Origin of the sequence: Cohaesibacter intestini (assembly GCF_003324485.1) — a bacterium.
Taxonomy (GTDB): domain Bacteria; phylum Pseudomonadota; class Alphaproteobacteria; order Rhizobiales; family Cohaesibacteraceae; genus Cohaesibacter; species Cohaesibacter intestini.
Map to the genome: position 1 here is coordinate 805307 of NZ_QODK01000003.1, position 56867 is coordinate 862173.

At 54.7% G+C, this 56867-nt stretch carries 57 protein-coding genes, 1 tRNA gene and 1 pseudogene (2 of these 59 running past the window's edge); 41 read left to right on the forward strand and 18 right to left on the reverse strand.

Annotated elements, in window-relative coordinates; all coding sequences use genetic code 11:
* Positions 1–240, forward strand: partial view of a type 1 glutamine amidotransferase gene (locus tag DSD30_RS14320; protein ID WP_114010323.1) — the end only. 489 nt of this gene lie to the left of the window's left edge; only the last 240 of its 729 coding nucleotides appear in the window; its start codon lies beyond the left edge, outside the window; the stop codon is at positions 238–240.
* A gap of 60 nt (positions 241–300) precedes the next feature.
* Positions 301–1347, forward strand: coding sequence for a dipeptidase (locus DSD30_RS14325; RefSeq protein ID WP_114010324.1), 1047 nt, complete (start codon positions 301–303; stop codon positions 1345–1347).
* A gap of 133 nt (positions 1348–1480) precedes the next feature.
* On the opposite strand, the gene DSD30_RS14330 is transcribed toward DSD30_RS14325, so the two are convergent.
* Entirely contained in the window at positions 1481–2068 is a 588-nt protein-coding gene (locus DSD30_RS14330; protein WP_114010325.1) for a LabA-like NYN domain-containing protein, read from the reverse strand.
* A gap of 374 nt (positions 2069–2442) precedes the next feature.
* Here DSD30_RS14330 and rpoZ point away from each other — a divergent pair, with 374 nt between their 5' ends.
* The 10 genes from rpoZ to parC all read left to right on the forward strand — a co-directional run bounded on the left by rpoZ (position 2443) and on the right by parC (position 13435).
* Positions 2443–2847 (forward strand): DNA-directed RNA polymerase subunit omega, encoded by a 405-nt coding sequence (gene rpoZ / locus DSD30_RS14335; protein WP_114010326.1) that lies wholly within the window; start codon positions 2443–2445, stop codon positions 2845–2847.
* A 220-nt stretch (positions 2848–3067) separates the two neighbouring features.
* Entirely contained in the window at positions 3068–5329 is a 2262-nt protein-coding gene (locus tag DSD30_RS14340) for a RelA/SpoT family protein (RefSeq protein ID WP_114010327.1), read from the forward strand.
* Between the two features lie 233 nt (positions 5330–5562).
* Positions 5563–6171, forward strand: coding sequence for a DUF2062 domain-containing protein (locus tag DSD30_RS14345; protein ID WP_245418477.1), 609 nt, complete (start codon positions 5563–5565; stop codon positions 6169–6171).
* 50 nt (positions 6172–6221) lie between these two features.
* Positions 6222–6623: a holo-ACP synthase gene (gene acpS / locus DSD30_RS14350; RefSeq protein WP_114010479.1), complete on the forward strand. Its 402-nt coding sequence runs from the start codon at positions 6222–6224 to the stop codon at positions 6621–6623.
* A gap of 281 nt (positions 6624–6904) precedes the next feature.
* Entirely contained in the window at positions 6905–7639 is a 735-nt protein-coding gene (lepB, locus tag DSD30_RS14355) for a signal peptidase I (RefSeq protein ID WP_114010329.1), read from the forward strand.
* Between the two features lie 243 nt (positions 7640–7882).
* Positions 7883–8590 (forward strand): ribonuclease III, encoded by a 708-nt coding sequence (rnc, locus tag DSD30_RS14360; protein ID WP_114010330.1) that lies wholly within the window; start codon positions 7883–7885, stop codon positions 8588–8590.
* Positions 8591–8657: 67 nt separating this feature from the next.
* On the forward strand, positions 8658–9572 hold the full coding sequence (era, locus tag DSD30_RS14365; RefSeq protein WP_245418486.1) for a GTPase Era: 915 nt from the start codon (positions 8658–8660) through the stop codon (positions 9570–9572).
* Between the two features lie 271 nt (positions 9573–9843).
* Positions 9844–10314, forward strand: a complete 471-nt coding sequence (locus tag DSD30_RS14370) for a peptidoglycan-binding domain-containing protein (RefSeq protein WP_198662962.1) — start codon at positions 9844–9846, stop codon at positions 10312–10314.
* An 82-nt stretch (positions 10315–10396) separates the two neighbouring features.
* A complete protein-coding gene (recO, locus tag DSD30_RS14375; protein ID WP_114010333.1) occupies positions 10397–11137 on the forward strand; it encodes a DNA repair protein RecO in 741 nt (246 codons plus the stop codon).
* Between the two features lie 57 nt (positions 11138–11194).
* Positions 11195–13435, forward strand: coding sequence for a DNA topoisomerase IV subunit A (gene parC, locus DSD30_RS14380; RefSeq protein WP_114010334.1), 2241 nt, complete (start codon positions 11195–11197; stop codon positions 13433–13435).
* A gap of 60 nt (positions 13436–13495) precedes the next feature.
* Here the strand turns inward: parC and DSD30_RS14385 are convergent, their stop codons facing one another.
* The 5 genes from DSD30_RS14385 to DSD30_RS14405 form a co-directional block, all read right to left on the reverse strand.
* A complete protein-coding gene (locus DSD30_RS14385) occupies positions 13496–14527 on the reverse strand; it encodes an endonuclease/exonuclease/phosphatase family protein (protein WP_114010335.1) in 1032 nt (343 codons plus the stop codon).
* Positions 14528–14649: 122 nt separating this feature from the next.
* Positions 14650–15396 carry an arginyltransferase gene (locus DSD30_RS14390; protein ID WP_114010336.1) on the reverse strand — a complete coding sequence of 249 codons (747 nt, stop codon included), beginning with the start codon at positions 15394–15396 and terminating at the stop codon, positions 14650–14652.
* Between the two features lie 84 nt (positions 15397–15480).
* Positions 15481–17313, reverse strand: a complete 1833-nt coding sequence (locus DSD30_RS14395) for an SLC13 family permease (RefSeq protein ID WP_342635052.1) — start codon at positions 17311–17313, stop codon at positions 15481–15483.
* A 248-nt stretch (positions 17314–17561) separates the two neighbouring features.
* On the reverse strand, positions 17562–18080 hold the full coding sequence (locus DSD30_RS14400) for an RDD family protein (protein WP_114010338.1): 519 nt from the start codon (positions 18078–18080) through the stop codon (positions 17562–17564).
* A 439-nt stretch (positions 18081–18519) separates the two neighbouring features.
* A complete protein-coding gene (locus DSD30_RS14405; RefSeq protein WP_114010339.1) occupies positions 18520–19758 on the reverse strand; it encodes a threonine ammonia-lyase in 1239 nt (412 codons plus the stop codon).
* A 246-nt stretch (positions 19759–20004) separates the two neighbouring features.
* Between DSD30_RS14405 and DSD30_RS14410 the strand changes: the two genes are divergently transcribed.
* A complete protein-coding gene (locus DSD30_RS14410; protein ID WP_114010340.1) occupies positions 20005–20535 on the forward strand; it encodes a GNAT family N-acetyltransferase in 531 nt (176 codons plus the stop codon).
* A 17-nt stretch (positions 20536–20552) separates the two neighbouring features.
* Here DSD30_RS14410 and hemB read toward each other — a convergent pair whose 3' ends face one another.
* Complete coding sequence (gene hemB, locus DSD30_RS14415) at positions 20553–21515, reverse strand: porphobilinogen synthase (RefSeq protein ID WP_245418487.1); 963 nt, start codon at positions 21513–21515, stop codon at positions 20553–20555.
* 382 nt (positions 21516–21897) lie between these two features.
* On the opposite strand from hemB, the gene DSD30_RS14420 reads away from it, so the two are divergent.
* From DSD30_RS14420 to thiL, 14 genes are all read left to right on the forward strand, one after another.
* On the forward strand, positions 21898–23037 hold the full coding sequence (locus DSD30_RS14420; RefSeq protein WP_114010342.1) for an isobutyryl-CoA dehydrogenase: 1140 nt from the start codon (positions 21898–21900) through the stop codon (positions 23035–23037).
* Positions 23038–23122: 85 nt separating this feature from the next.
* A complete protein-coding gene (locus DSD30_RS14425; RefSeq protein WP_114010343.1) occupies positions 23123–24151 on the forward strand; it encodes an enoyl-CoA hydratase/isomerase family protein in 1029 nt (342 codons plus the stop codon).
* Positions 24148–24573: a DUF6163 family protein gene (locus tag DSD30_RS14430; protein ID WP_114010344.1), complete on the forward strand. Its 426-nt coding sequence runs from the start codon at positions 24148–24150 to the stop codon at positions 24571–24573. Before DSD30_RS14425 ends, DSD30_RS14430 begins: the two co-directional genes overlap by 4 nt.
* A complete protein-coding gene (mmsB, locus tag DSD30_RS14435) occupies positions 24570–25526 on the forward strand; it encodes a 3-hydroxyisobutyrate dehydrogenase (protein ID WP_245418488.1) in 957 nt (318 codons plus the stop codon). Before DSD30_RS14430 ends, mmsB begins: the two co-directional genes overlap by 4 nt.
* A gap of 305 nt (positions 25527–25831) precedes the next feature.
* The gene (gene ldtR / locus DSD30_RS14440; RefSeq protein WP_114010345.1) at positions 25832–26344 is read left to right on the forward strand and encodes a transcriptional regulator LdtR; all 513 of its coding nucleotides are present in this window, start codon (positions 25832–25834) and stop codon (positions 26342–26344) included.
* Between the two features lie 574 nt (positions 26345–26918).
* Entirely contained in the window at positions 26919–28157 is a 1239-nt protein-coding gene (locus tag DSD30_RS14445; protein WP_171022141.1) for a L,D-transpeptidase family protein, read from the forward strand.
* A gap of 33 nt (positions 28158–28190) precedes the next feature.
* Entirely contained in the window at positions 28191–28385 is a 195-nt protein-coding gene (locus DSD30_RS14450; RefSeq protein ID WP_114010347.1) for a DUF6898 family protein, read from the forward strand.
* A 358-nt stretch (positions 28386–28743) separates the two neighbouring features.
* Complete coding sequence (glyA, locus tag DSD30_RS14455) at positions 28744–30054, forward strand: serine hydroxymethyltransferase (RefSeq protein WP_114010348.1); 1311 nt, start codon at positions 28744–28746, stop codon at positions 30052–30054.
* Positions 30055–30113: 59 nt separating this feature from the next.
* The gene (nrdR, locus tag DSD30_RS14460; RefSeq protein ID WP_114010349.1) at positions 30114–30596 is read left to right on the forward strand and encodes a transcriptional regulator NrdR; all 483 of its coding nucleotides are present in this window, start codon (positions 30114–30116) and stop codon (positions 30594–30596) included.
* Between the two features lie 100 nt (positions 30597–30696).
* Positions 30697–31818: a bifunctional diaminohydroxyphosphoribosylaminopyrimidine deaminase/5-amino-6-(5-phosphoribosylamino)uracil reductase RibD gene (gene ribD / locus DSD30_RS14465; RefSeq protein ID WP_157967715.1), complete on the forward strand. Its 1122-nt coding sequence runs from the start codon at positions 30697–30699 to the stop codon at positions 31816–31818.
* Between the two features lie 11 nt (positions 31819–31829).
* Positions 31830–32441 (forward strand): riboflavin synthase, encoded by a 612-nt coding sequence (locus DSD30_RS14470; RefSeq protein WP_114010351.1) that lies wholly within the window; start codon positions 31830–31832, stop codon positions 32439–32441.
* A 161-nt stretch (positions 32442–32602) separates the two neighbouring features.
* Positions 32603–33058, forward strand: coding sequence for a 6,7-dimethyl-8-ribityllumazine synthase (gene ribH, locus DSD30_RS14475; protein ID WP_114010352.1), 456 nt, complete (start codon positions 32603–32605; stop codon positions 33056–33058).
* The gene (gene nusB / locus DSD30_RS14480; RefSeq protein WP_114010353.1) at positions 33058–33549 is read left to right on the forward strand and encodes a transcription antitermination factor NusB; all 492 of its coding nucleotides are present in this window, start codon (positions 33058–33060) and stop codon (positions 33547–33549) included. The genes ribH and nusB overlap by 1 nt, the downstream gene beginning before the upstream one ends.
* A gap of 11 nt (positions 33550–33560) precedes the next feature.
* Positions 33561–34556 carry a thiamine-phosphate kinase gene (thiL, locus tag DSD30_RS14485; RefSeq protein ID WP_114010354.1) on the forward strand — a complete coding sequence of 332 codons (996 nt, stop codon included), beginning with the start codon at positions 33561–33563 and terminating at the stop codon, positions 34554–34556.
* A 101-nt stretch (positions 34557–34657) separates the two neighbouring features.
* Here the strand turns inward: thiL and DSD30_RS14490 are convergent, their stop codons facing one another.
* Entirely contained in the window at positions 34658–35161 is a 504-nt protein-coding gene (locus DSD30_RS14490; RefSeq protein ID WP_114010355.1) for an outer membrane protein assembly factor BamE, read from the reverse strand.
* A gap of 264 nt (positions 35162–35425) precedes the next feature.
* Between DSD30_RS14490 and DSD30_RS14495 the strand changes: the two genes are divergently transcribed.
* The 6 genes and pseudogenes from DSD30_RS14495 to DSD30_RS14520 all read left to right on the forward strand — a co-directional run.
* Entirely contained in the window at positions 35426–35983 is a 558-nt protein-coding gene (locus DSD30_RS14495; protein ID WP_114010356.1) for a ubiquinol-cytochrome C chaperone family protein, read from the forward strand.
* Positions 35984–36134: 151 nt separating this feature from the next.
* Positions 36135–36737 (forward strand): YceD family protein, encoded by a 603-nt coding sequence (locus DSD30_RS14500; protein WP_157967716.1) that lies wholly within the window; start codon positions 36135–36137, stop codon positions 36735–36737.
* A 188-nt stretch (positions 36738–36925) separates the two neighbouring features.
* Entirely contained in the window at positions 36926–37987 is a 1062-nt protein-coding gene (gene plsX / locus DSD30_RS14505; protein ID WP_171022147.1) for a phosphate acyltransferase PlsX, read from the forward strand.
* Positions 37988–38965 (forward strand): beta-ketoacyl-ACP synthase III, encoded by a 978-nt coding sequence (locus DSD30_RS14510; protein ID WP_114010359.1) that lies wholly within the window; start codon positions 37988–37990, stop codon positions 38963–38965. It abuts the gene before it with no gap.
* 334 nt (positions 38966–39299) lie between these two features.
* Positions 39300–39611 (forward strand): integration host factor subunit alpha, encoded by a 312-nt coding sequence (locus DSD30_RS14515; protein ID WP_114010360.1) that lies wholly within the window; start codon positions 39300–39302, stop codon positions 39609–39611.
* Between the two features lie 165 nt (positions 39612–39776).
* A pseudogene (locus DSD30_RS14520) lies at positions 39777–40029 on the forward strand (MerR family transcriptional regulator); the annotation flags it as partial.
* Between the two features lie 1134 nt (positions 40030–41163).
* Here DSD30_RS14520 and DSD30_RS14525 read toward each other — a convergent pair.
* Positions 41164–41445 (reverse strand): hypothetical protein, encoded by a 282-nt coding sequence (locus DSD30_RS14525; protein ID WP_138150313.1) that lies wholly within the window; start codon positions 41443–41445, stop codon positions 41164–41166.
* A 482-nt stretch (positions 41446–41927) separates the two neighbouring features.
* Between DSD30_RS14525 and ppk2 the strand changes: the two genes are divergently transcribed.
* Complete coding sequence (ppk2, locus tag DSD30_RS14530) at positions 41928–42752, forward strand: polyphosphate kinase 2 (RefSeq protein ID WP_114010362.1); 825 nt, start codon at positions 41928–41930, stop codon at positions 42750–42752.
* Between the two features lie 165 nt (positions 42753–42917).
* Here ppk2 and DSD30_RS14535 read toward each other — a convergent pair.
* The 3 genes from DSD30_RS14535 to DSD30_RS14545 form a co-directional block, all read right to left on the reverse strand.
* Positions 42918–42994 (reverse strand) — tRNA-Pro (locus DSD30_RS14535).
* A gap of 186 nt (positions 42995–43180) precedes the next feature.
* A complete protein-coding gene (locus DSD30_RS14540; protein ID WP_114010363.1) occupies positions 43181–44716 on the reverse strand; it encodes an undecaprenyl-phosphate glucose phosphotransferase in 1536 nt (511 codons plus the stop codon).
* 168 nt (positions 44717–44884) lie between these two features.
* On the reverse strand, positions 44885–45442 hold the full coding sequence (locus DSD30_RS14545) for a polysaccharide biosynthesis/export family protein (protein WP_114010364.1): 558 nt from the start codon (positions 45440–45442) through the stop codon (positions 44885–44887).
* 202 nt (positions 45443–45644) lie between these two features.
* Between DSD30_RS14545 and DSD30_RS14550 the strand changes: the two genes are divergently transcribed.
* Positions 45645–47327, forward strand: a complete 1683-nt coding sequence (locus DSD30_RS14550; protein ID WP_114010365.1) for a GumC domain-containing protein — start codon at positions 45645–45647, stop codon at positions 47325–47327.
* A 9-nt stretch (positions 47328–47336) separates the two neighbouring features.
* On the opposite strand, the gene DSD30_RS14555 is transcribed toward DSD30_RS14550, so the two are convergent.
* A complete protein-coding gene (locus DSD30_RS14555; protein ID WP_114010366.1) occupies positions 47337–47537 on the reverse strand; it encodes a DUF2842 domain-containing protein in 201 nt (66 codons plus the stop codon).
* 38 nt (positions 47538–47575) lie between these two features.
* Between DSD30_RS14555 and DSD30_RS21595 the strand changes: the two genes are divergently transcribed.
* Positions 47576–47737, forward strand: a complete 162-nt coding sequence (locus tag DSD30_RS21595; RefSeq protein ID WP_157967717.1) for a hypothetical protein — start codon at positions 47576–47578, stop codon at positions 47735–47737.
* A 60-nt stretch (positions 47738–47797) separates the two neighbouring features.
* On the forward strand, positions 47798–48895 hold the full coding sequence (locus DSD30_RS14560) for a COX15/CtaA family protein (protein WP_114010367.1): 1098 nt from the start codon (positions 47798–47800) through the stop codon (positions 48893–48895).
* A gap of 57 nt (positions 48896–48952) precedes the next feature.
* Here the strand turns inward: DSD30_RS14560 and DSD30_RS14565 are convergent, their stop codons facing one another.
* From DSD30_RS14565 to DSD30_RS14580, 4 genes are all read right to left on the reverse strand, one after another.
* On the reverse strand, positions 48953–49312 hold the full coding sequence (locus DSD30_RS14565; protein WP_114010368.1) for a DUF6404 family protein: 360 nt from the start codon (positions 49310–49312) through the stop codon (positions 48953–48955).
* A gap of 129 nt (positions 49313–49441) precedes the next feature.
* Positions 49442–50722 carry an O-acetylhomoserine aminocarboxypropyltransferase gene (locus tag DSD30_RS14570; RefSeq protein ID WP_114010369.1) on the reverse strand — a complete coding sequence of 427 codons (1281 nt, stop codon included), beginning with the start codon at positions 50720–50722 and terminating at the stop codon, positions 49442–49444.
* Between the two features lie 292 nt (positions 50723–51014).
* On the reverse strand, positions 51015–51428 hold the full coding sequence (locus tag DSD30_RS14575; protein ID WP_114010370.1) for a CoA-binding protein: 414 nt from the start codon (positions 51426–51428) through the stop codon (positions 51015–51017).
* Position 51429: 1 nt separating this feature from the next.
* Positions 51430–52260, reverse strand: a complete 831-nt coding sequence (locus DSD30_RS14580) for an enoyl-CoA hydratase (RefSeq protein WP_114010371.1) — start codon at positions 52258–52260, stop codon at positions 51430–51432.
* Between the two features lie 215 nt (positions 52261–52475).
* Between DSD30_RS14580 and DSD30_RS14585 the strand changes: the two genes are divergently transcribed.
* The 4 genes from DSD30_RS14585 (at position 52476) to DSD30_RS14600 (ending at position 56540) form a co-directional block, all read left to right on the forward strand.
* Positions 52476–52925 carry a PaaI family thioesterase gene (locus DSD30_RS14585; protein ID WP_425359468.1) on the forward strand — a complete coding sequence of 150 codons (450 nt, stop codon included), beginning with the start codon at positions 52476–52478 and terminating at the stop codon, positions 52923–52925.
* Positions 52926–53127: 202 nt separating this feature from the next.
* Positions 53128–53589, forward strand: coding sequence for a 50S ribosomal protein L13 (rplM, locus tag DSD30_RS14590; RefSeq protein WP_114010372.1), 462 nt, complete (start codon positions 53128–53130; stop codon positions 53587–53589).
* A 2-nt stretch (positions 53590–53591) separates the two neighbouring features.
* On the forward strand, positions 53592–54074 hold the full coding sequence (gene rpsI, locus DSD30_RS14595; protein ID WP_114010373.1) for a 30S ribosomal protein S9: 483 nt from the start codon (positions 53592–53594) through the stop codon (positions 54072–54074).
* 492 nt (positions 54075–54566) lie between these two features.
* Complete coding sequence (locus DSD30_RS14600) at positions 54567–56540, forward strand: methyl-accepting chemotaxis protein (protein WP_114010374.1); 1974 nt, start codon at positions 54567–54569, stop codon at positions 56538–56540.
* A gap of 103 nt (positions 56541–56643) precedes the next feature.
* Here DSD30_RS14600 and glpK read toward each other — a convergent pair whose 3' ends face one another.
* Positions 56644–56867: the 3' portion of a glycerol kinase GlpK gene (gene glpK, locus DSD30_RS14605; protein ID WP_114010375.1), read on the reverse strand. Its footprint extends 1270 nt past the window's final position; only the last 224 of its 1494 coding nucleotides appear in the window; the start codon falls outside the window, past its right edge; the stop codon is at positions 56644–56646.

The following is a 56867-nucleotide window of genomic DNA, read 5'->3' on the forward strand; positions in this document are numbered from 1 at the left end:
CGGATCGCAGGCAATGATTTTTGTCCCAACGGCATGATGCTCTATGGCAAGGCAGGCCTATCGATGCAGTTGCATCCAGAATTGCCGGCTGACTTCATCTCGTTTCTGATAGAAAATCGCCGCGGCTCTGCTATGGATGATGCTGATGCCGACGCTGCCGTGATCCGGGTGGCCGATCCTGTCGATGATCAGTTGATCGCCCGTTGGATCGTCAATTTCATGAAGTCGGCTCATGCCTGATTGCCAGCGCTTTGATGCATGCATGAGCCATATGGTTTAACGAAAACAAAGGAGACAGCCATGTCCAAGCCTGCACTGCCTATTTTTGACGGTCATAATGACACGTTGTTGCGGCTTGAAATGGCCCGGAGGAATGGTGCTCCGATTTCCTTTGTCGATGGGCATCCGAGTTTGCAGATTGATCTTCCCAAGGCTACCAAGGGCCATTTTGCTGGTGGTCTCTTTGCGATGTTTGTGCCGCCTATTCTCAATAATGCAGAAAAGAATGATCCCGTCGCCCGTCAGAAAGCCATCGAGGCGTCTGATGCCGTCGATTGGACACTCGGTATGATCGCCGAGGCCTGTCGGCTTGAGCGTGCGTCCAATGGACGGGTGCGGATCTGCCGCTCCCGTGCCGACATCAAGCAGGCCATGGCCGATGAGGCTTTGGCTTTGATGCTCCATATCGAGGGGGCTGAGGCGATCGGTGCGGATTTTAACGCCCTTGAAGCGTTCTATGCTGCAGGCCTTCGCTCTCTTGGTCCGGTCTGGAGTCGGGACAATATTTTTGGCGCCGGTGTGCCGTTCGACTTTCCCGGATCTCCCGATCATGGCCCCGGCCTGAGTGATCTTGGCAAGGAACTGGTACGTCGCTGCAACCAACTTGGCGTGATGATCGATCTGTCCCACTTGAATGAAAAAGGATTCTGGGATGTTCAGAAACTCTCGGACAAGCCTTTGGTCGCTTCCCATTCCAACGTGCACAAATTGTCGCAAAGCCGCCGAAACCTGACCGACAAGCAACTTGATGCCATCGCCGAAAGCAAGGGGCTGGTCGGACTCAACTATGCGGTCGGGTTCTTGCGTTCCGATGGTGAAAAATTCAAACGCGATGTCTCGCTGGATCTGATGGTTGACCATCTTGCCTATCTGGTCGAAAAGCTTGGCGAGGATGGGGTGGGCCTAGGCTCGGATTATGATGGCGCAACGGTGCCCGATGTGGTGGCGGACGTGTCTCTCAACCAGAAACTGATCGATCATATGCGTCACCGCGGGTTCGGTGAAACGCTGGTCGAGAAAATCGCCTTCAAGAACTGGCTAGGCCTGCTGGAGCGCACCGGCATCTGATTGACATTGGCTGGCGGGCAGGGGGGCCATGCCAATCCTGCCACTCTGGCGTTTGCGAGCATTCTTCCATCACAAACAGAAAAGCCCGGTTTTTAACCGGGCTTTTGGTATGCATTCAGAAGCAGTATCGATCTTAATCGTCGAATTCCTGATCTTCGTAATCGTCCTGCACTGGTGCACGTTGCGGGCGCTCGCTGACTTCGCGACCAATACGGTCGGCAATGTGGGCAAGATCAATGAAATGGTCTGCCTGTCGGCGCAGTTCGTCGGCGATCATTGGTGGTTGGGTCGACATGGTGGATACCACGCTGACCTTGCGGCCACGGCGTTGCAACGCTTCAACCAATTTGCGGAAGTCGCCATCACCGGAAAAGATCACGAAGTGATCAACATGCTCGACCAGTTCCATCGCATCGATGGTCAGTTCGATATCCATGTTCCCTTTGATCTTGCGACGGCCAGCAGAATCGGTGAATTCCTTTGTTGGTTTGGTCACCACATGATAGCCGTTATAATCAAGCCAGTCGATCAACGGGCGGATGGAGGAATATTCCTGGTCTTCGGCCAGTGCTGTGTAATAGTAGGTGCGCAGCAGGTAGCCTTTTCCACGAAATTCCTTTAGGAGACGCTTATAGTCGATATCGAAGCCAAGTGTCTTGGTAGTAGCGTATAGATTGGCTCCATCTATGAAGAGCGCGACCTTTTCACGAGGATCAAACACGGATTTTCCTTCTTATGCTGGTTTTCTTTGGACCTAATTCCGTGCGGGAATGGCTGGTTTTGAAGAGAGAATGGCGGCAATTGCCATTATTGTCATTCAAACAATTCCGAACCATCTTTTTGAATGGGCATTCAGATGGTGCAATCACAAGAAACTAAATCGATTCATATCCTATAGGGATCTACCAATTATCACTATCGAGAATTTCAAAATACGGACGAAAACGCAATCTTTTTCAGATATATTACCAGAATTGCCACATTTCAGCGACAAAAAACCATAAACAAAGTGGCGATTTCGTCTGCTTCTCTCTTGTCAAGGACGGCTTTTGCCTTTAATGAGAAGAACGAATCCCCCCAATCAGGAGATAGTCTATGGCACGCGTGACCGTTGAGGACTGCGTCGATAAAGTTGAAAATCGTTTTGAACTTGTGCTGCTGTCCAGCCATCGCGCTCGCATGATTTCAAGCGGATCTTCCATCACGGTTGATCGCGACAACGACAAGAACCCGGTTGTGGCCCTGCGCGAAATCGCGGATGAGTGCGTATCCCCGGGTGACTTGAAGGAAGATCTCATTCATTCCCTGCAGAAATATGTTGAAGTGGATGAGCCTGAGACTGAAGAAGTCCACATGATCACCGCTGATGACGCTGCGACCACCGAATATGATGACGTTCTCTCCGAACCAAAGAGCGAAGTCGTGTTCGACCAGATGTCTGAGGAAGAGTTGCTGCGCGGCCTCGAGAGCCTCGTGCCGCCGGATCGCACCGACGACTGAGTCTTGTCATTGCTGAAGAATTCAAAAAAGCGGTCCAGTGGGATCGCTTTTTTGTTTCGCAATGGCCTGTTCCTATCGAGCCTAATGAGCGGGTTCAAGTCGCTTGCCTTTTTCGTGGGCTTTCACCTATTGTGAACGGATGCTCCCGCTTAATGTGGTGAGAGTGATTTCCCCGCATTCCGTTTTCGGATAATCAGCCCAGTCAGGATCAATTTCGACCATGATGCGTCAGTATGAGCTTGTGGAACGTGTTTCAAGCTACAATCCAAACGCTGATGAGGCTTTGCTCAACAAGGCCTATGTCTATTCCATGCAGAAACATGGCTCGCAAAAGCGCGCCTCAGGGGATCCCTATTTTCTGCATCCTCTTGAAGTGGCGGGCATTCTGACAGATCTGCGCCTTGATGATGGCACCATCGCGGTTGGTTTGTTACACGACACGCTCGAAGATACCGACGCCACCCGGGCAGAACTGGATCACTTGTTTGGTGAGGAAATCGGCAAGCTTGTGGAAGGTCTGACCAAGATCGCCCAGCTCGATCTGGTCTCCAAGCGCACCAAGCAGGCCGAAAACCTGCGCAAATTGCTGTTGGCCATCTCGGACGACGTCCGGGTCCTGATCGTGAAGCTGGCCGACCGGCTGCACAATATGCGCACCCTGCATTTTGTCCCTGAGCATAAACGCCATCGCATCGCTCAGGAGACCATCGACATCTATGCACCACTCGCTGAACGCATGGGCATGCAGGACATTCGCGAGGAACTCGAAGGTCTGTCCTTCAAATATGTCAATCCGGAAGCCTATGAGGCTATTTCGGAGAAACTTGACGACATGCGCGAGCGCAACCAGTCCCTGATCGAGGAAATTGGTGGCGACCTTCAGCACACCCTCGAAGAAAAGGGGATGGCAGCCCGGGTGACGGGGCGCGAGAAAAAGGCCTATTCCATTTTCCGCAAGATGCAGCGCCAGTCGATCGGCTTTGAGCAGCTCTCAGACATCTATGCTTTCCGTGTTCTGGTCCCTGATATCGAAGCCTGTTATCAGGCATTGGGCATTGTCCATACCATCTGGCCATGCGTGCCGGGGCGTTTCAAGGATTATATTTCAACACCCAAACCCAATGACTATCGCTCGATTCATACCACGGTGATCGGACCGGGTCGTCAAAGGGTCGAGTTGCAGATCCGCACCCACGAAATGCATCAATTCGCCGAATATGGTGTCGCGGCTCACGCCCTCTACAAGGATATCACCGGCAAGACCAAGGGCGGTCGCTCTTTGTCCAAGTTGGCCAGGGACAGCAACGCCTATGCCTGGCTGCGCCACACGGTGGAGCTGTTGTCATCGGGCGATTCTGCAGAAGAGTTTCTGGAACATACCAAGCTTGAACTGTTTCAGGATCAGGTCTTCTGCTTCACCCCCAAAGGCCGTCTGATCGCCTTGCCTCGGGGTGCGATCCCCATTGATTTCGCCTATGCAGTCCATACCGGCATCGGCAATACCTGCGTTGGCTGCAAAATCAATGGTGCGATCATGCCGCTGGTCACCGAATTGGCCAATGGCGATGAGGTTGAAATTATCACTTCAAAGGCCCAAACCCCACCCGCCGCTTGGGAAAGCATCGTGGTAACAGGCAAGGCAAGAGCCGCCATTCGTCGCGCCACCCGGTCTGCGGTTCGGGCGCAATATGCCGGATTGGGTGAACAGATCCTGCGCAATGCCTTCAAACGCGCGGATCAGGACTATACCGAAGATCAAATCAAACTGGCGCTGTCGCGACTGGGATATCTTTCAGTCGGCGACGTGCAGGCTGCGGTTGGGCGAGGCGAGTTGCAGTCCCGCAGCGTGATTGAGGCTGTTTTCCCGGACTATCAGGACCAGCGCGCCACTGCCTCAAGCAGCAGTGATCGCAAAGAACGTGATGATCGTGGTGACGGCTGGTTCGGTCTCAAGCAAGCCAATGCAATGAAGTTTCGTATTCCGGGTTCCAGTGCGCGAGGGGATCAGAATGGCAGCTTGGAAGAAGACGGAGCTTCAATTCCTATTCGCGGCCTGTCTGGCAATTTGCCCGTGCAGTTCGACCCTGACGGCGGCGCCGTACCAGGGGACCGTATCGTCGGAATTCTGACGCCGGGGCAGGGCGTGACCATCTATCCGATTCATTCTCCCGCTCTCAGCCAGTTTGATGACAGTCCGGAACGTTGGCTGGATGTCCGCTGGGACATTGATGAGGAAAATTCAGACCGCTTTCCTGCAAGAATTGAAGTCAGCATGATCAATGAACCGGGTACCCTCGGTGAAATTGCCACAATTATCGGTGAGAATGACGGCAACATCGAAAATATAAAGATGGAACAAAAGGTCAGCGACTTCTTCGAGATGATCATCGATCTATCGGTCTGGAACCTGAACCATCTCAATCGAATCATCGAGCAGATCCGCGCCAAGAAAAGCGTATCTCGCGCCGCACGGTCCAATTGATGCCCGGTAGCATGGTGGCGAAGTTGCAACCGACAAAGGAGATTGCTTCTTCTTTGCGACGAATGCTCACGCTCGAAACTGTCGCATGAATGTGAATATGCATTCTCTTGTCAGGAAAAAATTTGCGATTACCTAATATGCTACCAAAACCATACTGGAAAAAGTCGACGATGGGTCTATAAGTATCGACCTGTGGGCCCCCGAGGCCAAGCAATGGGTGAGGATAAGAGACAGTGTTATTTGGCCGCAGAGACAAGCCATCCATGGCCGAGCGTATCCGCATCTTTCTGTGGCCGCGCCGCAACTGGATGCGGTCTGGAAAGTATTTCGTCAAACGTATTCTGCGTCTGTCCGGGTCCCCCTATATGATCGCCGCTGGCGTTGCGGCGGGTGTCTTCACCTCCTTCACGCCTTTTCTCGGCTTCCACTTCCTTATCAGCTGGGCCATCGCTTTCCTGATTGGCGGCAACATGCTGGCTGCTGCCATCGGCACCGGAGTGGGCAATCCCATCACCTTCCCCTTTATTTGGGGGGCGACCTATACGACGGGATGTTTTCTGCTCGGCAAGGAGGCCATTCATGGTCAACTGCATAGTCTCAAGCATGATTTGCTGACCGAATCCTTCTCCACCATTTGGCCGACCATTCAGGTCATGGCGGTAGGCGCGATTCCCGTCGGTTTGGTTTTTGCCTTGATCTTCTACTATGTCACGCGCAAGGCAGCGCTCGTCTATCAAAAGCGCCGCAAGGCCATGCTGGCAGAGCGTGCATACGAAGCGGGGCGTTGGCGCAAGGCGATCGCCGAGCATGATGGCAAACGCGGCAAGGCGCAGTCCGCCTGAGAATGTCCGCACAATTGGCCCATGGCATTGAGCGGCAAAAAGAGGTCTCCATGATCATTGGAACTGGCAACGATCTGATTGACATCCGGCGTATAGAACGATCCCTTGAACGCTTTGGCGAACGCTTCATTCAGCGCATTTTCACAGACAAGGAAATCGCCCGTTCAGAACGCAAGGCCCAAAGAGCGGCCTCTTATGCCAAACGCTTCGCTGCCAAGGAAGCCTGTTCCAAGGCGCTGGGCACGGGCCTGTCCCACGGAGTTTTCTGGAAGGATATGGGGGTCAGCAATCTGGCCTCGGGCAAGCCGACCATGGTGCTGACCGGGGGCGCACAAGAGCGTCTCAAGGCAATGATTCCGGACGGGTACGAGCCGCAAATCGATCTCACCATCACGGATGAGTTCCCCCTTGCGCAGGCCTATGTCATCATTTCAGCCAATCCGATCCTGTAACGACCCCTCATTTCGACCGATATGAGACAATTATCTGAGGAAAAGCGCCTTGTTTGGCGCGCATGCCTCACAATATTCACAACAGGCCGTGACTTTGCCCTTCAGTAAAGTTGAATATTGTCAGCGGCTCTTTGGCTCGCTATGACAAATTGATATTGGCCGGCCGGGCGCTCATTGCCCAAACTGCTGGCCCGATCCTATAGCTCGACCGACTGGTCCGAACCCGCGACCTGTTGTCGGGAAGACAAGCAGAAAAGAGAATTGACGTGTCTGACGAAAGCATGAAAGAAACCGATAGCGGCCTTGGGGATACCATCAAGGTCATTGTGCAGGCATTGTTGCTGGCGCTTGTCGTCCGCACACTTCTGTTCCAGCCTTTCTCCATTCCGTCCGGCTCGATGAAGTCGACCTTGCTGGTCGGTGACTATCTGTTTGTCTCCAAATACAGCTATGGCTATAGCCGTTATTCCGTGCCGTTTGGTCTTCCGCTCTTTTCCGGCCGGATCATGGGCAGTGAACCTGAGCGTGGCGATGTGGTTGTTTTCAAACTGCCACGCGACAATTCCACGGACTATATCAAGCGTGTCATCGGTTTGCCGGGCGACAAGATCCAGATGATCGACGGTCAGCTCTATATCAATGGCTCTGTGGTTGAGCGTGAGCAGGTTGACGATTTCATCGAAACCGACAGCCAGGGACGCAAAAGCCGCGTCGTTCGTTATCGCGAAACCCTGCCGAACGGGGTCACCTACGACACCCTCGACATCCGGCCAAACAACTATCTCGACAACACCTCCGTCTATGAAGTGCCAAAGGGCCACTATTTCATGATGGGCGACAACCGGGACAATTCATCAGACAGCCGTGTGCTGAGCTCGGTCGGCTATGTGCCTTATGAGAATCTGATCGGCAAAGCGCAGGTCATTTTCTTCTCGATCGAAGAGGGCAGCGCGCCTTGGCAGGTCTGGAAATGGCCAAGTGCGGCACGTTGGGATCGCTGGTTCACTGGTCTTTGAGTATTTGCTACCGATTCCGATCGATGACCTTGACATTGGAATCCGGCCAAGGGGCAAAGCTCAGGCGTAAATTGTTAGTGAGAGCTAACGCTTTTCATTGACCCTGCGGCAAAAGCTGTTACAAAAGCGCAACCTCTGAACAGCATTTGTGCCGCGCGGACAATCTGCGCGGCATTGTTGTTTGCGACAGACTGCTGCACACTAACCGGCGACCAAAAACGCTGACAGAAACTGGAAACTCCCATGCGAAAGAAAGATGTCGGACCGCTCGAAGAGCTACTCGGCTACCAATTTCGTGACAAGAACCATCTGGAGAAGGCGCTGAGCCATACCAGCCTCGTTGCCTCGCCCAAGCTACAGGTGGAAGAAACCTACCAACGTCACGAGTTTCTCGGTGATCGAGTTCTGGCGGTAACGATCGCAGACATGCTGTTGCATGCCTTTCCCAAGGCAGATGAAGGAGAACTGGCGCGTCGTTTCAATGGCCTGGTGCGCAACGAAACCTGCGCAGACATTGCCAGAGAAATCGGCATTGGCCCATTCATCCGCCTCGGCGAGGGAGAAGCGCAGGCTGGAGGTCGCAAAAAGGACGCCATTCTTGGCGACGTCTGCGAAGCCATCATTGGAGCCATCTTTCTGGATGGCGGCTTCGATCCGGCGCGTGATTTCGTCACCCGATACTGGGAAAAGCGCATGCTGGAATGGAGCGGCCCGCTGCGCGATGCCAAAACCACCTTGCAGGAGTGGGTGCAGGGCAAAAAACTGCCGCCTCCCACCTACAAGATGGTTGAACGCACCGGTCCTGATCATGCCCCTGAATTCACCCTGCGGGTGGATGTGCCGGGTATGAAAAGCGCCACCGGCAAAGGCTCCTCCAAACGAATAGCCGAGCAGGATGCTGCTCGCACCATTCTAATTCGAGAAGGACAGTGGGATACGGATCAAGGTTGATCCATCCCGATTACCTCAACAAAGGACATCCATGTCAGATACATCCTCTCAACTGCCAAACGCCCCAATGTCTGGCGATCTGCCCGAAATGAATACCCAATGCGGCTATGTCGCGCTGATCGGCGCCCCGAACGCGGGCAAGTCGACCTTGGTCAACAAGATTGTTGGCTCCAAGGTTTCGATTGTCACCCACAAGGTGCAAACGACCCGGTCGCTGATCCGCGGCATCGCGCTAAAGGACGAAAAGCAGGTCATTTTTGTCGACACGCCGGGTATTTTTGCACCGAAACGCCGCCTTGAGACCGCGATGGTCAACACCGCATGGGGTGGCGCCAAGGATGCAGACTGCATCGGTTTGATCGTCGACGCCCGCAAGGGTGTCACCGAGCAGATTGAAAAGATCCTCGAACGCCTCGAAGATATCAAGCTGCCTCGCGTGCTGATCCTCAACAAGATCGATTTGGTCAAACGCGACAGCCTGCTCGCGCTGGCGCAAAAGATCAATGATGCCGTGCCCTTCGATGAAACCTTCATGGTTTCGGCGCTGAATGGCGATCACACCGATGATCTGCTCGACTATTTCGCCGAGCAAATGCCAAAAGGCCCGTGGCTCTATCCCGAAGACATGATTTCGGATTTGCCAATGCGTCAGCTGGCCTCTGAAATTACGCGCGAAAAGGTCTTCCTGCGCCTCCATCAGGAACTGCCATATTCTTCCACCGTCGAGACGGAAAAATGGGAGCAAAAGGACGATGGATCGGTCCGCATCGAACAGGTCATCTATGTCGAGCGCGGCAATCAGAAAATGATCGTGCTGGGCAAGGGTGGCAAGTCGATCAAGGCCATCTCCATGGCCGCCCGCGAAGAGCTTCAGGAACTGTTGGAAACCAAGGTTCACCTGTTCCTCTTCGTCAAGGTCCGCGAACGCTGGGTCGATGACCCGGAACGCTACCGCGAAATGGGCATCGATTTCCCAGTATAGCGTTTGGCAACGCCAAACGCGCACCGTGGTGCCACAAACACTAGACTATCAGCGGCAGGTGTTTCGCAGAAACACCGAGAGCCTTCGCCAAACGCGCACCGTGGTGCCCCAGACACTGTGCTATCAGCGACAGATGTTTTCGCAGAAACACCGAAAGCTAGGCACAAACACGCAGTGCTGAAATAGAGAATTGCCAAACCCTGCCCAGCGTCTAAGCTGAGGCAGGGTTTTTCATTTACCCATTTGGATGCAAAAGATGAAGGAGGGAGCAATGGCCCGTTTGGTATCAACTTACTTGCAACGCATGCTCGTTATCTGTTTTGCAACATTCTGGATGCTCGCAATTGCCACGGCGCAACAATCTGATCCGGCCCCTGACCCAAGCCACGGCACGCCCGCCCTTGAGGCGGAATTCATGACTGACGGTTTGGCAACTGAAATTCAGGGTCGGTTGCTGGCTCTCGGTTTTGATCCCAAGGGGATTGATGGCAAACTGGGGGCAGGGTCTCGCGCAGCCATCACGGCTTGGCAGAAACAGAGGGAGCTGGCCCAGACCGGTTATCTCACTTTCTTTCAGCTTGAGTTGCTGAAATATTTCAGTCACAAGCCTTTCAAGGCTCTGCTGAATAGCAACCCTGATCTCGCGGACAAAATGCCCCGCATGACCTTTTTCGATCTTGATGTCGAGCCGGAAATTCCGATGACCGTTCAGGATCGCAAAGCCTTCAGGGAAAATGATTGAAGCGGCCGATTGGTTTGGAAAGCCGCTTTGAAACGGTCTGATCTCTCTTCCCTTTTGCCTCAAATCAGCCCAAAGTCGCCTGATGGAATGGAGTGATGAGGCAATCATTTTGGGAACGCGCAGGCATGGTGAGACCTCGGTTTTGCTGGAAGTGATGACGTGCACTCACGGTCGGCATCTGGGGCTGGTACGTGGCGGCCGTTCCAAGCGCCTGCAGCCTGTGCTTCAGCCGGGCAACAGCCTCTCGGTTACATGGCGCGCCCGGTTGGAAAGTCATGTCGGCCAATTCTCGATTGAACTGACCACCTCACGCGCAGCCGCCCTGATGGCCAGACCGATGGGCACCTATGGCATCCAGTTTATTGCCGATCTCACCCGCCTGCTGCCAGAGCGTGACCCGCATCCCTATCTCTTTCAGGCACTTGAGGTGATCGTTGATGAGTTCAGGGAAGGCGACGTGGCGGGCGAATTGATGGTCCGCTTCGAGCTGGCCTTGCTAAGCGAGCTTGGCTATGGTCTGTCCCTCGATGCATGTGCTGCGACCGGGGGGCGGGAGGATCTCATCTATGTCTCGCCCAAGTCGGGCAGGGCGGTTAGCCGGGAGGCAGGAGCCCCCTATCACGACCGTATGCTGCCCTTGCCGGCATTTTTGCGCGGGGAGGCCGCATCCAACCGCCTTGCCTTTGAGGAAATTGCTCAAGGCTTCCAGTTGAGCGGCTTCTTTTTAGAAAAGCACATATACGGTCCGGCAGAGAAAAGCGCACCCGGTTTGCGCTCCAGTTTTATCGACGCGCTGCGCCGCGATCTCACCTTGGAAGACTAACAGCTTCCTGCGGCGCAGAGATTGCACGAATCGCGCTGATTCTATAGGTATCACCTCATGGGAAACGAAATCATACAGTCCGGCGAGCTGGAAACGATCAACCTGCGCGAAGCGCTTGAAGAGCGGTATCTGGCCTATGCCTTGTCAACGATCACGCAGCGTGCCTTGCCTGATGTGCGAGACGGGTTGAAACCTGTGCATCGGCGCATTCTCTATGCCATGCGCCAGCTGAAAATGGACCCCTCTGCGAGCTTCAAGAAATCAGCCCGCGTGGTCGGTGACGTGATCGGTAAATACCACCCCCACGGTGATCAGGCCGTCTATGACGCGCTCGTTCGTCTGGCACAGGACTTCGCCTCGCGCTACCCGATGGTGGATGGTCAGGGCAACTTCGGCAACATCGATGGCGACAGTGCTGCTGCGATGCGTTACACCGAAACCCGAATGACTGAGGTTGCGCGTCTGATGCTTGAAGGCATCGATGAGGACGCCGTCGATTTTCGCGAAACCTATGATGGCGAGGACAAGGAACCGATTGTCCTGCCTGCCAACTTCCCCAATCTGTTGGCCAATGGCTCCAACGGCATTGCCGTCGGCATGGCAACCGCTATCCCGCCCCACAATGCCTCGGAATTGTGTGAAGCTGCGCTTCACATGATCAAATATCCCAATTGCACCGACGACAAGCTGCTCGAACTGCTGCCCGGTCCCGATTTCCCAACGGGGGGCGTGCTGGTGGAACCCAAGGAGCAGATCCTTGAGGCCTACCGCACCGGTCGTGGCGGTTTCCGTGTCCGTGCCAAGTGGGAGAAGGAAGAGCTGCCCCGTGGCGCCTATCAGATTGTTGTCACGGAAATTCCCTATCAGGTGCAAAAGTCCCGCCTGATCGAGCGGATCGCCGATTTAATCCAGAATCGCAGGTTGCCGCTTCTGGTCGATGTGCGCGATGAATCTGCGGAAGACATCCGCGTCGTGCTCGAGCCGAAGAACCGCACCGTGGATCCGGATCTTTTGATGGAGGCTTTGTTCAAGCTCACCGATCTGGAAAGCCGAATCCAGCTCAACATGAATGTGCTCAATGATGCCGGTGTGCCGCGCGTCCTGAGCTTGCGGGATGTTCTGCGCCAATGGCTGGACCATCGCCGGGTGGTTTTGCAGCGGCGCTCCAGTTATCGCTTGAACAAGATTGAGCATCGGCTCGAAGTGCTCGACGGCTATTTGATCGCCTATCTCAATCTCGACGAAGTCATCCGCATCATCCGCTTTGAGGATGAGCCGAAGGCCGAGTTGATGAAGACCTTCAACCTCACCGAAGTGCAGGCTGATGCGATCCTCAACATGCGCCTGCGCTCCTTGCGCAAGCTTGAGGAAATAGAAATCCGCACCGAGCATGACACGCTCAGCAAGGAACGTGCAGCGCTGATCGAGATGCTCGGGTCCGAAGAATTGCAATGGAAGCGGATCGCCCAGCAAATCCGTGAGGTCTACAAGATCTTTGGTCCCGACACCGAGCTTGGTCGCCGTCGCACCAGCTTTGGTGAGGCCGCAGAGCGTGATATCGAGGATATCAATCTCGCCATGGTCGAGCGTGAGCCGGTCACCGTGGTTCTGTCGGAAAAAGGCTGGATCCGGGCCCTGCGTGGCCATATTGCCGATTATGCGAGCCTCAACTTCAAGGATGGCGACAAGCTGAAATTTGCCGTGCATGCGGAGACCACAGACAAGGTGCTGATCATGGCGACCGACGGGCGCTTCTACACCTTGCAGGCGGACAAGTTGCCCGGTGGTCGTGGCCATGGGGAACCGATCCGCGTGATGGTGGACATGGAGCCGGGCATTGATGTGGTGCATCTCTTTGTCCATAAGCCAACGCGCAAATTGCTGTTGGCGGCGACTGACGGTCGTGGCTTTGTCACCAGCGAGGACGCTCTGATCGCCAACACCAGAAAAGGCAAGCAGGTGCTCAATGTCACTGCACCGGGTGAAGCCAAGATCTGCGTTGAAGCGGTTGGTGACCATGTGGCGGTCATCGGTCAAAACCGCAAGCTTCTGGTCTTCCCGATCGAGCAATTGCCAGAGATGAACCGCGGTCGTGGCGTCATGCTCCAGCGCTACAAGGATGGCGGCATCTCTGATGTCAAAGTTTTTGTTGGCGAGGAAGGGCTGAGCTGGAACGACAGCTCCGGACGTACCTTCCAGCGCTCGCTAGATGATCTGGCAGAATGGCGCGGTGATCGGGCCCAAGCCGGACGGATGCCGCCAAATGGCTTCCCGCGCAGCAACAAGTTCAGCAACTAGAACCGATCTGCTGTTCGAAATCAAAAGCCGTCTTGAAACCGTAAGGGTTGCAAGGCGGCTTTATTGTATCGGGACATAGAGATCAGTCAAAATCGGCCAATGATCGCCAATTTCTGTCGCAACGCGCACAACCGGACCAGTCGAAAGCGGGGCGCTGACCATAATATGGTCCAGACTGAGAAAGGCAGGAAGCTGCAAAAATCCCTTGAGCCGCGAATTGGGTGAGGGGAAAGTTGGCACGAAGTGACTCTGTCGGCTCATCCCGGCATTGGCTGCCAGCCGATCAATGCCGAAGGCCCAGCCAGTGGAATTGAAGTCCCCGCTTAGCACTTGCTGCGGATAGCGCTTGCGCTCGCGCTTGATGATCGCGGCGATTTCCTCCATTTGCCGCCGCTGCTGGGCGACAGGCAACGGCCAGGCCAGATGGACATTATAGATGCGAATTGGTGCGGAGCCTTTAACGCGCACCGTCGCGGCCAACATCTTGCCATGCATCGGATTGCGGGTGACCTCCGGTCCAAGATCGAACCGCTTGATTTCATCCATCGGATGCTTGGACAGGATCGCCAGCGTACAGCGCCGCCAATAGCCGCAGCGTGCCTGATAGGGATAGTCGCGCTTGAGGTCCGGCTGGCGGCGAAACCGCTTGGGCGCATATTCCTGCAGCGTCGCAATGTCCGGGTCGTAGCGGCGCACGGTTTCAGCAAGGCCAATGCCATCCCATGTGCCAAGATAGATGTTGAAGCTGAGATATTTGAGCACCCGTTTGTTGCTCGCCGCCAGCGCTTCAGGGCTTTGCTCCGCTCCCATCAGCCGCTTGACGGCTTCCGTGCCAATCAAGCCACTTGATGCCAGCAATGCGGCAAGAATAATGACCTGCGCAGGGCGCTTGAGACGCGGCAGACGATACGGCCAGACGAAAGTCATCGCAAAGGCGAGGGAGCCGCTCAGGAACAATGGCAGCTGGAAGTGGTTGATCAGGTCGAGGGCAGGCACATAAGCCCCCAAAAGACCGGACAGGGTCAGCAGAGCTGCAAGAACAAGCCCTGCAAAAATCAGACAGTCAAGCAGGGCGCGGAAGCGGGAAATCATCAATGAAAAGGGCCTTGTGGTAAGTCACGCGCAGAGCGCATATCGCAACGGCCCATGCGAGCCTTCAGGAAAGCAAGAAAGGCTTATCATGGCCAAAGTGAGATGCCAAAGCGCTAATCGCCTCAATCCAGAATTTCCCAGCCATCATTGCCCAGAAATTCGAGCGGTTTGAAACGGGTCTTGTAGGCCATCTTCTGCGAATTCTTGACCCAGTATCCCAGATAGACATGACTGAGACCCTCTGCCATTGCTCGGCGTATATGGTCGAGAATGAAGAAGGTGCCAAGGCTGCGATGGTCGAGATCCGGCCGGAAGAAGCTATAGACCATCGAGGTGGCATCATTGAGCCGGTCGGTGAGGGCCACACCGATCAGATCGCCTTTGGAGGTCCCTGTGATGCCGCTGTCAGCATCGCGTAGCCGATACTCGATCAGGAACGTATCGATATGGGTTTCTTCCACCATCGCCGCATAATCCTGCATGGCCATTTCCACCATGCCGCCATCCCCGTGGCGTGACTGGAGATAGCGCTGGAACAGGGCATATTGCTCAGACGTTGCTTCAGCCGGCTTGATAATCCCGATCAGGTCTGCATTGCGCTTGAGGACGCGGGTCTGATTGCGGGAAAAGCGAAACTGCGGCACCACCACACGCACAGACAGGCACGCCTGACATCCCTCACAGGCCGGGCGATAGGCAATGGTTTGACTGCGCCGAAAACCGCCAACGCTCAAGAGGTCATTGAGATGCGGCGCATCCTGTCCCACCAGATAGGTAAATATCTTGCGTTCATGCTCGCCCTCAAGATAAGGGCAGGCTTGTGGGGCGGTCAGATAAAACTGTGGCTGGTCAATCAGATGCCGTGTCATGGATGTCTTTCGGAAACATGGTCGAACACTATCAAACCACGTTTGCCCGAACTTGAAAAGTCCTTACGGACTAAGGCTTTTTGGTCATTGAAATCCGTAATACCACGGTGCAATGACGCTAAAACTGAGCCAGATGATCAACATCAGGGGGACGCCACCTATCAAGAAGTCGGCGAAGCGATAGTGACCCGGACCCATGACAAGCAGGTTGGTCTGGTAGCCGATCGGTGTGGCAAAGGAGCAGTTGGCTGCAAAGATCACGCAAACAATGAACGGCTCGACCGGCAAGCCGGTCTGATTGGCAATGGCAATCGCAATCGGTGCAAACAGCACGGCGGTTGCATTGTTTGACAAGATATTCGTCAAAACCGCAATCAGCAGGAACAGACCGGACAAAAGCACCGGTGCAGGTTGACCCTTCATCGCGTCAACAACGGCATTGGCCACATATTGCGCTCCGCCTGTTTCCTGCAGCGCCATGGCGCTTGCCAATGAAGCCCCAACCAGCATGAAGATGCGACTGTCGAGGGCACGCACCGCCTGTCGCAGATTGAGGCATTTGCCGATGATCATCAGAAACGCGCCGCCAAGGGCTGCTGTCGCAATGGGCATCAGACCACTGGACGCGACAAGGGCTGTCAGCACGAAGATCATCAAGGCACGATGCGCATAGCGACGCTGCGGCACTTCAGTGGTCGACAACTCGATCAGCAGCAAGTCCTTGTTGAGCCGCAGGGCTTCCACATCATCGCGTGGACCGCCAACCAGCAGCACATCGCCTGCTTCGAGACGCATGTCACTCATTGCCATGCGCGGCATGCGCGAGCGTCGCTGAACACCCATGGCAATACAATTGGTTTTTGACCGCATCCCGGACTGCTCAATCGTCTGACCGGTCATGCGAGAGGCCGGGGGAACAATGACTTCAGCAAGAGTGAAGTCGGATTTGTAGGCCTGATTGCCGCTATCCTCTTCTGCCCCTTCGGTCGCCACATTATGTCCGCCCTTCAGCGCGCTGGTCAGAGCCTGTCGCGTGGCGGCCACCACCACCGTGTCTCCGACCTGTAGGGTCACATTGTCAAAGGGAGGCAAATATGGTGTCTCACCGCGCTGGACGAGGCGAACCGTCATGTCTTTGAGGGCCGGGAACATGCCTGCCACCGCCTTGTGACCGACCAGTCGGTCTCCGTGCGAAATGGGAATCTGGGCGATGAATTGTTTGCCGGTGGTCTGGCTCATCTGATCGGTCATTGTCTCGCGCCTTTTCAGAATGCGCGGCAGAATCATCATGGCATAAAAGGCACCGGGGCTGGTAACCAGCAGGCCGACAATGGTGAAGTCGAAAAATTGCAGATCAAGGGCGCCGCTCTTGCGGGCGGCTTCGGCGACCAGGAGGTTGGTCGAGGAGCCGATGATTGTGGTCATACCGCCAAGAATGGAGACGAATGACAAGGGCATCAGAACTTTTGAGGCGGACAGGCGCAGGTTGGACGCAACCACGGTCATGATCGGCAGAAACATTACCACAACGGGCGTGTTGTTGATGAAAGCGCTGATGAAGGACACCGCCACATAGACACCGATGAAGGCCATGAAGCGATATTTTTTCGCCATCTTGGTGATCATTTGTGCCGGGACATCCAGTGCATCGGTCTGAAACAGGGCCTGACCGATGATCAGCAAGGCGAGCACCGTCATCAGCGCCGGATTGGCAAAGCCAGACAGCAACTCTTCCAGCGTGACCAGACTCTCCGCGCCATCGGCCGTTGGCAGGCCAACAAAGATCAGCATCAGGGCCAACAGGGAGCCAAGCGCCGTGATCTCGATTGCGATTTCCTCCAGACTGTAGGAGACAATCGTGACGGCGATGACCGCGAAGGTCAGCCACATCTGTATTTCGACAGTGAGGTGAAACAAGCGGCATATCCTTGGGGTCATTGAAAAGGCAATTCAACATAGTCCAGCCAACCGGCCCCGCCAAGGCAAAAATATGGTCAGGGGATGGTCAGTCCGTAACCTTGATGGATAGAGTATGCCTTGCTCTGGTTCAAGAGACAAAGAAGCCAACATGTTGGAAAGGCAAGTCAATTCCCGCTTTCCGGCCTCAAAAAACAAATGCCCGCATCTGGGCGGGCACTTTGTTTCACTCAAGGGTTGGCTGAGGTCTATTGGTCGACCTTGTGCTCCAGATCCCAAAGCGCGTCTCTGTCCATGACCATGGTGCCGAGAATCATGTCATGCAACAGCTGGCTGCGGCGAGAGAAAAGCCCCACCAGAATGATGAAGGGGGTCAGGATCGTGTTGCCCACCCAAAACAGAATTGCATGCATCATCGCCAACAGGCCATAAGGCTTGGCCCCGTACCACAGGCGCATCTCCAGCCCCATTAAGCGCATGCCTGGCGTCGCGGCCTTATGGCCCCCAAGGGTCAGCGCGGTGTAGGGAAGGGCAACCAAGGGAAACAGGATCGCATAGAGCGCCCAGCCAAGGCTGAAGGTCAATATGCCTATCACAAAGATAACGACAGACATCACGGCCATTAACGCAATGATCATCACAGCATCAAAAAGAAAGGCCAGAAAGCGCCGCGACAAAACACCGTCAAACAGCGCAGGATGGGACTGCGGGTTAAAGGCATTGGTCCTGCCGGACATGTCGCCATGAGCCGTTTCGGCTTGGTTCATTTGGAAAACAATCCTTTCAAATGCGGTTGGTTCGTCAACACCGATGAAACGGATGGTTTCATGGTCGACATACTAGACATTTGTATGCGGGAGACGATTGTCAAGGAAAGAGCGGGAAAATCTGCGCGTTGGAAGGTTTTACGTCGGATCGCAGCATTTCCAAAAAAATTGGCGCTTCGAAAGTTTCGAAGCGCCAGTCTTGCAAAGCTGGTTTTCTTATTTTGGCCTTTCAGCCATCAGACCTGGTCGGGAGGAAAACCAAGCCTGAACTCTTCACCTTCGCGGAACGATGACACCGTGTTCAGGAGGACTGTGTGTCATGCTAGTAGATTCGCACGAAAATGGAAATAAGTAGTTAATTGCTTATAACAAGGACTGTGAGCATCAAAATCAGCGGGCCTCTGTGGAAAAGGCCCGGCATGGAAGCGCTTCGGCTCGCTCATTCCTGAGGGGCGTTCAAATGCTCCACTTCATGGCCTTTGGCCTCAATGCCACGGATGATCTCCCGCGCATGTTCGGCGTCCCGGGTTTCAATCGTAATATCGATTGATGCTCCCTTGACCGGGACGTTGAGGAATGTCCGGTGATGGTCAACTTCCAGAACATTGCCGCCCAGATCACCAATGACCGTGGAGATTTCACCCAAAATACCCGGACGGTCGGGAATGGTGATCCTGAGCCCAACAATCTGCTGCTTGCGCCCCAGCTGCCGCACGATGATCGAGGACAAAAGCCGCGGATCGATATTGCCACCGCACAGCACAAGGCCAACCCGCTTGCCTTTGAAGCGCTCAGGCTTGGCGATTACGGCTGCCAGACCAGCAGCACCAGCGCCTTCCGCCATGGTTTTCAGATGGGTCGCATAGGCATTGATCGCCTGTTCGATCTGGCCTTCGGTCACCAGAATGATGTCTGACACCAGATCCGACGCGATCAAGGCGGGCAGCCGTCCAGCTTTTTTTACCGCGATTCCTTCGGCCAGAGACTGGCCACCGCAGGGCAGTTCCAGATTGTTAAGCTCGTTAAACATGGTCGGATAAAGCTCGGTCTCCACACCGATGATCTCGATATCCGCATTGATTGCCTTGGCAGCGGTCGCCATGCCGGAAATCAGCCCGCCGCCACCAATCGGTACAACGAGACAGTCAAGGTTTGGCACATCGGCCAGCATCTCGAGCGCCACCGTGCCCTGACCGGCGATCACATAAGGGTCGTCATAGGGGTGAACAAAGGTCGCGCCACTCTCCTCGGCCATCCGCATCGCCGCAATCCCGGCCTCTGCAACGGTTTCGCCCTCCAGAATGACCGTGGCCCCATAAGCCTTGGTTGCCGCCACCTTCACGAAGGGGGTGAATTCAGGCATCACGATGGTCGAGGGAATGCCAAGACGCGTCGCATGAAGCGCCACGGCCTGCGCATGGTTGCCCGCAGACATGGCAATCACGCCAGCATCCTTTTGTTCCTGAGTCAGCGACAGCAGCTTGTTCAGCGCCCCGCGTTCCTTGAAGGCATTGGTGATCTGCATATTGTCATATTTGACGAAAATCTCGGCCCCGAAAATCTGTGATAGAATCTGCGCAGGCAGCGTTGGCGTGCGAAGCACGGAAGTTGCGATGCTCTCGGCAGCTTTTTCGATATCAGACAGGCTTGGACGCAAATCAGACAGGGACTGAGACATGGATTTCTTTTCTATCTGGGTTGGAATGATCCGCCGACAATGCCCTATTGCTCCCCCACTTTCAAATGCTCTGAGCACTTACGGGGCGAAGACTGGCCATTCGTCGGGGATGTCTGCATGTTGTGGGTGGGCAATGGGCGCAAAAAGATCCCCCAAACAACCGCTTCGTGCTTGAGGTGCGATCATCAAAGCTGTATCAGCAATAGCTAGCCAAAATGATACATGCCCTCTATGGGGAGAGATTTTATGACTGACATGCGCTTTGAAAGTTTGACCAGCAACGATCTGGATGCGGCCTTGCCGGATCTGACCGAGATTCTCCATGCCTGTGTCAACAAAGGCGCAAGTGTCAGCTTTATCGAACCTTTTGGCCCCGAGGATGCCCGCGCCTTCTGGCATGACAAGGTCTTCCCGTCAGTGCGTGATGGAGGAACCTTGTTGATGATCGCCCGGAGCGAAGACAAGATCGTCGGCACGGTTCAACTGCAAATCGCCATGCCCCCCAATCAGGCCCATCGTTGTGAGGTTGCCAAGTTGCTGGTCCATCCGGACTTTCGCAAACGCGGCATCGCCACCTTGCTGATGGAAATGCTCGAAAGCGAAGCCCGCACATTGCGAAAAAGCCTGATCACTCTGGATACAAGATCAGGCGATCAGGCCGAGCCGCTCTATATCATGCTCAATTACAAGATTGCTGGCCGGATCCCGAACTTTGCCCGAGCAACGGATTCAGACCGTCTGGATTCGACTACCTACATGTATAAAATTTTGGCCTAAGACACAGAATTCAAACGCTATTTGGCCAGGGCCTCGGCCACTTGTGGCGCGAAGTAGGTGAGAATGCCATCGGCGCCAGCGCGTTTGAAGGCCAGAAGGCTTTCCCACATGGCGCGGTCCTGATCGAGCCAGCCATTTTGGCCAGCAGCACAGATCATCGCATATTCGCCCGACACCTGATAGGCAAAGGTCGGCAGGGAAAAGGCTGACTTGAGCCGATGGACAATGTCCAGATAAGGCATGCCCGGCTTGACCATGATCATGTCAGCGCCTTCCTGGATGTCGAGCTCAGCTTCCATCATGGCTTCGCTGCCATTGGATGGATCCATCTGATAGGTTTTCTTATCGCCCTTCAGTGTTGCATTGGCACCAACCGCCTCGCGGAACGGGCCATAGAAAGCGGACGCATATTTGGCCGTGTAGGCCATGATCTGTACGTCTTGATAATGGTTAGCATCGAGGCTTTCGCGGATCGCACCGATCCGGCCATCCATCATGTCTGATGGGCCGATAATGTCAGAGCCTGCATCTGCCTGCACCAATGCCTGCTCGCACAATTGCTGTACGGTCGCATCATTGACGATCACACCGTCTTGCAAAAGGCCGTCATGGCCATGGCTGGTATAGGGATCGAGCGCAATGTCGGTCATCAGACCGATTTCGGGCACCTCTTTCTTGATTGCCCTGAGCGCACGGCAGGTGAGGTTGTTTTCATTGAGGGCTTCAGAGCCGGTGTCATCGCGCAAATCCGGGTCGGTATAGGGGAACAGCGCCAAGACTGGAATGCCAAGCTTGGCAGCCCGCTCTGCTGCCCTTACTGCATTGTCAACCGAAAGCCGTTCGACGCCCGGCATCGATGTGACGGACTGACGGACATTGTCTCCATCCACCACGAAGATCGGCCAGATCAGATCATTCACCGTCAAGGCATTTTCCTGGACCAACCGACGCGACCAGTCGCTCTTTCGGTTGCGTCGCATCCGGCGCCCGCCGGTGATTGCGCTGACATCGATATGCGGTGCGGATGCATTGTCCACATTGCTCTTGCTGGATCTGCTCATGATGGTCGGTCCCGTTGATCAGTCTTTTCTCAAATCAACCTTGGTCTAGGTCTCAGGTGACCATGCCGGTTGTTGTTGTCATGCTTATCATATTTCCGCCAGCAGAAAACTGACCAATTGGTAATGCATATTGATGGACATTTACGTAAACGATATTAGAGGGGACATTTTGATATATATTACATCTAGTAAGAAGGTTTATGGTTGGCCGGAATTTGCGAAATTGCGTTGACCTGTTGGACCATCTGTGACAGAGCATAAGGAACAATACGTGGTCCGATAGGGACCGGGGAGGAACGCAATGGACTTTGCACTGTCAGAAGAGCAACTCGCATTTCAGCAAATGGCGTCGGATTTCGCGCAAAACGAGCTCGAACCCCATGCGGCCGAATGGGATGAAAAATCCATCTTTCCGGTCGACAAGTTGCGCGAGGCGGCTGCCTTGGGCTTTGGTGGCATTTATGTGCGCGATGATGTCGGCGGCTCAGGGCTCAGTCGTCTGGATGCGGCGATCATCTTTGAGGAATTGTCAAAGGGCTGCACCTCGACAGCGGCCTATATCTCCATTCACAATATGACTGCCTGGATGATCGACACCTATGGCAATGAAGCCCAGCGCCAGCGCTGGCTGCCTTCCATGTGTAGTATGGATCTCTTCGGGGCCTACTGTCTGACCGAGCCAAATTCCGGCTCCGACGCTGCGTCCTTGCGCACAAGGGCTGAAAAAGACGGCGACCATTATGTGCTCAATGGCTCAAAGGCCTTCATCTCCGGTGGTGGCGCGGCAGATATCTATCTGGTGATGGTGCGCACCGGTGAAGAGGGACCAAAGGGCATCAGTTGCATTGCGGTCGAAAAAGACACACCCGGCCTGTCCTTCGGTGCGCAGGAACAAAAGCTCGGCTGGAAGAGCCAGCCAACCGCAGAAGTCATTTTCGAGAATTGCCGCGTGCCCGTCGACAATCTGATTGGCGCAGAAGGGCAGGGCTTTTCCATCGCCATGTCCGGGCTTGATGGCGGTCGCCTCAATATTGGCGCTTGCTCGCTGGGCGGGGCCCAATTCTGCCTCGATCGTGCCATCACCTACATGAAAGAGCGCAAGCAGTTTGGCCGCCCGATTGCCGATTTTCAGGCCCTGCAATTCCGCATTGCCGATATGGCAACCGAGCTGGAAAGCGCCCGCTTGATGCTGCATCGCGCGGCTGTTTCCGTTGACGCCAAAAAACCAGAGGCCACCAAACAGGCTGCCATGGCCAAGCGTCTGGCAACCGACATCGGCTTCAACGTTGTCAATCAGGCGCTTCAGCTGCATGGGGGCTATGGCTATTTGCGTGACTATCCGATCGAGCGTTTCTTCCGTGACGTCCGGGTCCATCAGATCCTCGAAGGGACCAACGAGGTCATGCGCCTAATCATTTCCCGCGACTTGCTGAAAGACTGACAAGTTGATAGGCCAAGAGGGGCGTGTTTGCGGACGCGCTCTTTTCTCCTCTCTCTCTTCATCATGATCTGGAGGCCATCGGGCAATGAATGATATTCTGTTTGAGCAACGCGGTGTTGTCGGACTTGTAACCCTCAACCGCGTTAAAGCGCTCAACGCACTTTCCCATGACATGATTGTCCAGCTGACAGACCAGCTTGATGCCTGGCGCGAGAATGACAGCATCAAGGCTGTCATCGTGACCTCTGCCAGCGAAAAAGCCTTTTGCGCAGGTGGCGACATTCGTCATATGTGGGAGCGTAAAGGCAATCCGCCCTTCGAGTTTTTCTATGCGGAATACCGCCTCAATCAGAAAATCTTCCGCTACCCCAAGCCCTATCTGTCGCTGATCGATGGCATCGTCATGGGCGGTGGCGTCGGCATTTCGCTCCATGGCCAATATCGTGTTGCGGGCGGAGGCATTCGCTTTGCCATGCCAGAGGTTGGGATCGGCTTCTTCCCCGATGTTGGCGGTTCTTATCTGTTGCCCCGCATGAAAGGCAAGTCCGGCACCTATTGCGCCATGTCTGGCGCGCGCCTGAAACAGGGAGCCTGTCTTGATCTCGGTCTGGTCACCCATGCGGTGACAGCGTCAAAGCATGCTTCCATCATCGAGCGTGTTGCAGCGGGTGAGGCTGTTGATGCGGTGCTGGCTGATCTGGCTGAAAGTGTGTCATCGGAATTGTCCGATGCCGAGATGACCACCATCAACACGGCCTTTGCCGCCGCCAACGTGTCCGACATCGTTGCCGCGCTTGAAGACGATCCATCCGAATTCGCCCAGACGACACTGAAAGTGATCCGCTCCAAGTCCCCAACGTCCGTGCATGTCGCCTTTGAGCAGGTGATGCGCGGTGCAAAGCTCGATTTTGAAGATTGCATGCGGTTGGAATATCGCATTGTTCATCGCATACTTCAGGATGAGGATTTTTATGAGGGTGTCCGTGCGACGATTGTTGACAAAGATGGGGCGCCGAAGTGGAATCCGGCAGACCTTGAATCGGTCAATCCATCCCTCATCGCGGCCCATTTCGAACCTCTCGATGGTCCGGAGCTTGAATTCGAGACACAATGACACTGAAACTGACAGACCCGGCACCCAAAATCTGGGGCGAACAGCTACCCTTCTGGTTCAGCGCGATTGCACGCATTGCCAGCCTGTTCTTGATGGCAACTGGCATACTCTACTGGGTGGATATGTTGGGGATCCTAGGTGAGAGTGGGCTGGTTCGTGGGCCGTGGCAGGAGGCCGGGGCGCGGGTGCTGCTCGCCTGTTCGTTCCTGATCGCCTCGGTTGGCGTTTGGCAGCTGACTTTCTGGGGCGTGGTCATGTGGGTGCTCAGCACCACCGCACAGACTGCCTCGATCGTGATGATTGATAAATTCATGCCCTATCAGGCGATCATCTCGATCAGCCACTTCACCGCTTTGTTGATGCTGGCGGCGGCTTGTGGCTGGATCTACTTCAAGGCGTTAAGACCACAAGAAGAGGCCTGAAACAAAGGTGGGCCGGACCTGATATCCGGCCCGCAACACCACATAAGATATTGCTGGGGGAGGAAACCATGGCGAATATTGCATTCATCGGTCTGGGAAATATGGGTGGGCCGATGGCGGCCAATCTGTTGGCTGCCGGTCATCAGCTTTGCGGTTATGACCTGAGCGAGGAGGCGCTTGCCAAGCTGAAGGAGCAAGGCGGCACCGCTGCCGTCTCCGTCGCTGAAGCTGTAAAAGACGCAGATGTGGTTGTGACCATGCTGCCTGCCGGCAAACATGTGCGCACCGTCTATTCTGGTGAACATGGCATCTTGTCGACCGTTAAGTCCGGCGCGACCCTGATCGATAGCTCGACGATTGATGTCGAATCCGCCCGCGTTGTGGCTGAGGCCGCTGCCAAGGCTGGCATGAAAATGGTCGATGCCCCGGTTTCCGGCGGGGTAGGGGGAGCCACGGCCGGCACTCTGACCTTCATGGTCGGCGGACCTGACGAGGCCTTTGAAGCCGCCAAACCGTTTCTCGACATTATGGGCAAGACCATCATCCATGCAGGCGGTGCAGGCAATGGACAGGCAGCCAAAATCTGCAACAACATGATGCTTGGCATTCAGATGATTTCGGTTTGCGAAGCCTTCGCTCTGGCCGAGAAGCTGGGTCTTGATCATCAGAAGCTCTATGACATTTCCTCCACCGCTTCGGGACAATGCTGGTCGCTGACCTCTTATTGTCCAGTGCCCGGACCGGTGGAAACATCGCCAGCCAACCGCGACTATCAGCCCGGCTTTGCCGCAGCCATGATGCTCAAGGATCTCAAGCTGGCGCAGGATGCGTCGGATGCAGTTGCCGCCAACACGCCTTTGGGGGCGCAAGCCAGTGCCCTTTATAATGCCTTCTGTGAAGAGGGGAATGACGGGGTGGACTTCTCAGGCATCATCAAGATGCTGCGCGGTTAATGCCTTCGCGCCAAAGCGACCGCATGGGGATGCAAACGAGACCCCGGCCACGCTTGGTCGGGGTCGGCTTATCCAGTCATCGTGACGCCTCGAAAGCTTTGACTTGGGCGAACTGCGTATTCAGTCTTTTTCTCTAACCACTTATTTACCACAGTTGGAAGTCGGCCCGTTAAAAGGCCGACTTTCTGCGTATTAAGCCTTTGTTTAGGGTGTTGTTTAAGCAGATTTTATTTCGAAATAGCTACGTTTGGTTCAGAAGCGGAAAAACCGCCAAGAAAAAAGTCTAGAAAACGAGGCTCAGACGGATGATTACAGCACAAAAAGCAATGGATGCAGCCGAGCAAGCCGAAGGTGAAGCGGAAGTTAAGCCGCTTTATATGGACGCTCTGCGGTTGGTAGAACGCCTCCATCGCCGGCTCCTTGACGTGATCAAGGATGAATTTGAACGCCGTGGTCGGACTGATGTGAACAGCGTGCAGGCCCTGTTGTTGTTCAATATCGGCGATTCAGAAGTGACGGCAGGCGAATTGCGTTCCCGTGGCTATTATCAAGGCTCAAACGTTTCTTACAATCTCAAGAAACTGGTCGATATGGGCTATGTGAACCACGAGCGCTCCAAGGTTGATCGTCGTTCCGTGCGAATTTCCCTATCTGATAAAGGCGTGGAAGTGCGGGAGATTGTCAGCGAACTGTATGATCGTCATATCAACACGATCGAGCAGTTGGGTGGCGTGTCGTCCGAAGACTTCATGGTCCTGAACAAATCGCTTCAGCGTCTGGAACGCTTCTGGACCGACCAGATTCTTTACCGTCTCTAATTCTGCGGCATGTCCAGCAGAAATCTGGAACGTCGTCACGGCTCGTCATGGCCGTGGGGCTCAAGTTTGCGACACTTGAACACAATTTGACGGCGTTCATGTTCTGACCACATGCACGAACCCTCGCAAGGACACTTGCGGGGGTTTTTTGTGTTATAATGCCCCTTTCATTGACGACAGGGGGAACCAACAGACCCAGTAAACCGTTGCCCTTTCACAACGACGTGAAGGGAAGTGATGCGATTGGCGCGGTTCATCTGTCATTCATCCAGAATTTGCCACATTATGCTGGCACGCGTCAGTGAAGTTGTTGTCGAACGTGGCAGAATCAATAATAGCTTGATCTGCCTGACTGGTCGCCCATCACGGCGGTCATTGATCCGGTCATTCAGGACCACCAGCAGCTTGGCATCACAAGATGACTTTGCAAATCCGATGCTGTGTGGCAAACAGACCGTCTATGGAGTGAGAATTGGTGAAGAAGGCGATGAAGAAGACGAATTATTCCTCAGAGTGCGCAAAGGCATCGGGCGTGAACAGCGCTCGGCGCAGCTTCTTGACCACGAGCGGCTCTATGCTTGCTGGCCTCGCTTCGCTCACAGCCACTCCGGTTTGGGCACAAAGCACCAATCCGATTGATGAAGTGCTCAAGCAGCGACCGGCAGAATGGGGGGATCGTTTCGATACGCCCGGCCAGACCGTCGCTGCGGTACGGACCGCCGAGCCAACTCTTTCAAAAAACACCGCCGACAATATCCAGATGGCAATCCAGACCTATTATGGCATTGTTCAACAGGGTGGCTGGCCTCTGGTGCCCGATGATCAGACCTTGCGCATTGGTGCGCGGTCGCAAACCGTGGCCATTCTGCGTCGTCGCCTGTTGATGTCCGGTGATTTGCAACAGAATGTCGGCATGAGCGATGTGTTTGACTCCTACGTCGATGCCGCCGTGCGCCGCTTCCAGTCCCGTCATGGCTTTTCCCCGGACGGCATTGTTGGCAAGGACACTTTTGCAGCCTTGAATGTGCCGGCAGAGGTGCGCATGCGTCAGTTGGAAACCAATCTCGTGCGCGTGCGCTCCATGTCCGGCTATCTCGGTGAGCGCTATGTAATGGTCAATATCCCAGCCGCCGAGATTGAGACCGTCGAAGGTGGCTATGTCCATTCCCGTCATACCGGCGTCGTTGGCAAGATTGACCGCCAGACCCCTGTTCTGGCTTCCAAGATTCACGAGATCAATTTCAATCCCTACTGGCATGTTCCCAAAAGCATCATCATCAAGGATCTGATTCCGAAGATGCAGAAGGATCCCAGCTATTTGTCCGACAACAAGATCAAGATCCGCGATCTGAGAAACAATGTTGAGCTGGATGCCACGCAAGTGGACTGGACGACCGATGAAGCTCTGAACTATCAGTTCCGTCAAGAGCCGGGCGCCAAGAACTCCATGGGGTCGATCAAGATCAACTTCCATAACAAACATGCGGTCTATCTGCATGACACCCCGTCCAAGACGCTGTTCGGGTCGAGCTATCGTTTCCACTCTTCAGGCTGCGTTCGCGTGCAGAATGTCCGCGAGTTCGTGACATGGGTTCTCAAGGATACCCAGGGCTGGGACCGGCTGGCAATTGATGAAGCGATCCGGGCCGGCGAGCGGGTCGATGTCTCCGTGCGTGGTCGCGTGCCGATCTACATGACATACATCACCGCTTGGTCTACCAACGGCGGCATGATCCATTTCCGCGATGATATCTATAACCGCGATGGTCTGTCCGCCATGGAGCCGACCTTGCAGGCTTCCCAGCCACTGTGATGAGACAACAGGATCGAAGCTGAGGGATCGCCAATGGTTGCGCCAAAACCCGGTGAAATCTACATCGAATTCTTCCAGATCGGACAGCAGGTGAAAGCCGTTGCGGTCGATGCCACCACAGGTGTCGAGGTGACGGTTTTCGGCCCGGCAAGCGTTTCACAGCATGACCTGCAGAATCTGGCCGTCCGAAAGCTGCAAATGCGTTTGCGCCAACTCGGCCATTCCTGAAACCATCTTTTTGGGGAATATTCACTCCTCTGCATCCACTGTCGCTCTAAATCCTTATTGGGTTTGAGAAGCGAGTGTGCTAATCCCAAAATATGACGAGCATGAAGTCGCAAAAAGTGTCCACAGTGATGCCAATATGTGATCATGAAATCATGTTTCATAGAGATATTTGTGACAGACATTGCGAGGCTGTTTGTGCTAGCTAATAGCCTCCATTTTTGTCTTGCGCATCAGACGGAATGCTGAGTCCCTTGTGCTTCCTCGGCACCTTGGACACCAAAAGGCACTCAAAATCGCGAGCAGGTCTGGCATGTGTTGACCGCCATCCTTGCTTCCGCCAATCGAAGGGGTACGTTTCATGTCTGCCAATGATAACAATGCGGGAGTCATTTTCCCGGACTTTTTCTCCCGCGATCTTGCCGCCGGTGATCCGGAAATCGCCAAGGCAATTCAGGACGAGCTTGGTCGTCAGCAGCACGAAATCGAGCTGATCGCGTCTGAGAATATCGTTTCCAAGGCCGTGCTCGAAGCGCAGGGCTCGATCATGACCAACAAATATGCCGAAGGCTATCCGGGCCGTCGCTATTATGGTGGGTGCCAGTTTGTGGACGTGGCCGAAAATCTCGCCATTGAACGGGTCACCAAGCTGTTTGGCTGTGAGTTCGCCAACGTCCAGCCCAATTCTGGTTCGCAGGCCAACCAGGCCGCTTTCATGGCGCTGATCAAGCCGGGCGACACCATTCTGGGCATGAGCCTTGATGCCGGCGGTCACCTGACCCACGGTGCCAAGCCAAACCAGTCTGGTAAATGGTTCAACGCCATTCAGTATGGCGTCCGCAAGCAGGATGGCCGCATCGATTTCGATCAGGTTGAAGAATTGGCCAATGAGCATAAGCCTGCCATGATCATCGCTGGTGGCTCTGCTTACAGCCGCGAATTTGACTTCAAACGCTTCCGCGATATCGCTGATTCCGTTGGCGCTTACCTGATGGTCGATATGGCCCACTTTGCGGGTCTGGTGGCTGCAGGCCTGCATCCGAGCCCATTCCCATATGCTCATATCGCCACCTCCACCACCCACAAGACCCTGCGTGGCCCGCGTGGTGGTTTGGTGCTGACCAACGATGCGGACATCGCCAAAAAGGTCAATTCCGCTGTCTTCCCTGGCCTGCAGGGTGGCCCGCTGATGCATGTCATCGCAGCCAAAGCTGTTGCCTTCGGGGAAGCCTTGACCGACGACTTTAAAGTCTATGCAAAGGCTGTCAAAGACAATGCGCAGGCGCTGGCTGACACCCTCTATGCAGGCGGCGTTGAGCTGGCCTCTGGTGGCACCGACAACCATCTGTTGCTGGTCGATTTGCGTCCAAAAGGCCTGACCGGTAAAGCCGCTGAAGCCGCCCTTGGCCGCGCTTTCATCACCTGCAACAAAAATGGTGTGCCTTTTGATCCGGAAAAGCCGATGATCACTTCTGGCATTCGTCTTGGCACGCCTGCCGGCACCTCGCGTGGGTTTGGCACAGAAGAGTTCAAACTCATCGGTCAATTGATCATCGAAGTGCTTGACGGTCTGGTCGCAAATGGCGAAGAAGGCAATGGAGCCGTGGAATCAGCCGTGAAGGAAAAGGTCATCGTCTTGACCGATCGCTTCCCGATTTACGCGGACCTGTAAGACGAATATGGGCAGGGCCCCTGAGGGGGCCTGCCCTTACAGCAAGGTGAGGCGGAAAGATGAAATGTCCCTATTGCGGATTTGATGATACCCAAGTCAAGGATTCCCGTCCCACCGAAGACAATACCGCCATCCGCCGCCGCCGTGTTTGTGGTGGTTGCGGAGGCCGTTTCACCACGTTTGAGCGCGTTCAGCTCCGTGAATTGTCGGTGATCAAGCGCACTGGTCGCCGTGTCCCATTTGATCGGGACAAATTGATGCGTTCCGTACAGGTCTCCCTGCGCAAACGTCCCGTAGAAGATGAGAAAGTTGAACGCATGGTCTCAGGCATCGTGCGCCAACTCGAAAGCGCGGGCGATGCCGAAGTGCAGGCAGAACATATCGGTACCTTGGTGATGGAAGGCCTGAAAGGGCTCGATGAAATCGCCTATATCCGATTTGCGTCCGTCTATAAGAATTTCCGCGAGGCCAAGGATTTCTCGGATATGCTCACTGAGCTGTCCGAAGGTCAGGAAAAGGAACGCGGAGAAGAAGGCGCATAAACGGGTAAAGCCATCCGGGTCGCCTCAAACTGTGAGACAAGACTGGGAGGGCTTACAAGATATGCAAAGCTTCACACGCAATTTAAGCGACGAAGACTTGATGGCCCTTGCCCTAAGATTGGGGCGACGCGGTCAGGGCAACACAGCCGAGAATCCCGCCGTTGGCTGCGTGATTGCGCGTCATGGTTCCGATGGAACCACGATCCTTGGCCGCGGTTGGACGCAAGCAGGCGGCCGCCCTCACGCAGAACGGGTCGCTTTGGCTGAGGCCGGACATGCGGCACAAGGTGCGACCGCCTATGTCACCCTTGAGCCTTGCTCCCATCACGGCAAATCCCCACCTTGTGCAAGTGCGCTGATCGAGGCCGGTATTGCCCGGGTCGTGGCGGCTCATCCAGATCCTGACCCCCGCGTCGCCGGGCGCGGCTTTTCTATGTTGCAAAGGGTTGGCATCAAGACGCAATGCGGTCTCTTGGAACATAGAGCGCACCGGGACCTGTCTGGCTTCCTGTCGCGCACCGTGCGCGGTCGCCCATGGGTGCAAGCCAAAATGGCCGTGTCCCAAGACGGCAAAATCGGCCTGACCAATGTGGCCAACCATCCCATCACTGGCAAGGTCGCCAAAAACAAGACCTATGCTCTGCGGGCGCAGGCTGATGCAATTCTGATTGGATCGCACACCGCCCTTATTGATGATCCCAGCCTGACTGTGCGCAGCGCGGGGCTTGAAGGGCGCTCACCGATCCGGGTTATCCTTGATAGCGCAGGAAGCCTCGCGCTTGACAGCCAGCTTGTCAAAAGCGCCCACAAGGTGCCTGTCTGGCTGCTGACAACCGGTCGGATCGCTACAGAGAAAGCCTTGTTGCTGGAAGAGGCTGGGTGTCGTCTATTTCTATTTAAGGCAGATGAAACCGGTCATGTTCCGCTTCATGAAGCCTTGGAGACCTTGGCTGGGCAAGGCATCAACACGCTCTTTGCCGAATGTGGTGCCGCACTCGCCCAAGCGCTCCTGTCCGCCAAACTGATCGATGAATTCTTCCTGTATCGCGGCGCGGGCACCGTCAGCCCGGAAGGCATTCCCGCCTTCAAACAGTCTGTGAGTGACAGTATGCAGCAGGCAGGATTGACCCGCGAGCGGCAAGAAAGTCTGGGCAAGGACCATATGGAGGTTTATATACGACCTCAAAGTTTGACCGAATTGTATGAAGACCCAACAGAATAAGGGGACGTGAGATGTTCACCGGAATTGTGACTGACATTGGCGAAGTGATTGAGCACCAGACAATACCAGCTGGTCAGCGGGTGAAAATCGCCACCCACTTTGACCCTAAAACCATCGAAATCGGCGCCTCAATCGCTTGTTCTGGTGTGTGTCATACGGTCATTGCGTGCGGCGCTCTGGAAGGTGGCAAAAATTACTTTGTCGTCGAATCTGCAAAGGAAACCCTGGACCTGACCAATGCGGGTGAATGGCAAGTTGGTCGCAAGCTCAATCTTGAACGATCCTTGCAAATGGGTGATGAGCTGGGCGGTCATCTGGTTCTCGGCCATGTAGACGCTTCTGCGGTGATCGTTGAGCGTGAAGACCATCCTGATAGCGTCTTTTTCAAATTGCGCGCGCCCGACCAACTGGCACGCTTCATCCCGGCCAAGGGCTCCGTTGCGCTTGATGGCACCTCGCTGACGGTCAATGATGTGGATGGTGATGATTTCACGATCTTTCTCATTCCCCACACCTTGGACAACACCACTTGGTCGGAAAAGCAGGTGGGCGACAAGATCAATCTTGAAGTGGATATGATGGCCCGATATGTTGCCCGACTGAATGAATATACCCCATCCTGACAGGGGACGGTCTTACTGGACCATGCTATAATGGATCGACAGGTGCGGCGGATTGAGGTTCGGCGCACCTGATTGCCTTTTTGGGCTGGACAAATTCCACCTTTCGTGGTTTGACACGCCCTCACAGCGCTATCGCTGGAACAAGACGATTGGACAAAGCAATGAGTGCAAAAGACCCCCACTTTCTGATCATTGAAGCTCGCTTCTACGACGATCTCGCCGACGAGTTGGCGAAAGGTGCCATGGCTGCTTTTGAGGAAGCAGGTGTGACCTATGAGCGTGTGTCCGTTCCAGGTGTGCTGGAAATTCCTGCTGCCCTCTCCATGGCGATGGCTGCCGTGGAAGAAGGGGAGGCCGATTATGATGGCTATGTCACCCTTGGTGTGGTGATCCGTGGTGAGACCACCCACTATGATATCGTGGCGAATGAATCCGCCCGCGCCATCATGGATCTGGCCGTCGAGGGCTGTGTGGCCGTCGGCAATGGCATTCAGACCGTTGAAAATTCCGATCAGGCTTGGGCGCGCGCAAATGTCACCGATAAAGACAAAGGTGGCGGTGCTGCGAAGGCTGCCCTCGCGATGGTCGATCTACGAGAAAAATTCGGAATCGAATAATGACCGATCATGAAAAACCGGTCCGTACGGCCAACAAGCGCGGGTCAGCCCGCCTTGGTGCCGTGCAGGCCCTGTATCAAATGGATGTCGGCGGCACGCCGCTGGTGGAAGTGCTTCAAGAATTTGAACTCTATCGCCTCGGCAAAGAGGTTGACGACGAGCTCTATCTGCCGGCTGACTATTCCTATTTCAAGGGACTGGTCAGTGGTGTTGTGCGCGAGCAACGCCGCCTCGACCCAATGATCCATAATGCCCTTGAAAAAGGGTGGCCGCTGGCTCGCATTGACCAGACCATGCGCGCCATCTTGCGCTGTGGCCTGTATGAGCTGATGTCACACAAGGAAGTGCCGGTACCGGTGATTCTGACCGAATATGTGGATGTCGCCAAAGCCTTCTTCGAAGAAGACGAACCGCGTTTGGTCAATGCAGTGCTCGATAATTTGGCCCGCGGCATGCGTGCCGACGAAATGAAGAAGAAAAGCAACAAGTAACAGGCCTACTCATGTCAGACCAGAAGCGGCGGATTGGCGAAAGCGCGATGATTGCGCGTTACTTCGCCCCTTTGTGCAAAGAGGATGCCGCCTATGGCCTGAGCGATGATGCGGCCTTTTTGAGCGTGCCGGACGGCCAGCAATTGGTGCTCACCAAAGATATGCTGGTCGCCGACGTGCATTTCTTTGCCAAGGATCGCCCTGACCTGATTGCCGCGAAAGCCCTGCGGGTCAATTTGTCCGATCTCGCCGCCAAGGGTGCAAAGCCTTATGGCTACATGCTCGGTCTGGGGCTGCCCCTCGATTGGACCGAAGACTGGCTTGAGCAATTCTGTGTCGGGCTTGCGCGCGACCAGAAGCTGTTCGATTTTCCTCTGCTGGGCGGCGATACGGTCAAAAGTCCGGAGCGACTGACCCTCTCCATCACCGCCTTTGGCCTGCTAGATCACCATCGGCAGGTGTTGCGCAAGAATGCCGCGCCCGGCGATCTGGTCTATGTGTCTGGCACCATCGGTGACGGTGCGCTCGGGCTTCAGGTATGCAAGGGCGAATTGGCCGATATCTTGACACAAGAGCAGCATGCCTTTCTGGCCGATCGGTTTCTATTGCCGCAACCACGCGTCGCCCTGCGCGAGATGATTGCTCGTCTGGCCACTGCTTCGATGGATATATCGGACGGATTGTTGGGAGACGCTACGAAGATGGCACAGGCTGCCAAGGTTGCAATCACCATCAGTCAGGAAAACGTTCCTATTTCCGACGCGGCCCGCGCCGTCGTGACCCAGATGCCCGACATGTGGCAGTCAGTGTTGGGCGGTGGTGATGATTATGAGCTTCTTTTCACGATTCCACCGAAACATCGCATCGAAGCAGAAAGCGTGGCGAAGGCCTGTGGTGTCCCGATCGCCCATGTCGGTTCCGTTGGCGAAGGCAACGATGTGCACTTGCGCGACAAGCAGGGTGCTTTGCAGTCCATCGGCAACATGACCGCCTACGAGCATTTTTGATCACAATGCAATCGGAGCCATAAAAAAACACCGTCAACCTGAGGCTGACAGTGTTGTGGTATTCAGAGCTGATCTGTCGGAAAAGGTTCGGATCAAAGAAACTAGTTTCCGAACGGGCTTGCCGGGCCAAGGCCTTCCATCAGACGACCAAGGAACGAAGCTTCCGCACCACCGGTCGGGGTGACCTGATTGGTGAAATCGAACAATTTGCCATCCTTGAGACCATAGCGAGCGGTGCGAGCCACGCGCTGTTCTTCGTCCATATATACGGCGACAACGGTCTGATCGACGGGTTTGGCATTCATAAAGGCGACCGGCTTTTTGCGGGTCTGCGAAATATAATAGAACACCTCATTGCCAAAGTTGGCCGTCGTTGATGGGGAGCCCAGAGTGAGGATCACCTGTTCACGACTGGAGCCGACAGCAATCTGGTCGAGCGTGTAATCGCTCGGCACGAAGCCGTGGACCGAGGTCTCTTCGGTAAAGCAGCCTGCCAACAGGAAAGTGCCGAGACAAACAGCGGCGCTCACGGCCTTGACAGACGATAGGATCTTGTGGTTTTGACGGGCGTCGCGACTGTCGGCGCGGTGACTGAGGCTGAACATGTGAGTGTGCTACTCCTGCTGATGACTGATCCACATGCCTGTTGACGAGCAACATGCAACGCAATGGGTAAACTGAGGCGCGGCCGATGCAAACGCCAGACCACAGACATCTCGATGTCTGTCATTTTTTCTAGTCGGTATCCTTTTTGCTGTTTAAATGCAATCTTTGTCGCAAATCGGGCGATGATTTCTGGCAATTGTGATACTAACAACCAAGCAAAGCCCCGCTTTCGCACATTTTGGATCGACAAGACGGATTAAAGCATGATCTTCAGCCTATTTCACAAGGAAACTGCTCAGGAAAAGGCCGCCGACGCTCTTTATCGCGAGATTGTTGCCCAGGCACGGCAACCTGAATTCTATATCGACTATCAAGTAGAAGATAGTGTGACGGGGCGGTTCGAAATGATCGTTCTGCATGCCTATATGCTGTTTCACCGGTTGCGGGACGAAGACCAGCAGGCACGGGATCTGGGACAGGCTGTGTTTGACCGCTTCTTCAAGGATATGGACCATTCCTTGCGCGAAATCGGTATTGGGGATCTGTCGGTGCCAAAGAAGATCAAGAAAATGGCACAGGCCTTTTATGGCCATGTGGGTGCCTATGACACCAGTCGCGAAGAGGGCGACGAGAGCTTTGCTGCCGCCCTTACCCGCAACATCTATCCCGATACAGATGGCATTCATGACAAGGCCCCTGCATTGGTCGACTATGTTCAGGCCTGCACCCAAGCCTTGGCTGAACAAAGCGTCGAAAACTTTGCCAAAGGACAGATCCACTTCCCGGCAATCATTGCGGTGAGCAAAACAGGGGCTGTTTGACAACAAATCTGTGTATGATTGACGCCTTGCCCTAAGGAATTTGCCAACGGGCCTAGGAACGGCCTCAAAAGCCTCTAAATCTACACCAAGCAAAGAAAACAGCCCAATAAAGATAACAGCGCAGCAAGATGCGCGATCCGAGGCAACGCCCGTGACGCAAAAACACAACGACCCCGTCACTGAAAAACGTGACCCCCTTTTGTCCCTGCCGGTCATCGTAGCCCGCATCAAGAGCCTTGGCGAAGTCGTCAAGGCCAAGGCTGACGCGGACCAATGCGCCGAATTGTGCCGTCGATTGGGGATCTTGTCGGTCAAGTCCTTCGCGATCGATGCGCGTGTGACGCCATTCAAGAAAACCGGAGCACGGATGGAGGGGCGCGTGATGGGTGAGGTGGAGCAAGCTTGCGTCGTCACCCTGAAACCAGTTCTGCAAGTGATTGACGAACCCTTCTCCTTGACCCTGGTGCCGGAAGGATCGCCCTTCGCGCGCAAGTCCAATGACGAGCTCTCTGGTGGCGAAATGATCATCGATCCGGAAGGAGAAGATCCACCGGAGGCGTTTGAAGGCGAAGTGATTGATGTCGGAGCCTATGCCGAAGAGTTCTTCGCACTGGCCCTTGATGATTATCCGCGTGCTGATGATGCCGACTTCCACGATCACATCGAGGACAAAGGCGGCCCCGACAGCGCTGACAATCCATTTGCAGCCCTTGCAGGCCTGAAGGATCAATTGTCAACAGATGGCGAGAATTAAGGGCCTTTCGATCAACTAACCCATAAGGCGGTTGTTTCTTGATTAGAAATCGATATTGTCCATCACAATCTTGTGACGGTGCGATTTGGCTGAAATCCAAAGGACGATATTCGATAGCAGGCGCAGGGCCAGCGGACCGGATGTCCGAACGAACAGAAAGCGGCGTAGAGTAGTCAGGTATGGCAGAAATTGTGAACATTTCCCTCGATGTGATGGGTGGTGACAAGGGACCTGCAACTGTGCTTTCAGGGGCTGACATCGCACTCGAACGGTATCCGGATATCCGTTATGTGCTCTATGGTGACAGCGCCATTATCGAGCCGCTGCTGGAACAATTCCCGAAGGTCAAAGCTGCCAGCACGCTGATCCATTGCGAGGTCAGTGTCCAGATGGATGAGCGCCCGAGTCAGGCCTTGCGGCGCGGCCGATTCAAGTCTTCCATGTGGCAATCAATCGAAGCCACAAAGAACGGGACCGCCGATGTCTGCATTTCGGCGGGCAACACCGGCGCCCTGATGGCGATGTCGAAATTCTGTCTTCGAACCATGGCGGATATCGAACGTCCGGCCATTGCTGCCATTTGGCCAACTTTACGTGGCGAGTCTATTGTGCTTGACGTTGGGGCAACCATTGGTGCCGATGCATCACAACTCATCGACTTCGCGATGATGGGTGGTGCGATGTCCAGATCCCTGTTTGGCATTGAGCGCCCGACGGTGGGCCTGCTCAATATTGGCGAGGAAGATGTGAAGGGCCTTGATGAAGTCAAGGAAGCCAGCCGCCTTCTTCGCGATTTCAAGCTGCCGCATATCGAATATAAAGGATTTGTGGAAGGCGACGATTTGGGCAAGGGTGTCGTCGATGTGGTTGTGACGGAAGGCTTTTCCGGCAACATCGCGCTGAAGACTGCAGAAGGGACCGCCAAGCAGTTGGCAACCTATTTGCGGGAATCGATGAAGCGGACCTGGATGTCACGGCTCGGTTATGTCTTTGCGCGCTCGGCTTTTGACCGATTGCGCGAAAAGATGGATCCGAGCAAGGTCAATGGCGGTGTCTTTCTCGGCCTCAATGGCATCGTGATCAAAAGTCACGGCGGTGCCGACGGCGAGGGATTCTCATCTGCCATCGGTCTTGGATATGACATGGTCAAAAATGGCCTGACGCAAAATATTGAACAGGATTTGTCTGTTTTCAACAAAAACCGGTACGCGATCGAAGAAGAACTCGCGACCGATGAGGAGAACGCATAAGTGAGTGTGTTACGATCAGTCGTCGTAGGTTCGGGTGCCTACTTGCCGCAAAATGTCGTCACCAATGACGACATGACGAAAATCGTCGATACGTCGGATGAGTGGATCCGCCAGCGAACTGGTATCGAGCAGCGTTACTTTGCTGCGGAGGGCGAATATACCTCTGATCTGGGGTACAATGCCGCAATCGACGCACTGAACAACGCCGGAATGGATGCGCAGGACATTGATCTGATCATCTGTGCCACTGCCACCCCGGACAACACATTCCCTGCGACCTCCGTTGCCATCCAGAACCGTCTGGGCATTCATCATGGTGCCGCATTCGACTTGCAGGCCGTATGCTCGGGTTTCGTTTTTGCCTTGTCGACTGCCGATATGTATATCCGCTGCGGTCGCGCGAAGAATGTACTTGTTATCGGAGCCGAAACATTTTCCCGTATTCTCGACTTTGAGGATCGGACCACCTGCGTGCTGTTCGGCGATGGGGCCGGTGCTCTTGTGCTTCAGGCACAGGAAGGGGAAGGGACGAATGACGATCGCGGCATTCTGACCAGCCATATCCGATCTGATGGCCGGCACAAGGAAAAGCTGCTGGTCGATGGTGGCCCCTCCACCACACAGACCACCGGTCATTTGCGCATGGAAGGCAAGGAAGTCTTCAAGCATGCGGTGGGCATGATCACCGACGTGATCACCGACGCCTTTGCCGCGACGGGCATGTCGGCGGACGATCTTACCTGGTTCATCCCGCATCAGGCCAACCGCCGGATCATCGATGCCAGCGCCAAGAAGCTGCATATCGCCAAAGACAAGGTGGTCACCACAGTCAACCTGCATGGCAACACCTCGGCAGCGTCCATTCCGCTGGCCATCAACACCGCCGTTCGCGATGGCCGTGTGAAGCAAGGGGATGTGGTGATGCTCGAAGCCATGGGCGGCGGATTCACCTGGGGGTCCGTCCTGCTGCGCTGGTAGTCGACTTCTGGCCTTTGAGATATTTGGTTTGCCCGCAGGGCTTGCACCATGGCAAGCTCGGCGGGTTTTTTGTGCGTCATTATTTCCTGCGACAATACAGAGGCTTGCTATCCAAGGCTTACTTGGAACTTGAACACTCACTGACTTTTGTCGTCATATGCGCACCCGGCAGGGATCAACGAAGCCGCCGATAGCCGTTTCATCCAACAATAGCCGAATTAATGACCGTCCATACAGACAATTGCGCACTCTTGCAGTTGACGGAACCCGATTCCGGCAATACCATTTTAGCCTAGGTGAGTCAGAGTTTATGCTTCTAGATGAGGGTTGTAGCATGGGGGGCAAGACAGTTACACGAGCGGATTTGTGTGAGGCGGTCTATCAGAAAGTTGGCCTGTCTCGAACAGAATCTGCCGAACTGGTTGAGATGGTTCTGGAAGAAGTAAGCAATAGCCTCGTAGAAGGGCAACAGGTCAAATTGTCTTCGTTTGGTACTTTCTTCGTGCGTGAGAAGAGTGAACGGATCGGGCGTAACCCGAAAACCGGGCAGGAAGTGCCGATTTCTCCACGTCGGGTCATGGTTTTCAAGCCATCCAACGTACTGAAGAAAAAGATCAACGATTCGCTTGCTCCGGTTAAATCCTGATTTCATGAAGGCTGTTTTCTCATCGTGTGGATGGGCGTGACCCAAATCACGCCTGATTTGTATGATATGTACGCATTGCGCCGGGGTTGGATGGTCTGGCGGCTTGATATATTTTGATGTTTTTTAGCGGCGGCGATAATCGGTTACGCGAGCTAGGTGGGAATCTTGCGCAAAAGCCCAGATGCATTTCGGACGATCAGCGAAGTTGCGCAGGATCTCGACCTGCCGCAGCATGTGCTGCGCTTTTGGGAAACCCGCTTCTCCCAGATCAAGCCGATGAAGCGGGGCGGCGGTCGTCGCTACTATCGTCCCGATGATATTGATCTGCTCAAAGGTATTCGCCATCTGCTTTATGATGAGGGATACACGATCAAAGGTGTGCAGCGCATTCTGAAAGAGCAGGGTGTCCGCTATGTGATCGACACGATCGTCGGCACCGATGAGACATCCGAAACCGCAACTGCTGCGCAGACTGATGCAGGGGCGACTTCCGCACATCAGGACTATCTTGAACCCAATCAGTTGGAAGTGGCCCGTCCGCCATTGGTTGCTCCACGCACCCCGGCACCGGAATCGCCCCAGCAACAGATGGCTCACCCGGCAGGTCAGATGCCAGCGCAAGGAGCGGATCATTCTGCCGCCCAACCTGTGCGTCCTGCTGCGGGGGGATACAATGCCCCTCAAGCCGCTCCCTCAGCTCCAATCAATCACGCAACAGCTACAGCCCCTGTTCCGCAACCGGCTGCGGCCGTGCATGCGATCCAGCAGGCGGCAGCAAATGCAGTGCTCGGACAAGGTGACGCGGGTCCTGCCCACCCAGCCGCTCCCGCTCCGAACCAACCGGGCCCGCAAGCTGCGCCACCTTCAGGACTTCAAGCAGGGCCCCAGGCCGGGCCTCAGACTGGGTCCCAGACCGGGCCTCAGACTGGGTCCCAGACCGGGCCTCTGACAGGGCCATATGCCGCAACTGCTCTGGCTCAACGTCCGGTGGCCGAGCCGCACTATCAGGACCAGCAGCCTCAGTCTTCTGCCCCACAACCGGCCCAACCTGTTGTCACAAGGGAGCCGGACCAAGCTCAGCCCGTCGGTCAGCAATCTGTTTGGCAAGAACCGCAGCAGCTGCTTTCATCCACTACCCCCCCACAGCCAGTCGTCGCAAAGTCAACTCAGCAACAGGTCCCAACCAGCGACATGCAGCCGCCAAAGGCCGCCAATCTGGCGCGGATGCATCCGCATGAGGGAGAACATCACGGCGTTGCGCTGCCCCGCGATCTAGCAATGGGTGAACCCAAATTCGTTTCTGGTGAGGCTGCATCTATTTCGGTTTCCGAAGCGCAACGCGTCTTGGGTGAACAAAGCGGCGGTACCAGCCTGTTCAATCGGCTGCGTGGACGCTCGGAAGAGGCCGCCAAGTCTGAAAAGCCCAAAGCCGGCATGGCAAGAGACGATATTCGTCGCCTGCAATCCACGCTGTTCGAACTGCTCGAATGCAAGCGAATCCTTGATCAGGCTCGTTCTGAAGACAGATAGGGTCGCCATGAGGGCAGGGAGGTTAGCGCAGGGCTTCCATCAGATCCTGAGAGGCAGATGCAACCGTCTTGGTTGCCAAGGCACTGGCCTTGAAGGCAACCTCCGCTTCAATCAATTCCACCAATTTGGCAGGATCAAGACTGGGGGATGCGGAGACTGGCGCAATCGGATCGGTCGGCTTGACCTCTGACTGTGCCTTGACTGTCGTTTCCGGCGCATTGTCGGGCACAGGATTGGCGATGCCGATCGCGATATCCTCGAGGCGATCTGCTGCAGCCGTCATTCCGGCGGAGGCTATGGACAATGCTGGTATCATTGCTCCAGTATAGCGCCGAAATCTTAATCATCTTTTTGCCCGAACCGCAAAATTCTGTGCTTTTTGTAAGAATGTCGTTAACTGTTACGACAGAACAGACTGCCGGACAAAAAAATGGCCCCGCAATCCAACAGGGCCAGTATAGGCATCATCGGTCAGAAACCATGACGCTCTGGTGTGCGTGGTTCGGCCAGCGTGGCAAATGGCCATGCGCTGAGCCTAACGATCCCCGACAAGAGCGACTCAGTGGATGTCACCCCTGCCAATGTGATGCAGCGAACCTAGGCATCGGATATTGCACTCATGTGACATGTCTTGATGTCAGCAAGCAGCTCTGGGCTTTGTTTGTCATTCAGTGCCAAACAAGCTGTGTCTGTGCATCTTTTTTATGGGGCATGGGAAATTTACGTATGCAAACTGTGCGTCTCCCTATGTTAGGCTTTTTCCGGTAACGACAGCGAGGCAGGCAGATGGCGAAGAAAAACTCTTCCGAAGACCAGAAAAAGAGCGGCAAGATCTCCAGCGAACTATATGAAAGCGAGTTGCTGCGCCTGCAGATTGAACTTGTGAAAATGCAGGAATGGATCAAGCAGACCGGACATCGGGTAGTCGTCATCTTTGAAGGCCGTGATGCAGCAGGCAAGGGCGGAACCATCAAGCGGATCACCGAACCGCTCAATCCTCGCATCACGCAAGTCGTTGCCTTGCCCGCCCCGACCGAGCGCGAAAAGACTCAATGGTATTTCCAGCGCTACGTCGCCCATTTGCCTGCTCGGGGTGAGATGATCATTTTGGACCGGTCCTGGTACAACCGGGCTGGTGTCGAGCGGGTCATGGGATTCTGCACTGAGGAAGAATATCGCGAGTTTTTGCGCAGTTGTCCGGAATTTGAGCGCATGCTGGTGCGTTCAGGCATCCAGTTGATCAAATACTGGTTCTCCGTTTCAGACGAAGAGCAGGAACGCCGCTTTCAGAACCGCCTGAAAGATCCGACAAAACGTTGGAAGCTGAGCCCAATGGATCTGGAAAGCCGCAAAAGATGGATGGATTACTCCAAGGCGAAGGATGAAATGTTCGCCCATACGGACATCAAGCAAGCGCCTTGGTATGTGGTCGAGTCGGACATCAAGAAACATGCACGGATCAATTGCATCAGTCACCTTCTCTCGATGGTGCCTTATGAGGATCTGACACCCGAGCCGCTCGAGCTGGAACCCCGACCGGTCCAGAGCGGCTATGTTCGTCCACCAATGGACGAGCAGACCTTCGTGCCGGAGGTCCACAAAGACCTTTGAGAGCTGTCTTCGGAGAACGGTCCCTGCAAACCACAAGGCGCGGCTTTGATCGCGCCTTTTGTGTTTGCATTGGAAATGTCCAGTCCCCCCTCAGGCAAACGCGCAAGAGGCGCAGCAAGCAATATGCTGCGAGGGGAAGATGGATAGATTTTAAAGAGAAGAAAATGGTCGGAGCGATAGGATTCGAACCTACGACCCCTTCACCCCCAGCGAAGTGCGCTACCAGGCTGCGCTACGCTCCGACACGTGGGCTTTATAGAGTCATTGTCATCCGCTTGCAATAAAACTTGCGCCCGGTCGGGCAATTATCCTCAGTCAACCGCTTTGAAATGCATAACAAAGTTGGATTTCAGAGGCAGAACGGAAAAGGGCCGGCATGTGGCATGCTGGCCCTGATACAATCAGCGGTCATCCATTCGCGTGGCTGATCAATAGGCATTGTCCTGATTGAGCAGCTTGAGTGGCGTGACGGCAAGGATATATAGATCCATCGATAACGACCAGTTTTCGATATAGTAGATATCATGCTGGACACGCTGCTTGAGTTTCTCCGGATCGTCAATTTCACCGCGCCAGCCATGGATCTGCGCCCAGCCTGTGATGCCCGGCTTGACCTTGTGGCGCGCCATATATCCGTCGGCCACTTCCTCGAACAATTTGTTGTTGGTCTGCTGGTGCGGCACATGGGGCCGGGGGCCAACCAGTGACAAGGTGCCGGAAAGCACGTTGAACAATTGTGGCAACTCATCAATCGACGTCTTGCGGATGAAGCGACCGACCTTGGTGACGCGATTGTCGTTCTTGGTGACCGATTTCTGCGCCTTCTGGTCGGAGCTTTCATGATAGAGGGAGCGGAATTTGTAAACGACCACTTCCTCGTTGTTGAAGCCAAGACGTTTCTGTTTGAAGATGATTGGCCCCTTGCTGTCGCGTTTGATGGCGATGGCCGTGCCAACCAGCAGGGGAGACAGCACAAGAATAGCTGTCGCCGCGACCACCACATCAAAGGCGCGTTTGAACAACGAACCCCAATTGGCGATCGGTTTGGCAAAGACCGGCACGGTGGGCAAATTTCCGACATAGCTGTATGTGCGGCGACGGAACTGCATCTTGTTCATGTGAGCGCTCAGATGAATATCAAGCGGCAGAACCCAGAGCTTGTGCAGCATCTGCAAGACACGATTTTCTGCGGTCACGGGAATGGTGACAATCAGCATGTCGATTTTGCAAAGACGGGAAAACTCGACCAAATCACTGACAGTGCCGAGCTTGGGATAGCCCGCGACAATCGCAGGTGACCGGTCATCATCGCGGTCATCGAAAATTCCGCAAATGCGAATGTCGTTATTTTCCTGCGCTTCCAGTGACTCAATGATTTCTGCCGCTGGTCTCCCACCGCCGACAATAACAGCGCGACGTTCGAGGCGGCCATCGGCCTGCCAGCGCCGGATAAACAGGGTCTCGATCGCTCGCATGGAGCACATTACGGCCAATCCCAGCGTAAACCAGATGCCCAGCCAAGCGCGGTTTTGTTCCAGATCCGTGCCAGAAAGAAAGCCGACCAGAAGAAACAGCACGACCAGCATCGTCATCGAGCCAATCACCTTGCCCAGATGCGGCGCCATATTGTTCATTTCATGCACATTATAGCCGTCCGCAGACAACATGAAGAGCATGAACAAGGCCGCTCCGACGATCGAGAAGGTCAGTGGCATCTCATATCCGGCCAACTGCGCCCCTCCCGCGATGGAGTAGGCCGTCAGTCCCATGATCATGACAATCAGAAAATCGGAAAGCTGCACCAGCCCGCGCACCATCATGGGGGCGTAGGTCGTCGTCGAGAATTCCGAGGCGACTTCACGAGCAAGGTCGGAAATCTGGGAACTTGACCGGAAATCTTCCTCTTGTGCGGTCGCCAGAACAGCACTTGATGAAAAGGCTGTCTTCGGATCCAGAGCCTGCATAGTCCAACACCATTGGTTTTGAGTTCGGTTGTGACTAAGAGGATTAACAGCCAATTTTTGAATAAGATTTAACCGACTGTTTTTCTAAACACGGGTGAACCGCTTTTGGCCATTGTAGTTAACAAAGTTCAAAAGACGACACGCAGCAAGGCTGGCTCATCGGGTCCCTCAGAAAAGCCGCTCGCGAACATAGATGGTGTCACCCGGACGCACCGGGGCAGTCAGCTTGACGCGGCCTGTCAGGATCTTGCCATTCAACTGCCGCGTGACATCGACATAGCGTTGCTGGGCGCGCGGCGAGAAGCCGCCTGCAATGGCAATGGCTGTCTGCACCGTCATGCCGGTGACATAGGCATATTGCCCGGCAGTGGTCACTTCACCCATAACAAAGAACGGCCGATACTGGGAAATTTCGACGGACACGTCAGGATTCTTGATGAAGCCATTTTCAAGGCGTGCGGCAATGTCCCGCGCCAGATCGTTCGTCTCGCGGCCACGGGCCACCACATTGCCGATCAACGGCACCGAGACATAGCCCGACTGGTCTACTGTATATTCATTATTCAGTTCGGTCTGATTGTAGACAATCAATCGCACCCTATCTCCTGAATCGAGCAAATAGGGCCCGACGAGGGATTTGTGGAAGGCTTCGCCTGCAGGCCGGTAGCTGGAGCAACCTGCCAAACCGGAAATTACGGCCAAAAGAACGAGAATACGAACAAACATCGGAACCGACTCATCAGATTAAGACTGCATCTTTTATGAAATATTGTGGTTAATGCTGCGTAAAGAGGAGGAGGTGCATATCCATTTGATCGCGTTATTCGTGCATTTTGCTTCGATTTTGGCGAGGTGAGGCCGTTGTTAAGGAGCTGGTTACCATGACGTGTCAGGATTTGGGAAACCTCATTTACGGCGACCTAGATCCATGCCCAATCAGACCAGTCAAAGTTCCAACAACAACGCCATGCCTGTCAGACAGCCATTTTCGCATGCCGGGTGGTTGCTGTGCCTTGCTTTGCTGTTGCCTTTGGTGGTCGCTTCGGTCAGTGCATATTGGGTGACGATGCAGGAGGAGAGCTACCGCGCAACCGCCAATATTCTGATCCTGGCGCCCAATGAGCGCTATATACCGGAGCAGGGGGCTGCCCAGTCGGTTTCTGACTGGCAGAATGCAGACCGAATTGTTCAGGATGCACGGCAATTGCTGTTTGGGGAAGGAGAGCGGACAAGTGCCCTGATGGCCAAAGTTTCTTTATCCTTTGACGCAGCCTTGCGAACCCTGTCGATCCGAGTAACCGACGAAGACCGTGAAGAGGCAATGAACAATGCCAACCGGCTGGCAAATGCGTATCTCTCCCGGTTGAAAGCCCGCCGCGCCACGCAGTTCCATGATGCAGTAGACAAGCTTGCTACCGATATTTCCGCGATTGAGTTCCAACAGGTCGCTCTGACCGCTAGGCTGGCTCCCAATCCAGTTCCCCAATTGGAGAGTGACGCTGCTCTTCAAACCTGGAAGGAAAAGGAAGCCCAACGGATCGCCGGGGTGCAGAAAAGCATCAATGCTACGGACCGCATTCTCAACAATATGCGCAACTTGCACCAACAGGCCGTTACAAAACAGAAATATGATCTGTTACCGCCAGAAGCACGACTGCTCGTGCGTGCATCGCTGCCCGAATATTCGATCAAGGCAAGCGCGCTGGGCCTCTTTGTGAAGACCCTATGGATCAGCGCCCTGTCGATGGTGTGTCTTTGGGGGATCTACAGCCTGCATCTGCGACGCAAGTCTGCTCGCCGCTCTGCTGTGCGTCCAGACCTTCCGGTCTCTCTGGAAAAACCTGACGTTGACACACGCAATCCGATTGCAGTCGATTCGACCTCTATTTCTCAGTTGCCAGTACCATTGGAGACAGTGCCTCAGGTGACAGTTCCTCTGGTGACAACTCCACAGGCACCGGTGCAACAGGCCCCTGTGGCTGCCCCTTCACCCGTCCACGACATCATGTCTGGGACAGACTTGGACATGGAAAGCGTGGCCTTGCAAATACGGGCCACTGGGCACCAACGGGTCGTGCTGCTGTCAGAGAGTGGCCGCTGGGGTGAACAGGCGAACATCCTCATGCAGGCGCTGATGGATCTCGATCAGGCTGTTCTGTTGGTCAGATTGGGAGATGCAGGCGCGGATCACGCTCATGCAGGTATCACCGATCTCATCGATCAGACCGCCAGCTATGCCGATCTGGTGCAAATCGATGATAACACAGGGCTGCATCACATCGCTCGCGGTACGCGGGCAATGCGTCTTGAGGACTTCTTCAGTCATGAATTTCATGGGTTGCTGCTGGCTCTGGAAGAGGCATGCGATATCGTGTTGATTGATCTCGGTAGCCATTACGACAATGACTATGCGCTGAAGAGTCTGGGGATTGCTCGCGATGCACTGGCCTGCATTGACGCACCCGATGCCGGGGAATCGGTTGCCCAACAGGTGCGAGCCGTGATAGGGCATTTCGGTTATCAGGACTGCCTGATCTTGCCGTTGGATTGCAAAAAGCAGCTGGATCTCATCGGTTATGAAGAACAGGAAAAGGCCATTGCGGCCGAGTGATCCTGTCGACTAATCCTTTTCCATCCAGCGGATGATCAAACCCGCAGGCACCACCCACAACGCACCGGAAATCACAAAAAAGATAATCTGAACCCAGCCGCTGGCATTGGCGACGACAGCGGCGCCTACGGTCATGCCGACCGCGGCATAAAGAATGATCCAGGTCACCAAAAGGATCATGCCGATGAATTTGCGCGTGCGTTTGTTCATAATCTGTCTTGCCAAGGCGTTGCGAAGTGGAAAGGATCGTGAAACGAAAGCTCACGCCCAGCGTCTTAAACCAGCTTGACGGCTCTGAAAAGAAAAAAGACCAGCAAGGCTCAATGCCAATGGGAAAAATACCAATTGGCGCTTGGGCGGGGTGGAATTTGCACTTTGCCGTGGGCATTTTGTCTGGCAATCGCGTATAAGGGATTCAACAACAAAAACAGGCATGACTTCAAGACCGAAAGACCAATAGGGAGTGTGAGATGGAAGGCCATATCAGTGAAGCGGAACGGGCCAGTCGCTATGTCGACATCAAACCGGACAAGGTGGCACCATCCAGAGGTGCCGTGCGGGTCTGGCTCTATTGCGTCGCGTTCCTTGTTTTCCTGATGGTGATTGTCGGCGGCGCGACACGGCTGACCGATTCCGGTCTTTCAATCACCGAATGGAAGCCGATTCATGGTGCGATTCCACCGATGAATGCCGCCGAATGGACCGAAGAATTCGAAAAATACCGTCAGACACCTGAGTACCAACAGGTCAACAAGGGCATGAGCCTTGAAGATTTCAAGTTCATCTTCTGGTGGGAATGGGGTCACAGGCAGTTGGGTCGCTTCATCGGTCTGGTTTTCTTTGTGCCGATGCTGTTTTTCTGGTTGAGCGGACGACTTTCCGACGAAGTCAAACCCCGACTCGTGGTGTTGCTGTTTCTGGGCGGCTCACAAGGGGCGATTGGCTGGTGGATGGTGGCCTCCGGGCTGGTGGATCGGGTCGATGTCAGCCAATATCGCCTCGCAACCCATCTGTTGCTCGCCTCGATCATATTTGTCGCGCTGCTGTGGGTGGCGCGCGGCTATCGCAGCGTCAGGCAAGTGCCCGAATGTGTCAGCAGCGAACGTCACAGCTGGACGCTTGCTGTGGTTGTGGGTCTATTGCTTGTCCAGATTTTTCTTGGCGGATTGGTGGCTGGCACCCATGCGGGCCACACCTACAATACCTGGCCTCTGATGGATGGCAGCCTGATCCCTGAGGGGCTTTATGTCTACAGCCCGCCATGGCTTGCCGCTTTTGAAGATCATTTGACGATCCAGTTCAACCACCGTGTCGTGGCCTATCTGATCATGGTCGTTGTCGGGTTGGTCTGGTTGCGCATCTGGCGCGACCCTTACGCGGCCAAAATGACCATTGCAGCCTCTATTCTTGCAGCGCTGGTGCTGGTGCAGGTGGTGATCGGCATCACGACCTTGCTGTTGGTTGTGCCTTTGTGGCTTGGCCTGCTGCATCAGGCAACGGCGGCTCTGCTGCTGGCGGCCAGTACCGTTCTGTACCGGGATTTGAAGGACAGTCAACAGCGGATCTGAAGAGATCTGAAGTGAAGAAAAGCAAAGGCAAGGGCGCGAAAGCAAACGCGCCCTTTGTCATTTCATGGCCAATTGGGGCCAGCTGGACAGGCCATGCTTGCGCGCAGCCGCGCGATAATAAATCGCCATCCCGATGCCAAACAGCATGCCGGCGAAAAAGCCCGCCCAGAGGGCAATCGACACCGTCATGCCAATCTGGTCTTCCCAGACAAACAGCCACATCAAGCCACTCCAGAGAATGCCGAATGGAATGCCAGTCGTCAGCATATTGACGGGCATGCTGGCATAGTGAGGCGGCCGCATCGAGAATCCCAATCGTAGCAGCAGTTTGTGCAAAGGCGGCGCGTAATTGTCCCGCAGGATCTCTGTTCCTTGCAGTTCGGTCATCGCCAGTTGGTAATGGTCATCAAAGGTCATGATGATACTTTATGGGGAGCGATGTCCCTTGCAAACCGGTCCATTTGACCCATCTTGCATTTGATCGTCCGGCCACAAAAAAGCCGGGCTGACGGGGCCCGGCTTTCCTATGTCATTCAATCCGCAGGATCAGGCAAGGGCCTGTTCCAGATCGGCGATGATATCGGCCACATCTTCGATGCCGATCGACAGACGCACCGTTTCAGGCGCTGCACCAGCGGCCGTCTTCTGCTCGTCGGTCAGCTGGCTGTGTGTGGTGGAGGCCGGATGGATCGCCAGAGAACGGGTGTCGCCGATATTGGCAACATGGCTGAAGAGTTTGAAGGCGGCAATCAGTTTGACACCTGCCTCATGACCGCCCTTCAGGCCAAAGGTGAAGACAGACCCGGCACCTTTGGGCATGTACTTCTTGTGCAATTCGTAATGCGGGCTTGATTCCAGACCGGCATAGGAAACCCAACTGACCGCTTCGTGGTTTTCCAGCCACTTGGCGACTTTCAGTGCGTTCTCGCAATGGCGTTCCATACGCAAAGGAAGGGTTTCGACGCCTGTCAGGATCTGGAAGGCGTTGAAAGGCGAAATTGCAGGGCCCAGATCGCGCAGACCAAGCACCCGGCAAGCAATCGCAAAGGCGATGCCGCCAAAAGTTTCGTGCAGTTTGACGCCGTTATATTCTGGCCGTGGCTCGGTCAGCATCGGGTACTTGTCTGATGCGGACCAGTCAAACTTGCCTGCCTCGACAATGATACCACCCATCGAATTGCCATGACCACCCATGAACTTGGTCATCGAATGCAGCACAATATCCGCGCCATACTCAATTGGCTTGCACAGATAGGGGGTCGCCATTGTGTTATCGACGATCAGCGGAATGCCAGCCTCGGCAGCCACTTTGGCAAAGCCCTCAATGTCCGAAATGACACCACCCGGATTGGCAAGACTCTCGATGTAAATGGCCTTGGTTTTCTCGTCGATCAACGCACGGGCCTTTTCCGGGTCCATTGCATCGGTCCATTTGACATGCCAGTCAAAGCTCTTGAAGGAGTGGTTGAACTGGTTGATCGAACCACCATAGAGCTTGTCGGCGGCGATGAAGTTGTCGCCGGGGCGCATGATGGAATGGAAAGTGAGCAACTGCGCCGAGTGACCAGACGCAACAGCCAGAGCTGCAGTGCCGCCTTCAAGAGCAGCAATGCGTTCTTCCAGAACCGCCTGTGTAGGGTTCATGATGCGGGTATAGATATTACCAAAGGCCTGCAGACCGAACAGGGCGGCCGCATGGTCCGCATCCTGAAACTCGTAGGACGTGGTCTGATAGATCGGCGTCACGCGTGCGCCAGTGGTCGGGTCAGGCTGTGCCCCTGCATGGATCGCCAAAGTGGAAAAGCCCGGATTGTTCGCCTCGCTCATGAAAGCCCCCTTCTAAAGAGTGTTTGCGCGCAGGCCTCTGATTGGCCTCACCGCAAATCGCGTTATTGATCGAAATATGCGCAAGACTTTATAGCAGCAGCCAATGGGATGCTATTTCCGATTTTGGAATATTTTTTCGAAGATGGGAGGGAAGAAGGAAGTTTGTTCTTCTGTGTCCAATTCGATGCCTTTACACAGAAAGAATAAACCTCAACACCCATGTCCTGACGCAAACAGAAAGGCCGCAGACATGGGGATCTGCAGCCTATCAAACAAATTCAAGTGGGGCGGGTTAGAAGTAGATCGGATATTCTATCTTCGGGCAGCGATCCATAATGACGGTGATGCCTTCGGCTTCCGCACGCGCTGCCGCCTCTTCATTGATGACGCCAAGCTGCATCCAGACAACTTTTGCCTTGATGGCAATGGCTTCATCGACCACTTGGCCCGCCGCTTCGGAATTGCGGAAGATGTCGACCATATCGACCGGTTCGGCAATGTCAGCCAGCGAACCGACCACTGTCTGACCAAGGATCTCACCGCCAGCCTTGCCCGGATTGACCGGAATGACCCGATATCCCTTGTCGAGCAAAAAGGCCATAACGCGATGACTGGCGCGTGCCGGCTTGTCACTGGCTCCTACAAGGGCAATGACCTTGGTCGTTTCCAGAATGTGCTTGATGGTGTCTGCCTGATGATCCTGCATGTTATTTGCTGTCCGGCCAGTCGGCTTTGCGCTTTTCAAGGAACGCGCTGATGCCTTCCTTGGCATCGCCCGCAAGCATGTTTTCCGCCATCACAAGAGAGGCAAGGTCATAGGCATCGGCAACATTCATATCGGCTTGACGATAGAAGGTCTCTTTGCCGAACTTCAGTGCGGTCTGGGACTTGGCTGCGATCTCCATCGCGTATTTGTCTACGACCAGACGCAGATAGTCCTTCGGCACCACCCGGTTGACCAGACCATAAGCCTTGGCAGTATGGGCGTCGATTTGCTCCCCGGTGACCAGCATTTCCATCGCCTGTTTGCGTGGCACGGCGCGGGTGAGGGCAACCATCGGCGTTGAACAGAATAGGCCGATATTGACCCCCGGGGTGCAGAAATTGGCTTCATTGACGCAAATGGCCAGATCGCAGGTGGCGACCAACTGGGTGCCAGCGGCTGTGGCCATGCCTTGCACTTCGGCAATGACGATCTTTGGTGTGTTGATGATCGACTGCATCAGCGCTGCGCAGGTGCGCATGATCAGCGAATAGTAATGACGACCGCCATCACGATCGCTGCGACGGGCGGTCATTTCCTTGAGATTGTGACCGGAGCAGAAAACCGGACCATTGGCCGCCAGAACAATGACATGGGTCTGGCGATCATTGTTGGCATGTTCGATCTCGTCCGACAGGGCATGCATCATCTCTTCCGACAAGGCATTGCGGCTTTCAGGGCGGTTCATGATCAACCGACGGATCGATCCAATCTGTTCGACGAGGACAGCAGCCTCTGGGGCAGAAGCCTCTTGAACTGGGGTTGGCGCAGACATGCTTTCTTTCCTCCGGCATAGTCAAAACTGCGATCAGGTGAGCGGCACATTGCCTGCCAAAAATTCCCTCTGTCAAGTTAGCCTCGTGAATAATATGCCCCCATCCAAGGCTGGAAGGGCTTGCAATCCGTACTTATCCGGGTCAACATTTGACCAAAACGTCAAAGTAAATGCGTGACGCGGCCTATCTCGTGGGTCAGGAGGAGGGAACGACAATGACGGAACAAGCAGCTCAAGAGACAGCTCAAGCAATGACAGCTGAGGAAATCACCATTCTGCTTGACGACATTTTCCCGCAGCTCAATCAGGGCAGGCGTTGTTACTTCATCGACTGGGTCAAGAATAGAGAGGCGGTTTTGCGGCTGAAGGCTGATGAACGCCATTTGCGCCCCGGAGGAACGGTGTCGGGCCCAACCATGATGGGTTTGGCGGATTTCGCCGCTTATGTTGTCATTCTGGCTGAAATCGGCCCTGTTGCGCTTGCCGTGACCACCAGCCTTAACATCAATTTTCTGATGAAACCCGCTCCGGGAGACATGCTGGCCCATGTCCGGACTTTGAAAATGGGCAAGCGGTTGGTGGTGGTCGAAGTGGATATGTGGTCTGAAGGGCAGGAAGATTTGGTTGCCCACGCCACGGCTACCTATTCGATTCCGCCGCAATGAAGGCGAGGAAAAGGGGCGGAAAAAGTTGATTTTGTGTGGTAATTATATACCGCAAAAATAATGCATTGTTTTTGTTGATGAATTTTGTTCGAAACTGCTTGACAAAGTCACGGGCTCGTATAAAAGAAGCGCCAGACATTGCGGCGGCTCTCTCGGGTCGCCGTTTCCTGTTGTCAATGTGACACCGAGATACGGAATAGCAATGAAAACATTTTCTGCAAACCCTTCCAACATCGAGAAGAAGTGGATTCTCATCGATGCCGAAGGTCTTGTGCTGGGTCGTGTGGCAGCGTTGATCGCCATGCGTCTTCGCGGCAAACACAAAGCCACCTTCACGCCACATATGGATTGTGGTGACAACGTGATCGTAATCAATGCCGACAAAGTCAAACTGACTGGTCGCAAATACGAGAACAAAAAATACTACTGGCACACCGGTCATCCGGGCGGCATCAAAGAGCGTACCGCTCGTCAGATCATCGAGGGCAAGTTCCCTGAGCGTGTTCTGGAGAAAGCTGTTCAGCGCATGATGCCAGGCGGCCCACTGACCCGCGTTCAGCTGTCCAACCTGCGTGTCTATGCTGGTGCAACGCACCCGCATGAAGCCCAGGCCCCAGAGGCACTGGATGTTAAATCCCTGAATGCCAAGAATGCGAGGGCTTAAGAATGAGCGATTCTGTACAGTCTCTTGAAGAACTCGGCTCTGCTATTGGCGTAGAAGCTGAAGAGTCCGCACCAGTTCACGTTCAGAAGCTTGATGCTCATGGTCGTGCATACGCCACCGGCAAGCGTAAAGACGCTGTTGCCCGCGTATGGATCAAACCAGGCTCTGGCAAGATCATCGTGAACAAAAAAGAATACAACGTCTATTTTGGTCGCCCAGTTCTGCAGATGGTTGTTAAACAACCTCTGGTCGCTGCTGACCGTGATGGCCAGTTCGACATCATCTGCACCGTTTCTGGTGGTGGTTTGTCCGGTCAGGCCGGTGCGATCCGTCACGGCATCTCCAAAGCTCTGACCTATTATGAGCCAGAGCTGCGCGGCGTTCTGAAAAAGGGTGGGTTCCTCACCCGTGACTCTCGTGTTGTCGAACGTAAGAAATTCGGTCGCGCGAAAGCACGTCGTTCCTTCCAGTTCTCCAAGCGTTAATCTCACGCTTCGAACTGCGCGAATTCAAGAAAGCCGCTTCCAACTGGAGGCGGCTTTTTTCGTGCGTCATGGAATATATCCGGTCGACATTATGCCGTCAAAGGGCAGGCATGAACCACTTTCATCTCACCTTACAGTTCCTTCAAGTATAACTGGAGTGGATTGCCAAACTGGGATTTGAGGCGTGATTATTGTAAAGAATATCCTGAATTTAAGCTTCCAATTTGCTTAAAATCTTCTTTTTGAACCTGTTTTCGGCGGGTAGTTGTGCGTCTTTACAACCTGTAATTCTTTACATGGCGGGCGAAAAGCAGACGGAAAATACGAAAAAATGCGTATATGGCGCAAATTTGGGCAGGAAAACTCGTAATTTTTTACAATATTTCTGATTTTAATTGTTCCAGACTATTTGAATAAAGAATTGATTAGGATTGTACAGTCATGCTTTTTCCCAAATAGGACCAAAATGCCCCTCAGTATTGGGAAAACAACATGTCTAAGAAACCAGTCTCGACCGAAATCAGGTTGACGAAGGGAATCATGGCAAAGACTCTGACCGTTGCGACTGCTGCGGTTATTGCGGTCTTTGCGCTGTTTGCCTTCTACAACGACACGCTGCAGCGTGAAACCATCCGGAACGAAACCGCCGTCTTGATGGACAATATCGGCAAGACGACTGCCAATAGCATCAATAACTGGCTGCAGGGCCGGATGACGCTGATTGCATCGTCGACCGAGTTTGCCAAGAAGATGGATAGTGACACGGATCCGCTGTCTTTGTTCAGCAACCAGACCTATCTCGACAACTTCCAATATTCCTATATTGGGATGGAAAAGACAGGCGAGTTCTTCATCTGGCCAGTCACCAAGATGGCGGACGATTACGACCCCCGCAAACGGCCTTGGTACAAGGACGCTGTTGCCAAGGGTGGGCCGGTTCTGACCGCTCCCTATGTCGATGCCTCCACCAAGGATCTGATCATCTCAGCCGCGCATCCGGTCAAGACCTCAGACGGTCTGCTCGGCGTGGCCGCAGGTGACTTCAGCATTAAAAGCCTTGTCCAGATGCTTTCCCAGACGGACCTCGACGGCAAGGGGCACGCCTTCCTGGTGTCAAAGGAAGGCAAGATTCTCGTTCACAGCAATATCGACTATGTCGATAAGGACCTCTCCGTTGCCTACCCAAATGGTGCTCCGGCCATTCGCCAGGAAATGGCCGAAGTGGAAGACGCCAACGGAACCTCGCTGATGACCTTTGTGCCGATCGAAGGCCTGCCGGTTGAATGGTATGTAGCCCTGTCGATGGACAAAAATCTGGCCTATGCATCGCTGTCTGACTTCCGTATGTCAGCCGCCATCGCAGCAACTCTGGCCGCCATTCTGATGATCATCGTGCTGGGCTTCTTCCTCACCAAACTGGTTGCCATGCCGATCAGCAACATGACGTCTGCCATGGGCCGCCTTGCTCACGGGGACAATGATGTCGAAATCGATGGACTTGATCGTCAGGACGAAATTGGTGCAATGGCAGAAGCCGTCATGGTGTTCAAACAGAATGCCATTGAGCAGGACCGGCTGCGTGCACAGCAGGCCAAGGAAGAGCAGGCCAAGCAGCAGCGGGTCGAACTGGTTGATCAATTGATCTCCGAGTTTGATCTGGAAGTCAGTGAAGTTCTCAAGACGATTTCGGTCTCTTCCTCCGGACTGGAAACCACCGCAGGATCATTGAATTCCACCGCAGAAGCCTCAGCCGCCAGCGCGACCACTGTGGCAGCCGCTTCGGAGGAAGCCTCGATCAACGTGCGTTCGGTTGCCGCCGCATCCGAAGAGCTGGCCGCTTCGATTTCCGAAATCAGCCGCCGGGTGAACCAGTCCCGCGAAATAGCCGAACGGGCCAGTGGTGCAGCCAAGCAGACGGACCAGACCGTGCAAAGCCTTGTGTCCACCACAGACCGGATCAGCCAAATCGTCAGCCTGATCAACGACATCGCGGCCCAGACCAATCTGCTGGCCCTCAATGCGACAATTGAAGCAGCGCGTGCCGGTGAAGCAGGCAAGGGCTTTGCGGTCGTGGCGTCAGAAGTGAAGTCACTCGCCGATCAAACCTCCAAGGCGACCGATGAAATTGCCACGCAGATTTCCGCCATGCAGTCGGTGTCGAATGAAGCCGCAGGTGCCATTCGCGGCATCGGGGATGTGATCGTCGAGATCAACGAGATCGCTTCTGAAATCGCTGCATCCGTCGATCAGCAGGGCGGCGCAACGCGCGAAATCGCCCATAATGTCAATGAAGCGGCGAAGGGTACACAGGAAGTGAGCGAAAGCACGGTGCTGGTGACCAAGGGAGCCAGTGACACCGAGGAGAGCGCAGCCAACGTTCTTTCCGCTGCGCTTGATCTGTCTGGCAAGTCGAGCGCTTTGCGTGACACTGTTCAGAACTTCGTCAACAAGATCCGTGCCGCCTGATCCAAGGGTCTGCACGGGGTGCCGAAGCACCAATTGTCAAAACGAGAAAAGCCGTCATGCAAATGACGGCTTTTCTTATGTCTGTTGCCAGATAGAAAGTGCCCTAGTGGCTGAGCGTGCGCGACACCGCGTCCTTCCAACCGGCATATTTGCGCTCTCGCACATCCTCGTCCATATGTGGCTCAAAGCGATTTTCAACCGCCCAGCTTTTTGCGAATTCCTCAGGCTCGGGATAGAAACCGACCTTCCAGCCTGCCAGATAGGCAGCACCAAGCGCGGTGGTCTCCAGAATGCGTGGCCGCTCCACCTTGGTGTTGAGGATGTCGG

Excerpts from the sequence above, each read along its gene's own strand:
- thiL (WP_114010354.1), top strand. The coding sequence starts at position 33,561 with ATGTCAGACCAGAAGCGGCGGATTGGCGAAAGCGCGATGATTGCGCGT.
- DSD30_RS14585 (WP_425359468.1), top strand. The coding sequence starts at position 52,476 with ATGACGGAACAAGCAGCTCAAGAGACAGCTCAAGCAATGACAGCTGAG.
- rnc (WP_114010330.1), top strand. The coding sequence starts at position 7,883 with ATGCGAAAGAAAGATGTCGGACCGCTCGAAGAGCTACTCGGCTACCAA.
- recO (WP_114010333.1), top strand. The coding sequence starts at position 10,397 with ATGGAATGGAGTGATGAGGCAATCATTTTGGGAACGCGCAGGCATGGT.
- rpsI (WP_114010373.1), top strand. The coding sequence starts at position 53,592 with ATGAGCGATTCTGTACAGTCTCTTGAAGAACTCGGCTCTGCTATTGGC.
- DSD30_RS14340 (WP_114010327.1), top strand. The coding sequence starts at position 3,068 with ATGATGCGTCAGTATGAGCTTGTGGAACGTGTTTCAAGCTACAATCCA.
- DSD30_RS14495 (WP_114010356.1), top strand. The coding sequence starts at position 35,426 with ATGATCTTCAGCCTATTTCACAAGGAAACTGCTCAGGAAAAGGCCGCC.
- DSD30_RS14575 (WP_114010370.1), bottom strand. The coding sequence starts at position 51,428 with ATGCAGGATCATCAGGCAGACACCATCAAGCACATTCTGGAAACGACC.
- DSD30_RS14405 (WP_114010339.1), bottom strand. The coding sequence starts at position 19,758 with ATGTCTCAGTCCCTGTCTGATTTGCGTCCAAGCCTGTCTGATATCGAA.
- nusB (WP_114010353.1), top strand. The coding sequence starts at position 33,058 with ATGACCGATCATGAAAAACCGGTCCGTACGGCCAACAAGCGCGGGTCA.
- rplM (WP_114010372.1), top strand. The coding sequence starts at position 53,128 with ATGAAAACATTTTCTGCAAACCCTTCCAACATCGAGAAGAAGTGGATT.
- parC (WP_114010334.1), top strand. The coding sequence starts at position 11,195 with ATGGGAAACGAAATCATACAGTCCGGCGAGCTGGAAACGATCAACCTG.
- DSD30_RS14370 (WP_198662962.1), top strand. The coding sequence starts at position 9,844 with ATGGCCCGTTTGGTATCAACTTACTTGCAACGCATGCTCGTTATCTGT.
- ribH (WP_114010352.1), top strand. The coding sequence starts at position 32,603 with ATGAGTGCAAAAGACCCCCACTTTCTGATCATTGAAGCTCGCTTCTAC.
- DSD30_RS14580 (WP_114010371.1), bottom strand. The coding sequence starts at position 52,260 with ATGTCTGCGCCAACCCCAGTTCAAGAGGCTTCTGCCCCAGAGGCTGCT.
- DSD30_RS14490 (WP_114010355.1), bottom strand. The coding sequence starts at position 35,161 with ATGTTCAGCCTCAGTCACCGCGCCGACAGTCGCGACGCCCGTCAAAAC.
- hemB (WP_245418487.1), bottom strand. The coding sequence starts at position 21,515 with ATGCGACGCAACCGAAAGAGCGACTGGTCGCGTCGGTTGGTCCAGGAA.
- nrdR (WP_114010349.1), top strand. The coding sequence starts at position 30,114 with ATGAAATGTCCCTATTGCGGATTTGATGATACCCAAGTCAAGGATTCC.
- DSD30_RS14420 (WP_114010342.1), top strand. The coding sequence starts at position 21,898 with ATGGACTTTGCACTGTCAGAAGAGCAACTCGCATTTCAGCAAATGGCG.
- DSD30_RS14410 (WP_114010340.1), top strand. The coding sequence starts at position 20,005 with ATGACTGACATGCGCTTTGAAAGTTTGACCAGCAACGATCTGGATGCG.
- ppk2 (WP_114010362.1), top strand. The coding sequence starts at position 41,928 with ATGGCGAAGAAAAACTCTTCCGAAGACCAGAAAAAGAGCGGCAAGATC.
- DSD30_RS14600 (WP_114010374.1), top strand. The coding sequence starts at position 54,567 with ATGTCTAAGAAACCAGTCTCGACCGAAATCAGGTTGACGAAGGGAATC.
- DSD30_RS14540 (WP_114010363.1), bottom strand. The coding sequence starts at position 44,716 with ATGCAGGCTCTGGATCCGAAGACAGCCTTTTCATCAAGTGCTGTTCTG.
- DSD30_RS14515 (WP_114010360.1), top strand. The coding sequence starts at position 39,300 with ATGGGGGGCAAGACAGTTACACGAGCGGATTTGTGTGAGGCGGTCTAT.
- DSD30_RS14430 (WP_114010344.1), top strand. The coding sequence starts at position 24,148 with ATGACACTGAAACTGACAGACCCGGCACCCAAAATCTGGGGCGAACAG.
- DSD30_RS14445 (WP_171022141.1), top strand. The coding sequence starts at position 26,919 with ATGCTTGCTGGCCTCGCTTCGCTCACAGCCACTCCGGTTTGGGCACAA.
- lepB (WP_114010329.1), top strand. The coding sequence starts at position 6,905 with ATGAAAGAAACCGATAGCGGCCTTGGGGATACCATCAAGGTCATTGTG.
- DSD30_RS14400 (WP_114010338.1), bottom strand. The coding sequence starts at position 18,080 with ATGAACCAAGCCGAAACGGCTCATGGCGACATGTCCGGCAGGACCAAT.
- DSD30_RS14385 (WP_114010335.1), bottom strand. The coding sequence starts at position 14,527 with ATGATTTCCCGCTTCCGCGCCCTGCTTGACTGTCTGATTTTTGCAGGG.
- ldtR (WP_114010345.1), top strand. The coding sequence starts at position 25,832 with ATGATTACAGCACAAAAAGCAATGGATGCAGCCGAGCAAGCCGAAGGT.
- DSD30_RS14565 (WP_114010368.1), bottom strand. The coding sequence starts at position 49,312 with ATGACCTTTGATGACCATTACCAACTGGCGATGACCGAACTGCAAGGA.
- DSD30_RS14325 (WP_114010324.1), top strand. The coding sequence starts at position 301 with ATGTCCAAGCCTGCACTGCCTATTTTTGACGGTCATAATGACACGTTG.
- rpoZ (WP_114010326.1), top strand. The coding sequence starts at position 2,443 with ATGGCACGCGTGACCGTTGAGGACTGCGTCGATAAAGTTGAAAATCGT.
- DSD30_RS14425 (WP_114010343.1), top strand. The coding sequence starts at position 23,123 with ATGAATGATATTCTGTTTGAGCAACGCGGTGTTGTCGGACTTGTAACC.
- acpS (WP_114010479.1), top strand. The coding sequence starts at position 6,222 with ATGATCATTGGAACTGGCAACGATCTGATTGACATCCGGCGTATAGAA.
- DSD30_RS14550 (WP_114010365.1), top strand. The coding sequence starts at position 45,645 with ATGCCCAATCAGACCAGTCAAAGTTCCAACAACAACGCCATGCCTGTC.
- DSD30_RS14560 (WP_114010367.1), top strand. The coding sequence starts at position 47,798 with ATGGAAGGCCATATCAGTGAAGCGGAACGGGCCAGTCGCTATGTCGAC.
- DSD30_RS14545 (WP_114010364.1), bottom strand. The coding sequence starts at position 45,442 with ATGTTTGTTCGTATTCTCGTTCTTTTGGCCGTAATTTCCGGTTTGGCA.
- DSD30_RS14450 (WP_114010347.1), top strand. The coding sequence starts at position 28,191 with ATGGTTGCGCCAAAACCCGGTGAAATCTACATCGAATTCTTCCAGATC.
- ribD (WP_157967715.1), top strand. The coding sequence starts at position 30,697 with ATGGCCCTTGCCCTAAGATTGGGGCGACGCGGTCAGGGCAACACAGCC.
- DSD30_RS14390 (WP_114010336.1), bottom strand. The coding sequence starts at position 15,396 with ATGACACGGCATCTGATTGACCAGCCACAGTTTTATCTGACCGCCCCA.
- DSD30_RS14470 (WP_114010351.1), top strand. The coding sequence starts at position 31,830 with ATGTTCACCGGAATTGTGACTGACATTGGCGAAGTGATTGAGCACCAG.
- era (WP_245418486.1), top strand. The coding sequence starts at position 8,658 with ATGTCTGGCGATCTGCCCGAAATGAATACCCAATGCGGCTATGTCGCG.
- DSD30_RS14555 (WP_114010366.1), bottom strand. The coding sequence starts at position 47,537 with ATGAACAAACGCACGCGCAAATTCATCGGCATGATCCTTTTGGTGACC.
- glyA (WP_114010348.1), top strand. The coding sequence starts at position 28,744 with ATGTCTGCCAATGATAACAATGCGGGAGTCATTTTCCCGGACTTTTTC.
- DSD30_RS14570 (WP_114010369.1), bottom strand. The coding sequence starts at position 50,722 with ATGAGCGAGGCGAACAATCCGGGCTTTTCCACTTTGGCGATCCATGCA.